61 protein-coding genes, 2 pseudogenes and 2 riboswitches (1 of these 65 running past the window's edge) are annotated in these 56,468 nt (G+C 45.2%); of the genes and pseudogenes, 45 read left to right on the top strand and 18 right to left on the bottom strand.

All coding sequences use genetic code 11. From position 1 onward, the window contains the following. The 6 genes from MOC09_RS14755 to MOC09_RS14730 form a co-directional block, all read left to right on the top strand. A protein-coding gene (locus tag MOC09_RS14755) for a FecCD family ABC transporter permease (RefSeq protein ID WP_268361669.1) crosses the window boundary here: on the top strand, positions 1–912 show its 3' portion. 135 nt of this gene lie to the left of the window's left edge; 912 of the gene's 1,047 nt are visible here — the last part of the coding sequence; the start codon falls outside the window, past its left edge; its stop codon occupies positions 910–912. Further along, the gene (locus tag MOC09_RS14750) at positions 912–1,922 is read left to right on the top strand and encodes an iron ABC transporter permease (RefSeq protein ID WP_268370980.1); all 1,011 of its coding nucleotides are present in this window, start codon (positions 912–914) and stop codon (positions 1,920–1,922) included. The genes MOC09_RS14755 and MOC09_RS14750 overlap by 1 nt, the downstream gene beginning before the upstream one ends. A gap of 15 nt (positions 1,923–1,937) precedes the next feature. Then, positions 1,938–2,747: an ABC transporter ATP-binding protein gene (locus tag MOC09_RS14745; RefSeq protein WP_268370978.1), complete on the top strand. Its 810-nt coding sequence runs from the start codon at positions 1,938–1,940 to the stop codon at positions 2,745–2,747. Between the two features lie 172 nt (positions 2,748–2,919). Beyond that, the gene (locus tag MOC09_RS14740) at positions 2,920–4,113 is read left to right on the top strand and encodes an efflux RND transporter periplasmic adaptor subunit (RefSeq protein WP_268370976.1); all 1,194 of its coding nucleotides are present in this window, start codon (positions 2,920–2,922) and stop codon (positions 4,111–4,113) included. Beyond that, on the top strand, positions 4,097–4,786 hold the full coding sequence (locus tag MOC09_RS14735; protein WP_268361664.1) for an ABC transporter ATP-binding protein: 690 nt from the start codon (positions 4,097–4,099) through the stop codon (positions 4,784–4,786). The genes MOC09_RS14740 and MOC09_RS14735 overlap by 17 nt, the downstream gene beginning before the upstream one ends. Then, on the top strand, positions 4,779–6,008 hold the full coding sequence (locus tag MOC09_RS14730) for an ABC transporter permease (RefSeq protein ID WP_268370974.1): 1,230 nt from the start codon (positions 4,779–4,781) through the stop codon (positions 6,006–6,008). The genes MOC09_RS14735 and MOC09_RS14730 overlap by 8 nt, the downstream gene beginning before the upstream one ends. 33 nt (positions 6,009–6,041) lie before the next feature. Here the strand turns inward: MOC09_RS14730 and MOC09_RS14725 are convergent, their stop codons facing one another. The 3 genes from MOC09_RS14725 to MOC09_RS14715 all read right to left on the bottom strand — a co-directional run bounded on the left by MOC09_RS14725 (position 6,042) and on the right by MOC09_RS14715 (position 7,946). Next, positions 6,042–6,452: a regulatory YrvL family protein gene (locus MOC09_RS14725; protein WP_268361661.1), complete on the bottom strand. Its 411-nt coding sequence runs from the start codon at positions 6,450–6,452 to the stop codon at positions 6,042–6,044. A 60-nt stretch (positions 6,453–6,512) separates the two neighbouring features. Next, positions 6,513–7,670, bottom strand: a complete 1,158-nt coding sequence (gene oxdC / locus MOC09_RS14720) for an oxalate decarboxylase (protein WP_268370972.1) — start codon at positions 7,668–7,670, stop codon at positions 6,513–6,515. Between the two features lie 120 nt (positions 7,671–7,790). Beyond that, entirely contained in the window at positions 7,791–7,946 is a 156-nt protein-coding gene (locus tag MOC09_RS14715) for a YvrJ family protein (RefSeq protein WP_003221632.1), read from the bottom strand. A gap of 198 nt (positions 7,947–8,144) precedes the next feature. Here MOC09_RS14715 and sigO point away from each other — a divergent pair, with 198 nt between their 5' ends. From sigO to MOC09_RS14690, 5 genes are all read left to right on the top strand, one after another. After that, the gene (gene sigO / locus MOC09_RS14710; RefSeq protein WP_268367126.1) at positions 8,145–8,675 is read left to right on the top strand and encodes an RNA polymerase sigma factor SigO; all 531 of its coding nucleotides are present in this window, start codon (positions 8,145–8,147) and stop codon (positions 8,673–8,675) included. A 2-nt stretch (positions 8,676–8,677) separates the two neighbouring features. Further along, a complete protein-coding gene (gene rsoA / locus MOC09_RS14705) occupies positions 8,678–8,914 on the top strand; it encodes a sigma-O factor regulator RsoA (RefSeq protein ID WP_268360800.1) in 237 nt (78 codons plus the stop codon). Between the two features lie 153 nt (positions 8,915–9,067). Then, positions 9,068–9,781 carry a two-component system response regulator YvrH gene (gene yvrH, locus MOC09_RS14700; RefSeq protein WP_268360799.1) on the top strand — a complete coding sequence of 238 codons (714 nt, stop codon included), beginning with the start codon at positions 9,068–9,070 and terminating at the stop codon, positions 9,779–9,781. Next, positions 9,778–11,520, top strand: coding sequence for a two-component system sensor histidine kinase YvrG (yvrG, locus tag MOC09_RS14695; RefSeq protein ID WP_268360797.1), 1,743 nt, complete (start codon positions 9,778–9,780; stop codon positions 11,518–11,520). Before yvrH ends, yvrG begins: the two co-directional genes overlap by 4 nt. Positions 11,521–11,588: 68 nt before the next feature. After that, positions 11,589–12,467, top strand: a complete 879-nt coding sequence (locus MOC09_RS14690; protein ID WP_268370970.1) for an SMP-30/gluconolactonase/LRE family protein — start codon at positions 11,589–11,591, stop codon at positions 12,465–12,467. 38 nt (positions 12,468–12,505) lie between these two features. Here the strand turns inward: MOC09_RS14690 and MOC09_RS14685 are convergent, their stop codons facing one another. After that, positions 12,506–13,297, bottom strand: a complete 792-nt coding sequence (locus MOC09_RS14685; protein WP_268370968.1) for an SDR family oxidoreductase — start codon at positions 13,295–13,297, stop codon at positions 12,506–12,508. A 153-nt stretch (positions 13,298–13,450) separates the two neighbouring features. Beyond that, positions 13,451–13,591, top strand: a riboswitch (cobalamin riboswitch). A 103-nt stretch (positions 13,592–13,694) separates the two neighbouring features. On the opposite strand from MOC09_RS14685, the gene MOC09_RS14680 reads away from it, so the two are divergent. From MOC09_RS14680 to liaR, 11 genes are all read left to right on the top strand, one after another. Further along, on the top strand, positions 13,695–14,645 hold the full coding sequence (locus MOC09_RS14680; protein ID WP_268370966.1) for an ABC transporter substrate-binding protein: 951 nt from the start codon (positions 13,695–13,697) through the stop codon (positions 14,643–14,645). Then, on the top strand, positions 14,608–15,669 hold the full coding sequence (locus MOC09_RS14675; RefSeq protein WP_268360790.1) for a FecCD family ABC transporter permease: 1,062 nt from the start codon (positions 14,608–14,610) through the stop codon (positions 15,667–15,669). Before MOC09_RS14680 ends, MOC09_RS14675 begins: the two co-directional genes overlap by 38 nt. Continuing rightward, positions 15,669–16,997: an ATP-binding cassette domain-containing protein gene (locus tag MOC09_RS14670; RefSeq protein ID WP_268370995.1), complete on the top strand. Its 1,329-nt coding sequence runs from the start codon at positions 15,669–15,671 to the stop codon at positions 16,995–16,997. Before MOC09_RS14675 ends, MOC09_RS14670 begins: the two co-directional genes overlap by 1 nt. 21 nt (positions 16,998–17,018) lie before the next feature. Then, positions 17,019–17,600, top strand: a complete 582-nt coding sequence (locus MOC09_RS14665) for a cob(I)yrinic acid a,c-diamide adenosyltransferase (RefSeq protein WP_268370964.1) — start codon at positions 17,019–17,021, stop codon at positions 17,598–17,600. 174 nt (positions 17,601–17,774) lie between these two features. Beyond that, entirely contained in the window at positions 17,775–19,043 is a 1,269-nt protein-coding gene (locus MOC09_RS14660; protein ID WP_268360788.1) for an MFS transporter, read from the top strand. Positions 19,044–19,204: 161 nt separating this feature from the next. Beyond that, the gene (gene liaI, locus MOC09_RS14655; protein WP_268360786.1) at positions 19,205–19,585 is read left to right on the top strand and encodes a cell envelope stress-induced membrane anchor protein LiaI; all 381 of its coding nucleotides are present in this window, start codon (positions 19,205–19,207) and stop codon (positions 19,583–19,585) included. A 26-nt stretch (positions 19,586–19,611) separates the two neighbouring features. Next, positions 19,612–20,292, top strand: a complete 681-nt coding sequence (gene liaH, locus MOC09_RS14650) for a stress responsive protein LiaH (protein ID WP_268360785.1) — start codon at positions 19,612–19,614, stop codon at positions 20,290–20,292. Positions 20,293–20,392: 100 nt separating this feature from the next. Beyond that, on the top strand, positions 20,393–21,265 hold the full coding sequence (locus tag MOC09_RS14645) for a DUF4097 domain-containing protein (RefSeq protein WP_268370962.1): 873 nt from the start codon (positions 20,393–20,395) through the stop codon (positions 21,263–21,265). 33 nt (positions 21,266–21,298) lie between these two features. Continuing rightward, complete coding sequence (liaF, locus tag MOC09_RS14640) at positions 21,299–22,024, top strand: LiaRS two-component regulatory system accessory protein LiaF (protein WP_268360782.1); 726 nt, start codon at positions 21,299–21,301, stop codon at positions 22,022–22,024. Next, positions 22,021–23,103 carry a two-component system sensor histidine kinase LiaS gene (gene liaS / locus MOC09_RS14635; RefSeq protein ID WP_268367123.1) on the top strand — a complete coding sequence of 361 codons (1,083 nt, stop codon included), beginning with the start codon at positions 22,021–22,023 and terminating at the stop codon, positions 23,101–23,103. Before liaF ends, liaS begins: the two co-directional genes overlap by 4 nt. Beyond that, on the top strand, positions 23,081–23,716 hold the full coding sequence (liaR, locus tag MOC09_RS14630) for a two-component system response regulator LiaR (RefSeq protein WP_268360781.1): 636 nt from the start codon (positions 23,081–23,083) through the stop codon (positions 23,714–23,716). The genes liaS and liaR overlap by 23 nt, the downstream gene beginning before the upstream one ends. A gap of 7 nt (positions 23,717–23,723) precedes the next feature. Here the strand turns inward: liaR and MOC09_RS14625 are convergent, their stop codons facing one another. Genes MOC09_RS14625 through gerAA form a run of 3 tightly spaced genes read right to left on the bottom strand, consistent with a single transcriptional unit; the run spans position 23,724 to position 27,356 of the window. Beyond that, positions 23,724–24,845, bottom strand: a complete 1,122-nt coding sequence (locus tag MOC09_RS14625) for a Ger(x)C family spore germination protein (RefSeq protein ID WP_268370961.1) — start codon at positions 24,843–24,845, stop codon at positions 23,724–23,726. Further along, positions 24,842–25,939: a spore germination receptor protein GerAB gene (gene gerAB, locus MOC09_RS14620; RefSeq protein ID WP_268367125.1), complete on the bottom strand. Its 1,098-nt coding sequence runs from the start codon at positions 25,937–25,939 to the stop codon at positions 24,842–24,844. The genes MOC09_RS14625 and gerAB overlap by 4 nt, the downstream gene beginning before the upstream one ends. Further along, complete coding sequence (gerAA, locus tag MOC09_RS14615) at positions 25,908–27,356, bottom strand: spore germination receptor protein GerAA (protein WP_268360776.1); 1,449 nt, start codon at positions 27,354–27,356, stop codon at positions 25,908–25,910. The genes gerAB and gerAA overlap by 32 nt, the downstream gene beginning before the upstream one ends. 116 nt (positions 27,357–27,472) lie before the next feature. On the opposite strand from gerAA, the gene MOC09_RS14610 reads away from it, so the two are divergent. After that, the gene (locus MOC09_RS14610) at positions 27,473–27,658 is read left to right on the top strand and encodes a YvzF family protein (RefSeq protein ID WP_003221676.1); all 186 of its coding nucleotides are present in this window, start codon (positions 27,473–27,475) and stop codon (positions 27,656–27,658) included. 66 nt (positions 27,659–27,724) lie between these two features. Next, entirely contained in the window at positions 27,725–29,113 is a 1,389-nt protein-coding gene (fumC, locus tag MOC09_RS14605; RefSeq protein ID WP_268360775.1) for a class II fumarate hydratase, read from the top strand. Positions 29,114–29,152: 39 nt separating this feature from the next. Here fumC and MOC09_RS14600 read toward each other — a convergent pair whose 3' ends face one another. Then, positions 29,153–30,028 (bottom strand): TetR/AcrR family transcriptional regulator, encoded by an 876-nt coding sequence (locus MOC09_RS14600; RefSeq protein WP_268360773.1) that lies wholly within the window; start codon positions 30,026–30,028, stop codon positions 29,153–29,155. A gap of 168 nt (positions 30,029–30,196) precedes the next feature. On the opposite strand from MOC09_RS14600, the gene spxO reads away from it, so the two are divergent. Continuing rightward, positions 30,197–30,361, top strand: a complete 165-nt coding sequence (gene spxO, locus MOC09_RS14595; RefSeq protein ID WP_003221681.1) for an anti-adapter protein SpxO — start codon at positions 30,197–30,199, stop codon at positions 30,359–30,361. Positions 30,362–30,388: 27 nt separating this feature from the next. On the opposite strand, the gene cssS is transcribed toward spxO, so the two are convergent. Together cssS and cssR are read right to left on the bottom strand one after the other, a co-directional pair. Further along, positions 30,389–31,744: a secretion stress-responsive two-component system sensor histidine kinase CssS gene (gene cssS, locus MOC09_RS14590; RefSeq protein WP_268360771.1), complete on the bottom strand. Its 1,356-nt coding sequence runs from the start codon at positions 31,742–31,744 to the stop codon at positions 30,389–30,391. Then, positions 31,741–32,418 (bottom strand): secretion stress-responsive two-component system response regulator CssR, encoded by a 678-nt coding sequence (cssR, locus tag MOC09_RS14585; RefSeq protein WP_268360769.1) that lies wholly within the window; start codon positions 32,416–32,418, stop codon positions 31,741–31,743. Before cssR ends, cssS begins: the two co-directional genes overlap by 4 nt. A 277-nt stretch (positions 32,419–32,695) precedes the next feature. Between cssR and htrB the strand changes: the two genes are divergently transcribed. Then, complete coding sequence (htrB, locus tag MOC09_RS14580) at positions 32,696–34,069, top strand: serine protease Do-like protein HtrB (RefSeq protein WP_268360768.1); 1,374 nt, start codon at positions 32,696–32,698, stop codon at positions 34,067–34,069. A 42-nt stretch (positions 34,070–34,111) separates the two neighbouring features. Here htrB and mrgA read toward each other — a convergent pair whose 3' ends face one another. Both mrgA and MOC09_RS14570 read right to left on the bottom strand, forming a co-directional pair. Then, positions 34,112–34,573 (bottom strand): metalloregulation DNA-binding stress protein MgrA, encoded by a 462-nt coding sequence (mrgA, locus tag MOC09_RS14575; RefSeq protein ID WP_268360766.1) that lies wholly within the window; start codon positions 34,571–34,573, stop codon positions 34,112–34,114. A gap of 89 nt (positions 34,574–34,662) precedes the next feature. Then, the gene (locus MOC09_RS14570) at positions 34,663–35,505 is read right to left on the bottom strand and encodes an oxidoreductase (protein WP_268367399.1); all 843 of its coding nucleotides are present in this window, start codon (positions 35,503–35,505) and stop codon (positions 34,663–34,665) included. 132 nt (positions 35,506–35,637) lie between these two features. Between MOC09_RS14570 and MOC09_RS14565 the strand changes: the two genes are divergently transcribed. From MOC09_RS14565 to MOC09_RS14550, 4 genes and pseudogenes are all read left to right on the top strand, one after another. Further along, on the top strand, positions 35,638–37,434 hold the full coding sequence (locus MOC09_RS14565) for a M3 family oligoendopeptidase (protein ID WP_268370959.1): 1,797 nt from the start codon (positions 35,638–35,640) through the stop codon (positions 37,432–37,434). Positions 37,435–37,543: 109 nt separating this feature from the next. Further along, complete coding sequence (locus MOC09_RS14560) at positions 37,544–37,981, top strand: YusW family protein (protein WP_268361336.1); 438 nt, start codon at positions 37,544–37,546, stop codon at positions 37,979–37,981. A gap of 216 nt (positions 37,982–38,197) precedes the next feature. After that, positions 38,198–39,025: an ABC transporter ATP-binding protein gene (locus tag MOC09_RS14555; protein WP_268367396.1), complete on the top strand. Its 828-nt coding sequence runs from the start codon at positions 38,198–38,200 to the stop codon at positions 39,023–39,025. Positions 39,026–39,050: 25 nt separating this feature from the next. Then, a pseudogene (locus MOC09_RS14550) lies at positions 39,051–39,339 on the top strand (YusU family protein). Between the two features lie 20 nt (positions 39,340–39,359). On the opposite strand, the gene MOC09_RS14545 reads toward MOC09_RS14550, so the two are convergent. Further along, a complete protein-coding gene (locus MOC09_RS14545) occupies positions 39,360–40,247 on the bottom strand; it encodes a LysR family transcriptional regulator (RefSeq protein WP_268361340.1) in 888 nt (295 codons plus the stop codon). Between the two features lie 133 nt (positions 40,248–40,380). On the opposite strand from MOC09_RS14545, the pseudogene MOC09_RS14540 reads away from it, so the two are divergent. Together MOC09_RS14540 and MOC09_RS14535 are read left to right on the top strand one after the other, a co-directional pair. Further along, positions 40,381–41,120: pseudogene (locus MOC09_RS14540) on the top strand (SDR family NAD(P)-dependent oxidoreductase). A gap of 18 nt (positions 41,121–41,138) precedes the next feature. Beyond that, a complete protein-coding gene (locus MOC09_RS14535) occupies positions 41,139–41,522 on the top strand; it encodes a tautomerase family protein (protein WP_268361345.1) in 384 nt (127 codons plus the stop codon). Between the two features lie 36 nt (positions 41,523–41,558). Here the strand turns inward: MOC09_RS14535 and mdtP are convergent, their stop codons facing one another. The 4 genes from mdtP to MOC09_RS14515 form a co-directional block, all read right to left on the bottom strand. Continuing rightward, on the bottom strand, positions 41,559–43,175 hold the full coding sequence (gene mdtP, locus MOC09_RS14530; RefSeq protein WP_268361347.1) for a multidrug efflux MFS transporter MdtP: 1,617 nt from the start codon (positions 43,173–43,175) through the stop codon (positions 41,559–41,561). Between the two features lies 1 nt (position 43,176). Next, a complete protein-coding gene (mdtR, locus tag MOC09_RS14525) occupies positions 43,177–43,647 on the bottom strand; it encodes a MarR family transcriptional regulator MdtR (protein ID WP_268361349.1) in 471 nt (156 codons plus the stop codon). 159 nt (positions 43,648–43,806) lie between these two features. Continuing rightward, positions 43,807–44,139, bottom strand: a complete 333-nt coding sequence (locus MOC09_RS14520; protein ID WP_268370957.1) for a spore coat protein — start codon at positions 44,137–44,139, stop codon at positions 43,807–43,809. Positions 44,140–44,151: 12 nt separating this feature from the next. After that, a complete protein-coding gene (locus MOC09_RS14515; RefSeq protein ID WP_003228567.1) occupies positions 44,152–44,397 on the bottom strand; it encodes a hypothetical protein in 246 nt (81 codons plus the stop codon). 94 nt (positions 44,398–44,491) lie between these two features. On the opposite strand from MOC09_RS14515, the gene MOC09_RS14510 reads away from it, so the two are divergent. Beyond that, complete coding sequence (locus tag MOC09_RS14510; protein WP_268361352.1) at positions 44,492–45,400, top strand: proline dehydrogenase; 909 nt, start codon at positions 44,492–44,494, stop codon at positions 45,398–45,400. 24 nt (positions 45,401–45,424) lie between these two features. Here MOC09_RS14510 and MOC09_RS14505 read toward each other — a convergent pair whose 3' ends face one another. Further along, the gene (locus MOC09_RS14505; RefSeq protein ID WP_003240817.1) at positions 45,425–45,571 is read right to left on the bottom strand and encodes a YuzL family protein; all 147 of its coding nucleotides are present in this window, start codon (positions 45,569–45,571) and stop codon (positions 45,425–45,427) included. A 174-nt stretch (positions 45,572–45,745) separates the two neighbouring features. Here MOC09_RS14505 and MOC09_RS14500 point away from each other — a divergent pair, with 174 nt between their 5' ends. The 12 genes from MOC09_RS14500 (at position 45,746) to metQ (ending at position 56,373) form a co-directional block, all read left to right on the top strand. Continuing rightward, entirely contained in the window at positions 45,746–48,115 is a 2,370-nt protein-coding gene (locus MOC09_RS14500) for a 3-hydroxyacyl-CoA dehydrogenase/enoyl-CoA hydratase family protein (RefSeq protein ID WP_268370955.1), read from the top strand. 10 nt (positions 48,116–48,125) lie between these two features. Then, a complete protein-coding gene (locus MOC09_RS14495) occupies positions 48,126–49,301 on the top strand; it encodes an acetyl-CoA C-acetyltransferase (RefSeq protein WP_268370954.1) in 1,176 nt (391 codons plus the stop codon). A gap of 14 nt (positions 49,302–49,315) precedes the next feature. After that, positions 49,316–51,100, top strand: a complete 1,785-nt coding sequence (gene fadE / locus MOC09_RS14490) for an acyl-CoA dehydrogenase FadE (protein WP_268370952.1) — start codon at positions 49,316–49,318, stop codon at positions 51,098–51,100. 108 nt (positions 51,101–51,208) lie between these two features. Beyond that, entirely contained in the window at positions 51,209–51,565 is a 357-nt protein-coding gene (locus tag MOC09_RS14485) for an arsenate reductase family protein (protein ID WP_268361357.1), read from the top strand. A 66-nt stretch (positions 51,566–51,631) separates the two neighbouring features. Next, positions 51,632–52,015: a glycine cleavage system protein GcvH gene (gcvH, locus tag MOC09_RS14480; RefSeq protein WP_003222781.1), complete on the top strand. Its 384-nt coding sequence runs from the start codon at positions 51,632–51,634 to the stop codon at positions 52,013–52,015. Positions 52,016–52,071: 56 nt separating this feature from the next. Next, positions 52,072–52,308 carry a YusG family protein gene (locus MOC09_RS14475; protein ID WP_268361359.1) on the top strand — a complete coding sequence of 79 codons (237 nt, stop codon included), beginning with the start codon at positions 52,072–52,074 and terminating at the stop codon, positions 52,306–52,308. A 77-nt stretch (positions 52,309–52,385) separates the two neighbouring features. Further along, positions 52,386–52,748, top strand: a complete 363-nt coding sequence (locus tag MOC09_RS14470) for a toprim domain-containing protein (protein WP_268370994.1) — start codon at positions 52,386–52,388, stop codon at positions 52,746–52,748. Between the two features lies 1 nt (position 52,749). Next, positions 52,750–53,070 carry a thioredoxin family protein gene (locus MOC09_RS14465; protein ID WP_003222787.1) on the top strand — a complete coding sequence of 107 codons (321 nt, stop codon included), beginning with the start codon at positions 52,750–52,752 and terminating at the stop codon, positions 53,068–53,070. 107 nt (positions 53,071–53,177) lie between these two features. Further along, positions 53,178–53,522 carry an SCP2 sterol-binding domain-containing protein gene (locus MOC09_RS14460; protein ID WP_268370949.1) on the top strand — a complete coding sequence of 115 codons (345 nt, stop codon included), beginning with the start codon at positions 53,178–53,180 and terminating at the stop codon, positions 53,520–53,522. A 114-nt stretch (positions 53,523–53,636) separates the two neighbouring features. Beyond that, positions 53,637–53,743, top strand: a riboswitch (SAM riboswitch). Positions 53,744–53,848: 105 nt separating this feature from the next. Then, on the top strand, positions 53,849–54,874 hold the full coding sequence (gene metN / locus MOC09_RS14455) for a methionine ABC transporter ATP-binding protein MetN (protein WP_268367395.1): 1,026 nt from the start codon (positions 53,849–53,851) through the stop codon (positions 54,872–54,874). Further along, a complete protein-coding gene (gene metP, locus MOC09_RS14450) occupies positions 54,867–55,535 on the top strand; it encodes a methionine ABC transporter permease MetP (RefSeq protein WP_268367394.1) in 669 nt (222 codons plus the stop codon). The genes metN and metP overlap by 8 nt, the downstream gene beginning before the upstream one ends. A gap of 13 nt (positions 55,536–55,548) precedes the next feature. Beyond that, positions 55,549–56,373: a methionine ABC transporter substrate-binding lipoprotein MetQ gene (gene metQ, locus MOC09_RS14445; RefSeq protein ID WP_268362940.1), complete on the top strand. Its 825-nt coding sequence runs from the start codon at positions 55,549–55,551 to the stop codon at positions 56,371–56,373. The last annotated feature ends 95 nt before the right edge of the window (positions 56,374–56,468 follow it).

The following is a 56,468-nucleotide window of genomic DNA, read 5'->3' as shown; positions in this document are numbered from 1 at the left end:
GCTGCGGATATTCATTTGCGTACTGTATGGGACGCCATCTTTCATTTCCAGCCGAAAGAGACGTCCCACCAAATTATACATGATCTTCGGCTGCCGAGAACGGCTGCTGCTGCGCTTGTCGGCGCTTTGTTAGCGGTGTCGGGGGCAATCATGCAGGGGATGACAAGAAACCCATTGGCGGAGCCTTCGATTATGGGGGTCACCTCGGGCTCTGCGTTTGCCGTTTCGATTGCATTTGCCTTTTTTCCCGGGCTCTCTGCTATGGGCCTTGTGCTATGGTCCTTTGCAGGAGCGGGGCTTGGGGCATCAACGGTAATGGGCATCGGCATGTTTTCACGGGGCGGACTTACACCTGTAAAGCTTGCGCTGGCGGGAACAGCAGTTACGTATTTCTTTACCGGCATTTCAACCGCCATTGCCATCCGCTTTGATGTCGCTCAGGATATCAGCTTTTGGTACGCAGGCGGGGTAGCGGGTGTGAAATGGTCAGGAGTCCACCTTTTGCTTATTGCAGGGGCTGTCGGTTTGAGTCTTGCGTTGATCATCGCCCGGTCTGTGACAGTGTTAAGTCTTGGTGACGATCTGGCGAAAGGGCTTGGACAATACACATCAGCAGTGAAACTGATTGGCATGCTTGTCGTTGTCATTTTGACGGGAGCTGCGGTTTCTATTGCCGGCACCATCGCATTTATCGGTTTAATTATTCCGCATGTGACCCGGTTTTTAGTCGGTGTCGATTATCGGTGGATCATTCCTTGCTCGGCGGTGCTGGGCGCTGTTTTGCTTGTTTTTGCTGACATTGCGGCAAGACTTGTAAACGCGCCCTTTGAAACGCCTGTCGGTGCGCTGACCTCTCTCATCGGCGTTCCCTTTTTCTTTTATTTGGCGCGTCGTGAAAGGAGAGGGCTGTAATGAAAACAAATACGAAAAAACCGCTCGTTGTCTTGGCTGTAACCCTTCTGCTCATCGTGCTGGTCTTTTTTATCAGCCTGAATCTGGGCGTTATCAAAATTGCACCGCTTAAAACGCTCCAGGTCTTTTTTGGCCAGGGAACGGCACGTGATGAGCTTGTTTTATTTGAGTTCAGGCTGCCGCGGATCATCCTTTCCTTGCTCGTTGGTGCAGGAATCGCTGTTGCCGGGGCCATTTTGCAAAGCGTGGCTCAAAATGATCTGGCTGAGCCTGGTATTCTCGGAATTAACGCCGGTGGCTCACTTGCTGTTGTACTTTTTATTTACTTTTATCAAGGATCAGCTTCAGATCTCAGCTTTTTCGGAACATTTATGCTGCCGTTCAGCGCTTTGGCAGGTGCAATCCTCGCCGCGTTTCTCATTTATCTTTTGGCTTGGAAAAAAGGCGTGACACCGATTCGGCTGATTTTAGTCGGCATTGGGGTGAATGCCGGATTCAACGCCATGTTGCTGATTTTTCAGCTCAAGATGGACCCTCATGATTTTATGCAAGCCGCAGTTTGGATATCCGGCTCGATATGGGGGGCGAACTGGAATATGATCTGGGCGATCCTGCCTTGGATTGTAGTCTTGCTCCCGTTTACTTTATATAAGGCACGTTATTTGAACATTTTGCAGCTAGGAGACCAGTTAGCGACCGGGCTGGGTACTGCTGTTGAAAGGGAGAGACGAATTCTTCTTCTCGCAGCAGTCACGCTTGCCGCTTCATGCGTGGCAGCTGCAGGCGGGATCGCGTTTCTCGGATTGATTGCGCCGCATGTGGCAAGAAGGCTTACCGGTCCCCGCCACCAGACGCTGATACCGGTCTCCGCCTTTATCGGCGCATTTCTGTTTTTGCTTGCTGATACGCTGGCGAGAAATGTATTGGCACCGTCGGAAATTCCGGTCGGACTTGTCATTTCTGTGTTAGGTGCGCCTTACTTTATATATTTATTGATGAAAGCGAACTAGAGGAGGGGGCCGAATATGAATTCATTATCAACGGAGCAGCTTGGAATCGGATATGGCGATAGGGTGATTGTAGAAGATTTAAATATATCGATTCCTAAAGGGAAAATTACCACCTTAATTGGCCCGAACGGCTGCGGGAAATCAACGATTTTAAAAACAATGTCCAGAATTATGCGTTCACATGCAGGTGCCGTCTATTTAAACGGCAAAGCGATTCATAAAATGTCTACAAAGGACATTGCGAAAGATATGGCGATACTGCCGCAGACACCTGAAGCGCCTAGCGGTTTAACGGTGTATGAATTGGTATCGTACGGCAGGTTTCCGCATCAATCAGGATTCGGCAGATTAAATGATGAAGACCGCCAAATTATCAAATGGGCGCTTGAAGAAACAGGCATGGCTGAATTCGCTGACCGTCCGATTGAGGCACTGTCAGGCGGACAGCGACAGCGTGTGTGGATTGCCATGGCGCTTGCGCAAGGGACAGAACTGCTGCTGCTGGATGAACCCACCACGTATCTTGATCTTGCACATCAGCTTGAAATTCTGCAGCTGCTTGACAGACTCAACAAAGAGCAGGGGCGGACGATTTTAATGGTCATTCACGATCTTAACCATGCGGCCCGTTTTTCTCATTATATGATCGCGCTCAAAAAAGGCACGGTGATCAGGGAAGGCACCGCACTGGAAGTTATGACCCCGGACATTTTGAAGCAAGTATTTCAGATTGATGCCGAAATCGTGACTGATCCACGCACAAATAAACCTGTATGCTTGACCTATGACCTGATTAAAAACGAAAAAATGCTTCTTTCAGTGTGAGAAAAATCCCGGTTCAAAGCCGGGATTTTTTATTTTCGGCCGTGAAAAATACCATTTTTTTATTTGGTTTTATCCTTTCAATAAAAAGATTGCAAGTCTTTTTGAATTAATAGATAATATTGGTTAGAATGTTTCGAAAATATTACATTGTTTACAGAAAGAGGAGATCGTTGTGTCCAAGAAGAAAAAATGGCTTATTGGCGGTGCAATATGTGCCGGAGTGCTTGTATTGGCAGGGATCGGCGCCGGCGGTTTTTACTTTTTTACCCACAAGAACCAAGTTGCCGTATCATCAGAGCCCAATGCTGAATCGGTAGCGGTATACATGGGCGGAGAATCAGAATCAGGCCAAACGTTTTCTGGAAAGGTTGAACCTGAGAAACAGCAGAAAGTATACATAGATTCAGAAAAAGGCAGCATTAAAAAAACATACGTCAAAGAAGGCGACCAGGTCAAAAAAGGCGATAAGCTTTTTGAGTATGAGGGTGAGGATCATTCTGACGAAGTTGAGCAAGCCAATTTGCAAATCGAAATGACAAACCTGCAAATCAGCCGTTTGCAAAAATCAATTACGGAAACGGAAAAGAAACTGAAAACGGCCGGGAAAGAAGAGAAATCACAGCTTCAAGATGAACTTGATCAGGCCAATTTCGATTTGAAAACAAGCCAGCTTGAACTGAAGCAGCACCAAAAGGAGCTTGCTGCCCTGACGAAAAACAAAGGTTCCAATGTCATTACAAGCAAGCATGACGGGATCGTTCAAAGCGTCAATCAGGATATCGCTGACGGGGCAACAGGTGACCAGGCAGCAGGACCGTATATCCAAATTGTTTCGACGGGCAAATATCTAGTCAAAAGCCAAATCAATGAGCTGTTAATGGACACTATCAAAAAAGGCAGCAAAGTGAGAGTCACGCTGAAAACAGGCGGTGAAGGCGAGTGGAAAGGAAAGGTCACCTCGATTGGCAAGCTTCCTGCGGGAGCAGGCGAGGGAGAGGAATCAGAAAGTTTTGCTGAAGAAGAAATGAATCCTCAATCCTCTAACTATCCTTTCACCATTTTATTAGACAGCCATAAGGGTCTTGAAGTCGGCTATCATGTCAACATCGAAGTAATGAGTGATGATGCTGATGCGGACAAGATCAAGCTGCCGTCCGACATGGTGATTCAGGATGATGGCGAACCGTATGTGTGGAAAGCTGATGAGGAGCAGAAGGCGATCAAACAGCCTGTTGAAATCGGGGAGACTGATGAAAATGACATGGTAGAAATTAAGAGCGGCCTGACGCCGGAAGATTATGTGATCTATCCTGATCCCGCGGTCAAGGAAGGAAAGCAGGTTACAGTCAATGCTGACACTGAATAATATTTCGAAATCGTACAAGCTGGGAAAAGAAGAAGTTCCAATCTTGAAACATATCAATCTGACTGTCCAGGCTGGTGAGTTCCTGGCTATTATGGGGCCTTCCGGTTCTGGAAAGTCAACGCTGATGAATATCATCGGATGCTTGGACAGGCCGACCTCCGGAACCTATACGCTTGACCAGATAGATATTTTGAAAGGGAAAGACGGTGCCTTAGCCGAGATACGCAACGAATCAATCGGATTTGTGTTTCAAACCTTTCATCTCCTGCCGCGCCTGACCGCGCTGCAAAATGTCGAGCTGCCGATGATCTACAATAAAGTGAAGAAAAAAGAGAGAAGGCAAAGAGCTTATGAAGCGCTGGAGAAGGTCGGTTTAAAAGACAGGGTCTCTTACAAGCCGCCAAAGCTGTCCGGCGGACAAAAGCAGCGGGTGGCGATAGCGAGGGCTCTTGTCAATCAGCCAAGGTTTATTTTAGCTGATGAACCTACCGGGGCGCTTGATACCAAATCAAGCGAACAAATTTTGTCGCTGTTTTCTGAACTCCATCAGGAAGGCAAGACCATTATTATGATTACCCATGACCCGGACGTCGCCAAAAAAGCTGACAGAACGGTTTTTATCAGGGATGGAGAACTGGTATTAGATGAGAGAGGGGACATCAGCCATGCTTGAAAATATCCGAATCTCCTTTCAATCGATCTTCTCTCATAAATTAAGATCGATTCTGACAATGCTCGGTGTCATTATCGGCATAGCGGCAATTATCGCAATTGTTTCGATGCTGAAGGGCCAAAGCGAGCAATTAAAGCAAAGCATGATCGGCATGGGAAATAACGCCATCAATGTTGTCTACCAGCCGTCGGGCGGGGAAGAGGAGGGCGGCGGCTCTCAGGTTTCATATACGTCCGCTCCGCCTGTAGCCGAAGAAACAGTAAAAGCGATTAAATCTGATCCTATGGTCAAAGGATTATCCTTATATTATTTGTCTGAAGGCGCTAGTGTTTTTCACTTAACAAATGCCTCATACCCTCAAGTGTACGGAGTTGACGATGATTACTTCGATATGTTCCCAATCCGTATAACTGAAGGGAGAAAACTGACAGAACACGATTTAAACAGTACACACCAAGTGGTGATGATCAATGAAGCTGCAAGAGATGAACTGTTTCCAGACGGAGACGCGCTGCATAAAAACATTGAGATGAATGGTGTGCCGTTTAAGGTTGCAGGCGTTTTTAAAGAAAAAAATCAGCAGGAAAGCATGTTTGAAGGAGATTACGCAAACCCGGTGTTGTATGTTCCGAAAAAAGTGTGGCCGCTCATTGAAGGATTTGATGCACCAACGCAAATTGCCGTACAGGCCGATTCTTCTGAGCATATCCAAGAAGCCGGTGTAATGGCTGCGGATCTTTTAAACCAAGGGCTGTCAGATGCTGAGCTGGAAAAAGCAGAGTACAGTGTGATGGATCTTCAGGAGATCGCGCAGGAAGTGGAATCCTTTAATCAGTCATTTGCATTGCTGCTTGGCGGAATCGCCAGTATTTCACTTTTGGTTGGCGGTATCGGCGTCATGAACATTATGCTCGTTTCCGTAACGGAGCGCACGAGGGAAATCGGGATTAAGAAAGCGCTCGGTGCCAAGCGGCGTGTGATTTTATTTCAATTTTTAACTGAGGCTGTCGTGCTGACAAGTATTGGCGGAATACTCGGTGTGCTGGCAGGCTTCGGCATTGCTAAGCTGCTGACGGTCGTTTTTCCGATGCCTTTTATTGTCTCCGTTCCGGCGGTTGTCGGAGCACTTATCTTTTCAATGGCAGTCGGCATTATTTTCGGCTTGCTGCCGTCCATCAAGGCATCGAAGCTTCAGCCTGTAGACGCGCTTCGCTATGAATAAAAAGAACGCATCCAATCGGAATGCGTTCTTTTTTTAGCTTGGAAGAGCCGAGTTGCATTTGTCTAAAACCAGAAAAACGGCTGCGACGATCATTTCTTCTGTGGTGGACAGCCAGATGTCGCTGATCAATTGGTCTGTTGTATGAGCAGTCATCCACAAAAACAGCAGCTGTACAATTCCGGCAAGAAGAATGAATAGACGTTTTCCTGTTTTGAAAAATGTAAAACTATGTATCATCAGGCGTTCAAATGGTTCAAAGCATAACCCGAGAACAAGGAACATCACGGCAAAAAGCAGGACATGAGCTGCTGAGCGGTAGCTCGTTCCCGCTAAAGAAAACAACGTGAACATGATTCCAAAATAGGTTAACACCACTGCTGCTGCAGCCAGCACGTACTGTACGGAAAGCCGCAATAAGCGTTTAGAAGAAGTTTGATGTTTCACTGGTTCAGCTCCTTTTTAGCGCTTGCAGAGAACGAGTGCTCTCTGCAAGCTGCAAGTCTATTATTTCCTGCATTTCTTTTTTATTACCGGATGTTTCTCTTTCGAAAGGACATTGGTAAAGTCATTGCCTAAGTCAAGGTGCGCCTGAACAAATTTTTCAGGAAGCATGGCAAGCCATTGGTTTAAGGAGACATCGGCATAATGATCGTCTTTGAAGATTTCTAAAAAGACAAGCGGTTCATCCCCGATGTTTTCAACGTAATGACCCATAGCAAATGGAACATATCCGACATCACCGGCCTGATAGTTAAACGTTCTGGCATGGCCGTCAGATGCAAAAACGGTCATTCTTGCTTTGCCCGAAATGTAATATTGCCATTCGTGAGTATTCGGATGCCAATGCAGCTCTCTCATGGCGCCGGGCTCCACCGTCACGAGCGCGGATGCGATCGTTTTAGACACTGTGAAGTTTGTCGAATCTGCAATGTACACCTTTCCCCCTTCTGATTCAATCGGCTCCTGTTCAAGAAGGCGGTAAGTAAACGGGTAAGGGACCTCGCCGTTCGGCCCTTCCACAATGTCATCTTTTAAACTGCCTGGGAGTTGGTTTTCAAATATATATTTTTCTTTGCCAGGCAAATTGGCGATTTCTTCTTTTGTCACACCAAAATTCGCAGCAATGACGTCTTTAGGGGTGTGGGCAAGCCAGTCAGTCAGCTGGAACGTGCTGTTTTCGGAGAACGATCCATCGTCAAACACGAGCAGGAACTCGGCACCTTCATCCAGCGCTTGAATGGAGTGAGGCAGGCCAGACGGGAAGTACCAAAGATCTCCTTCTCCTACATCATCGATAAAGCTGCGCCCTTTTTCATCGACAATTGTGACTCTTGCGCTACCGTAAATCATATAAGCCCATTCTGCCTCTTTATGCCAATGCAGCTCACGAATGGCACCTGGCTTCAGCCGCATATTTACGGATGCGAGGTTTTCTGAAATCGGCAGCTCCCGTACAGTGACTTCACGGGCATATCCGCCCTTTTCTAATCGGTTATGAGTATCAGAGAACGAAAACTTCATATTGCTGACGGTGCCATGATCGGTTTCAGGCGGAACGAGCATATCAGGATTTTGCCGGTCTCTTTCAATATTGCGCGGGATTTTCACCGTTGCTCCTTTGTCCCCTCTGATTGGCTGCGGAATATCATTTTGCTTTTTCATGTAATTTTCTCCTCCTTAAAAATAAATGTGTGAACAGAAAGAGAAGGTGAAAGGCCTTTCGTTTTCCCTTCTGTCTTGTTAAGTGAAAAAAAACAGTGAAACGTCAACTTCGATTGAAAATTAATTTTTTGCTTTCTGATCTTTCAGCTCTGTCATCAGTTCTATAAGCTGATCAAACTTTTTCTCAAATCGTGTCAGCAGGTACATGGCAATCAGCGCAGGAAACCCCAGATTGCCAATCTGTTTGACAACTTCCTCTATAAAAACCTGATCCATGGAAAATACCTCCCTTCTTTTTTGGCAGTCATGTATGTAAGTGAAGGAAATCCAAGAAAATGTAAACTGCAGGAGCATTCACGAAATCGCTAGTCAGAAAGTAGTAGTTTACTTTTTTTTGCTTTCCTTCATTTAATTTAGTAGGGAGGCGGTTTGATGGACTATCAAGGTCTTTTGCGGTCAAAATGTAAGGAGATAATGAAGCATCCCATCGTGAAGCATTTTTTGAGCAACCCTCAGCATTACCGTTTGTTCAAAAACATAATGGAAAGCCCGAACGAAAAAGATGCAAAATCATTGGACGAGCAATTTAAGCAATTTTATAAGGAGATTCGCATCGTCAAGTATATGAATTCTATGATTCGCATCTTTTCTATTGATTTTGATAAGCGGGTTCGCAAAAACCAAAAACGGTATCCGCTGACGGTCGATCATCCGGAAGCAGGAGAACGCCTGCCTTCCGAAGCGGGAAGCGATGCGTTTGAGGCATTTTTAGACCGGCAGGATGATTTGAGCCAGCATGTCCAGGATTATCAGCTCTATCAAGCGATCCAGAAGCTGACTGACAAACAAAAAAGTGTGCTGACGAAAGTTTATCTTCATGGTGCCACGATGCAGGAGATTGCGGATTCATTAGGGGAGTCCCGGCAAAACATCTCCAACATTCATAAAAAGGGGCTTGAGAATATCAGAAAGCAGCTCGCGGCGCAAAAAAAGGGGGAAAAGTAGCTGTGAACGGCCAGTTTGAACAAAAGAAACAAAACGACGACGTGTATGACATTGAACATCTGATTGCATGCTTCTCACCGATGATCAGAAAAAAACTCAGCAATACGTCCTATCAAGAAAGAGAAGATTTAGAGCAGGAGCTGAAGATCAAAATGTTCGAAAAGGCTGATATGCTTTTATGCCAGGACGTTCCGGGGTTTTGGGAGTTTATTTTGTATATGATAGATGAGAACTCATAACTTTTATCATCTGAAAATATGAAAAAACGGGAACTTCCATGTTCCCGTTTTCTGTTTGTCATGCCCGGCAAGACTCTTCCTATTCAAAAATGTACCAAAAATAAACGATATAATGATAAGATGAAAAAAACAGTGACAGAAAGGAACATAAAAGTGGAAAATGCGTCAATTTTAATCGTAGACGATGAGAAAGCGATTGTGGATATGATCAAACGCGTTCTCGAAAAAGAAGGTTATCGAAATATACTTGATGCGCCAAGCGCAGAGGAAGCGATTCCGGTTGTGAAAGCCAATAAGGTTGATTTGATCATTCTGGATGTCATGATGGGCGGAATGTCCGGTTTTGAAGCCTGTACGCTGATCAGAGAGTATTCAGACGCTCCGATTTTTTTCCTGACGGCAAGATCATCCGACGCGGATAAACTGTCGGGCTTCGCGGTTGGGGCTGATGACTATATTACAAAACCATTTAATCCGCTGGAATTAGCAGCGCGGATCAGGGCGCACCTCAAGCGCACATATCAGCCGAAAGAAATGAGTTCAACTCAAACCTTTACATATGATTATTTTACATTCTCTCCGCAAAATGCCGAGCTGATCGTAGGCGGGGAAGCCGTTGCTTGTTCAGCTCAGCTTTTGCAGCTTTTGCAGTATTTTTGTGAACACCCCAATGTGGTGCTCTCCAAAGATCAAATTTATGAAAAAGTTTGGGGCTATCCTTCCTACGGTGATAACAACACCGTCATGGTTCATATCCGCAAGCTTCGGGAAAAAATCGAACGCGATCCGAGCAATCCGGAGTATATTGTAACTGTTCGCGGTCTCGGCTATCGTTTTATCCCAAATCCTGAAGGCAAGCGGCCATGAGGTTAAGATGGAAGTTTCTGTTTCACTTTTTCGGGCAGATGCTCATTGTGATCCTGTTGCTTACGATTATGCTTGTTGCATCGTTTTTCTATTTGGACGCTCGATTTAGCGATGCGGAATCCAATTCTGGGCTGACAAAGGCAACGACCGATACACTTGAAGCATATCTCGATGTAAACGAAGACGGATCATGGGAAGTGGATAATTTTCTGAAGAAATCTGTCGATAAACAGCATGGCTGGATGCAAATCATTGATTCCGAAGGGAAAACAGATTATTCCTACAGCGTGCCGAAAGACGTGCCCGGCACGTATACCAAGAAAGAGCTTCTGTCTATTTATAAAACCAAAAAGCTTCATAACTATAAGCTGAATTATTGGGCCATCAATATTGAAGATAAGTCGTATCTTCTATTGTCCGGCTGGAAATCAAAGAGCGAACAGCTGCTGACTTCCGTTGAAAAGCGCGAACAAAAAATAGATTCTCTAGCACATTATAAGTCCAGTACCATCGACTATATTAAGCGGGCAAAGGGCGCTATTTACCTGTTAGACAGCAATGGAACCATACTCGACAGCATCAACAGCACTAAGAGTGAAAGAAAAACGATGAACCAGCTGGAGCTCCTTAAATACAGCTCTAAGCCTTGGAACTATAAGCGGGAAATCTCTGTTAAGATCCTCAATAAAGACAGATGGATGGTCGCCACGGTTCCGAACCCTGTCTATGTGACCGATCAGGAGTTTAACAAATCGTTTCTGAAGGTTGTGCTAAAGGCGATGTTCCTGATTATGGGGGTTCTGTTTCTGTATATCATTTGGATGACCGTTTGGTATATGTTCCGATTCGGGCTGCCGATTTTTCACACGATTAAATGGCTGGTCAATCTATCAAAAGGGAAGCTTGAGGAACCGAAAAACCGGAAAGGCCGTCCTGTCAGCAAAAACAAAAAGGGGAAAATCAAACAGCCGTACCGCTTCTTCGGTGAGATTTTTGAATCCATGGATCAGCTGACTGAAACGCTGAGACGGGATAAAAGAAACAGGGAAAAAATCCAGGCCACAAGGGAAGAATGGATTGCCGGTTTGTCGCATGACTTAAAAACACCGCTCAGCAGCATTTACGGCTACAGCATGATGCTTGAGTCGAAGCAGTATGACTGGTCGCCGGAAGAAGTGAAAGAAATGGGACAGGTTGTCAGAGAAAAATCTGAATACATGTCCAAGCTGATTGAAGACTTAAATTTAACATATCGGCTGAAAAATGATGCGCTTCCTATTGAGAGAAAGCTCACAAGCCTTATCCCGTTTTTTAAAAATGTCATTGAGGATTTCAAGAAAAATCCTTTTTCTGAAGGGTATGATATCTCCTTTGTTTCCAAAGAAGAGCATATTGAATTTGCGCTTGATGAGGCGTGGTTCAGGCGCATTTTAGAAAACCTGCTTGGGAATGCTGTGAAGCATAATGACAAAGGAACAGAGATTCAGGTCATTCTGGAACAAACAAAAAACCACATTTCTTTGAAGGTTAAGGATAATGGGAAAGGAATGGATGAAGAAACGATTACCCATTTGTTTAACCGTTACTACAGGGGGACGAACACAAAAGATCCATCCGCCGGAACGGGCCTCGGGCTCGCTATTGCCAAGGAGCTTGTCCATCTGCATAACGGGACGATCCATGTGAACAGCAGGATGAACATTGGAACTGTCATTACCATCCTTTTCAAAAAACAATAAACATGTGGTTTGGACACCTCTTTGCCGGGAATAACAATATATAGACTGAAGCTAAAGAGGTGTAACACATGGATGCAGTATTGGAAGCAGACACTCGGGCAGTGATTGGTGAAGGCCCGTTATGGGATGAAGAAAACGGCCGCTTATATTGGGTGGATATCTTAGGAAGCGAGCTCCACATCTTTGACCCTGAACAAAAAATCAACCGGTCAATCAAATTCAAGTCCTTTGTGACGGCACTTGCGAAATATACAAAGGATGAGCTGATTATGACGATGAAGGACGGGTTCTACCTGTATCACCTTCAGGAAGACAGCTTGGAAAAGATCAAACAGCCGAAGGACATGCATGAGAGCCTGCGTTTTAACGATGCGAAATGTGACCCGTACGGAAGGCTTTGGGCGGGGACAACGAGCATGGAAGGCGAGCAAAAACAGGCCTCACTGTACCGTTTGAATCTAGACGGCAGTCTTGTCAAAATGAAGGATCAAGTCTCTACCTCAAACGGTTTGGATTGGGATCGCGAGCGGAATTTGATGTATTACATCGACACGCCGACACAGGAGATTGTGCGCTATAGCTATGATCCTGAAAGCGGAGATGTCTCAAACCCAGAACCTGTCTATCGTTTTGATCAATCAGACGGATTGCCGGACGGCATGACAATCGACCAAAATGGCATGCTGTGGGTGGCGCTGTTTGGCGGCAGCCGCGTGGTTCACATAGACCCGTTTCAGAAAAAAGAAATCAATTCAATCAGCGTGCCGGCCAAATATGTCACGTGCTGCGCGTTCGGCGGCAGAGATTTAAAAACCCTTTACATTACAACGGCAACAGAAAAAATGACAGAAAAAGAGAGATACGAGCAGCCTCACGCGGGAGGATTGTTTTCAGCAAAACTGGAAACAGGCGGATACCAGCCGGTTCCTTTCGGTGGAGACGTATAAAAAAACGCATCCGACACACGGATGCGTTTTTTTGCATATTACAGAGACCGGATAATGCCGCCTTCCACACGCTGCGCCGTGCCGTTGATGGCGGATGCAGCGTCAGACGCGAGGAATACGATTGTCTTAGCAACTTCTTCTGCTGTCGCGTATCGCTGGATAAGAGAAGTCGGCTCATTGACTTTGAAATAGTCTTTAATGAATGTATCTGTATCCTGGCCGGCAGCTTGTGCGGCGCCTTCCATATAGGATGCGACGCCTTCTGTCCAAGTAGGGCCCGGAAGCACTGAGTTGACCGTTACATTTGTGCCTTTCGTCATTTCGGCCATCCCTCTTGAAAGGCTGATCAGCGCTGTTTTTGTCATGGAGTATGGAATCATCGTCGGAAGCGGTTTGATGCCTGCTTCACTTGCGATATTTAAAATGCGGCCGCTGTTTTTGGCAAGCATTTTTGGAAGGAAGTGACGGCTTGTCCGAACCGCGCTCATCACGTTTACTTCAAAATATTGATTCCACTCTTCATCAGTTACATCGGCAAAGTCTTTTACCTCGAAGAAACCAAGGTTGTTGACAAGGATATCAATATCACCGATTTTATTTACTTTCTCAATAAAAGCAGCTGCTTCATCTGTTTTTGACAAATCGGCAGCCGCACCATGCACCATTCCATATGCAGAAAGCTCTTCTACCGTGCGGTCAACAGTCTCCTGCTTGCGTCCGTTGACAATGACAGCCGCCCCCTCTTGCAGAAAGCTTTTTGCTGCGGCTTTCCCGATGCCGGACGTCGAGCCGGTGATTAAGACGAGTTTGTCTTTTAGCTGTAAATCCATTAGAATCATTCCTTTTGATTGATGATGGTATTAAGTATACAAGATCAAATTTAGTGTTTACGAGGATTTTGCTTCCATGCATCATATGGGGGAAAAGTCATTCAGGACGATATACAAGCCTGTCAGTCATATAGTATAATTACTCCGAAAAAAGGATACGAATGTCAAACAGGTGCCGGTCCGTGAACAACAGCCGGCTTAATAGGGAAACCGGTAAAAGCCGGTGCGGTCCCGCCACTGTAATTGGCCATAGCGCCAAGAGCCAGGATACCTGCCTGTTTGATCAGCACGAAGTCTGCGAGGACAGATGATGTGTAAACAATAGGCTTATTTGTGTTGTTTACAGCATCTTTACCGCGTAGGGATGCTTTTTTTAGTTCATTTAGGGGGAAAGGTTATGAAGAAACGAGCTGGAATATGGACTGTGCTTCTGCTATCTGCTGTTATGCTGGCAGGCTGTGGCAATGCAGATCAGAAGGATTCTAAGGCAAAAGAAAAGACTGAAGGGTCAGAAGCGTTTCCTGTCACTATTGATGATGCATCAAAGCAAGATGTGACAATCAAAAAGGAGCCGAAAAAGATTGTTTCATTAATGCCGAGCAACACAGAAATTACATACGCTCTCGGCCTCGGTGACAAAGTGGTTGGCGTCACCACAAATGATACATACCCAAAGGAAGTCAAAAAGGTGGAAAAGGTCGGAGACATGAATGTAAACGTTGAGAAAGTCGTTTCTCTAAAGCCGGATCTCGTTCTTGCCCATGAGTCTTCCATGTCAGCCTCAGCGGATGCCATCAAACAGCTGAAGGACGCGGGCATTACCGTGCTGACTGTCAATGACGCACAATCATTTTCCGAGGTGTACAAATCAATCGAAATGATCGGAGAAGCTGCCGGGGCAGAGAAAAAAGCCGATCAGCTCGTGAAAAGCATGAAATCAGATTTGCAGGATATTCAAGAAAAAGCGAAGACCATATCAAAAGACGAGGAGAAAAGCGTATTTATCGAGGTTTCTCCCGATCCTGACATTTATACAACCGGAAAAGACACGTTTATGAATGAAATGCTGAATGTCATCCATGCTAAAAACGCAGCAGCGGACCAAACAGGCTGGGTGCAAATGACAGACGAGGCGATCGTGAAACTTAATCCTGATGCTATCGTGACAACAGACGGAGTGAAAGCGAAAGCAGTGGAAAAACGCGATGGCTGGAGCGAAATCAATGCTGTGAAACATCATCGCGTGTATGATGTGGATCCTGATCTTGTGACACGTTCCGGCCCCCGTCTGATCGAAGGGGTCGAAGAACTTGCGGAAAGCATTTACCCGGATACGTTTAAGGAATAATCGTTTTGCTGCATATATCATCGGTTTCTCATTTTTAGCCGTGAGCATCATCTTAGGAATTTCTTGCGGCAGCCTGCAAATTCCTGTCCCTGCTATCTTTCGTGTCTTTTGGCATGAAGGCTTCGGCGGCTCTATCGGCTCTGATGATCCAATGTACACCAATATCATGATGAATATCAGACTGCCAAGAGTTGTGCTGGCCGCCCTAGTGGGGGCGGCTCTTTCTATCGCAGGGGCCGCTTTTCAGGGGCTGTTGAAAAATCCGCTTGCGGATCCCTACACGCTCGGTGTTTCATCCGGTGCATCAGTGGGGGCGGTTGTGACCCTATTCTTTAGCCTGCAGCTTCCCGTCCTTGGAGGGTTTACACTCCCGGTTATGAGTGTAGCCGCGGCACTTGTCACGATGGCGGCGGTCCTTTCCTTCAGCCGCCTCGTTCACGCATCGATGTCTGTTGCCACCCTCATTTTGACCGGTGTCATCATCAACTCATTTTTGGGCGCATTTATTTCTCTTATCATTGCCCTGACAGGCGACAACCTGCTTCCGATTGTGCATTGGCTGCTTGGCAGCGTCTCAATGAGAGGCTGGAGCTATGTTGTGCTGTTTCTCCCGTTTTTTCTTTTAGGAACCATTTTACTGATCATAAACGGAAGAGAGCTGAACGTAATGACATATGGAGAAGACAAAGCAAAGCTTCTCGGAGTCAGCGTTCAGCAGAAAAAAATGCTGATTTTGATTGCCGGCTCTCTTTTGACGGGAAGCGCTGTGGCTGTATCTGGCACGATCGGCTTTGTCGGCCTTGTGATTCCGCATATCACCCGGCTTTTGTGGGGGACTGACCATCGGCATTTACTGCCGCTGTCAGCCTTGCTAGGAGCGGGTTTTCTCGTTTTGGCCGATTTGCTTTCCAGAACGATTATTGAGCCGATTGAACTGCCGATTGGGATTATTACGTCTTTGACAGGGGCGCCTGTTTTCGCTCTTATTTTAATTCGCCAGCACCGCGGAGGGAGAAGCTTATGATGAAGGCAGAAGGGCTGTCAGGAGGATACGCAGACAGCTGTTTGATCAATCATGTCAGTTTAACAGTGGAGAAGGGTGAATTTCTCGGAATTCTCGGTCCTAATGGAAGCGGAAAAACCACGCTTTTGCACTTGCTCACAGGTACGCTGCCCGCCAAGGAAGGGAGCGTTTATTTGGAAGGCAAACCGCTTGCGGACTATAAACCGAAGGAACTGGCGCGAATCATGGCCGTCCTCCCGCAAAAAACGGATCAAGCCTTTACCTTCACCGTCAAAGAAACAGTAGCCGTTGGGAGATATCCATTCCAAACAGGACTGTTTAGACAGCAGACTGAAAAGGATGAAGCCATTGTACGGGAAGTAATGGAGCAAACTGGAGTGGCTGCTTTTGCGGAAAAATCGATCCGTGATCTTAGCGGAGGAGAACAGCAGCGGGTATATTTGGCCCAAGCTTTGGCGCAGCAGCCGCGTATTTTATTTCTAGACGAGCCTACAAATTTTCTCGATTTGGCTTATCAAAAGGAACTGCTTGATCTCATCAAACGCCTGACAAGAGAAAGCGGATTGGCGGCTGTCAGCGTTTTTCATGACCTGAACACCGCTAGCCTGTACTGTGACGAATTCTTGTTTATGAAAAACGGTACAGCGGGGTCTAAGCAAAAACCGGAATATGCAGTCACAGAACATCACATAAAAGCGGTGTACGATACGGATGTCACCACCTTGGCCCATCACAGCTCACCTAAACCGATGATTGCAATTCAGCCTGAAAAAGACAGCTTAAAGAAGCAGCCTATCCCATTTGAAGCTTTGCTCCAAGCGGAACAAGATGACATTCTTCTGCAAACAGAAATCCCGCTTCGTACATTGTCTTCAGCGCCTGTCGGTGCAGGATTTTCATGGAGCAGGACACTGATACATAAATGGCTGCCGGTTCAGACAGATCCTGTAGAAGGGCTTACAGTTTATCTGTCAGAAAACGGTTTTCATCTGCCGGAAACTTGTGCGATGGCTTCTCCTCGAAGGCTTGACCGTTTCGTGCATCGGACGTATGAAGAGGGCGAGCTATCTATTACGATATGCGTCATGGCCGGCTTTTCGATATGGATTTTGATCAATGGCTATGCGGCAGATCAATTCTTTGTTAAGGCTCTTATGGCTGCCGAAGCAGAGCGGACGAAAGTGCTGGGAGACGGACGGGCAGAGGGTGATATTCTTGTCGCCGCGACGCAAACTACTCAATCTGGACATACAGAAAAGCAGATGAACCAATTGATACAGTCAGGAATTGCTGAATGCGTAAAAGAGGCTGCAAAGGTGTTTGAATAAGTCTGTAAAGGAGACATATGTATGAAATTATATACAAAAACAGGCGATAAGGGACAAACGAGCTTAGTCGGAGGCAGAACAGACAAGGACAGCCTCCGCGTCGAAAGCTACGGCACGATTGATGAACTGAACAGCTTTGTCGGGCTTGCTTTAGCAGAGCTTTCCAGGCAGCCCGGCTTTGAAGATCTGACAGCCGAGCTGCTGACCATCCAGCATGAGCTGTTTGACTGCGGAGGCGATCTGGCAATCGTCACAGAAAGAAAAGACTATACATTAACGGAAGAATCCGTTTCCTTTTTAGAAACGCGCATTGATGCCTATACGGCAGAAGCGCCAGAACTGAAGAAATTTATTCTTCCGGGCGGATCAAGGGGCGCATCGCTTCTCCATGCAGCGCGCACCATTACAAGGCGGGCGGAACGCCGAGTGGTGGCGCTGATGAAATCGGAGGAGATTCATGAAACAGTGCTGCGTTATCTCAATCGTCTGTCCGACTATTTCTTTGCTGCTGCACGGGTTGTGAATGTGAGAAGCGGCATTGGCGATGTAGAATATGAAAGAAGTGCTATAGTGTTTCGGGACAAAAACAGCAGCGAATCATAAAAAAGGAAAACAAAAGCCGGCGTGTTCCCTGCATGCCGGCTTTTTTGTTTTTCATTCTGTCAATCTCCCATTTTACGACAAAAAATGAACCATATGAATTATTGACTGAAAAATAAGAAAATGAGATATTGTAACAAATAGATGTAAAAAATAGGCAGTGGGGGGCTCTGATGGATGGTGAAATTAATTGAAAGTGATAGCATCTGGAAGAGAAATTTCAATTATCTTTTTTTCTCAAGAATAGTCAAGATATCCGGCGATATGTTCGCATTCAATTCGATACTATGGTTTTTAATTTATGACGGTAAGGGTGCGATCGGCACTGCTTTATTGATTGCTGTCACCTTTTTGCCGGAAGCTGTGCTGGCGCCTGTGACCGGTCCGTTCATGAAACAGAACACGCTGAAATTTTGGATGTACTTTTCAGATCTGACAAGGGCAGCGATTGTCTTAATTATCCCTCTTTGTCATTTTGCGGGCTTTTCTCCGTTATGGTTTGTCATGACGCTTATGATTGTGCATTCTGCTACGGGTGCTGCCTACAATCCCGCCTCCATAGCATTAATTCCCCAAATCGTTAATGAACAGGGTATTCAAAAAGCAAACGCTGTGCTGCAATCCTCCGCTCAAATTGTCCGGCTTGGAGCTGTCACGTTATGCGGCGCTTTTCTTACATTTATCAGCCCTTCTTATACGATGCTTATCGCACTTATACTTTATTTGGTGTCTGGATTTCTGGTTCTTTTTATTAAGTATACTGCGGTTGAATCTCAATCAGAGTCTGCTGCCGTTACGCAAAGAGGCACATATATCGGCAGGCTGAAACGCGGTTTTATGCTTGTGAGAAAACACCAGATTTTATATCCGCTCGCCATTTATTGTATCTTCATGAATTTCGCGGCTGCCCCTTGGGAGGCACTCTCAGCCGTTTACGTTGCGGAAGATTTAAACGGTCAGCCGATCGTTTACTCGCTTTTAAAGGCCACCACCGCCGCAGGCGCGTTTTTACTGGGATTTGTGTTGGCGAAAGTCAAAGTAAACAGGTACGGCCTGTTATTCGTAACTGCCGGCATTATTGAAGGATTCGCTTTCTTTGTTACCGGGATGAACACCTTTTTGCCGCTCGTCTTTCTCGCTGCGTTTACCTTTGGCGCCGCAGTCAGTGCTGTTAATGTTCCTGAGTACACGATTATCCAGACATCTGTGGATAGTGAGGATCAGCCTCAGGTCTACGCTGTTATACACATGATCTCAAATATTTCCATCCCTGCCGGAGCTGTCATTTGCGGGTATGCGGCAAACGCTTTTGGTTCAGGGAAGGTGATCGCTGCCGGAGGGATTGTCGAAATTATTGCGGGTATCGGAATTTTGCTGTTTACAAAGCTGGCCAAAGCAGAACGGTCAGACCTGATCAAAGAAAGGGAAGCGAGTGTTCATCTATAAAGGGTTTTGAAACGCCATGCCTCGTGCATGGCGTTTTTTTGTGCCGATGGGTCTGGTGCAAGATACGACTCCGGTCTTATATCAAAATCAATCTCTGATTCGTTTTGCACAAATGCCAATTTGTTTAAGATGAAGACAAGGAAAACGAAAGGAGGATCTGCATGAAGATAAACAAAAAAACGATAGGCGGATTCTTATTAATTATATTTGGAATCTCCGTCTTTTTTGGAGGAGGAAGCTTCAGCTTTATCATCCCGCTCGCCATCGGGGGCTTGATGACATACGCAGGAATCAAAAGGTTTGCTGCAGGAAAAGCCATCACAGGAGTCATCTTGGGCGGTATCGGAGCGATCATGCTTATCTGCTCACTTCCGTTTATCGTCGGGATCGCGCTTGCGGCCGCTATGGTGTATTACGGCTGGAAGCTGATGAAAAACGGATCAGCTGATAACGGTGTGTCATCTTTTGACCCTGAACCGGCTTCAACTGGCTACCAATCTCACTTTGATGATGAATGGGAAGAATTTTTGAAGAAAAAATAATAACAGGATATGAGGAGGAATCAGGTATGGTATTAAAAAGAATCAGAGACATGTTTGTTGCGTCAGTTCATGAAGGGCTTGATAAAATGGAGAACCCAAAGGTGATGCTGAATCAATATGTACGCGATATGGAAAGCGACATAGCAAAAGCAAAACAAACGATTGTAAAACAGCATACGATTGCCTATCAATTTAAGAAACAATATGAAGAAGCAGCTGAAGTGGCAGGAAAACGCAAAAAACAGGCACAGCTAGCCTTTGACGCAGGTGAAGAAGAACTGGCGAAAAAGGCGCTGACTGAAATGAAGTATTTAGAAGGAAAGGCTGCTGAGCATAAAGCGTCCTATGAACAAGCGAACAGTCAGCTTGCAGAGCTGAAAGAACAGCTGGCTGCACTTGAGACAAAACTTCAGGACGTAAAGGATAAAAAACAGGCGCTGATTGCGCGGGCAAATGCGGCGAAAGCAAAAGAGCATATGAATACGACATTTGACAAAATTGACAGCGAAAGCGCATATCGTGAGTTTTTGCGTATTGAAAACCGTATTGAGGAAATGGAAATCCGAGCAAATTATTCAAAGTCAGCGGAAGCCGGCACAGAACTCACACGCAAAGAATTCGCAGACGATGTGGAAGCGGAGATTGAAAAAATGCGGGCGCTTTCGCTGCAAAAATCAGATAAGGCATCACAAGCAGCAAATGAATAAGCAGAACGGGGAAGGATTTGCGGTCAAGTCCTTCCCTTCCGCACGTATCAATTCACAGGCTTTTCCTTTATAATAGAATGAATGAGAAGGATGAAATGAAATGAAAAAAATGCTGGGCAGACTGCTGATCATTGCCGGTATTCTCATATTGTTTGCCGTCATTGTAAAAGATGTTTTTGCAGCAGGCTTGGGTTTCATAAACGGCACAGAAGCCGAGTCAGCCAGTGCATCACCGCGGGACATTGACAGCGTAGTCATTGAGTCGGATCACAAGAATGTCCGGATCATAGCGGAAGAACGAAATGACATATCGGCAGGCATCTCTGGAGACTCTGGAAAGTTATTTGTTACTGAAAACAGAAGAAAACTGGAGCTGACCGCAAAGGAAAAAGAATTTCAATTTTTGAATGGATTTAACGATTCTTCCCTTGTCGTCCGCGTTCCTTATGATTATAAAGGTGACCTGACGGTGCGAACCTCGAGCGGCGACGTATCTGTAGACGGGAATGATCATCTTGCGATTTCCGGGCTGCACGCAATATCTGCGAGCGGAAATATAAGTGTGACGGATGTCCGCCTTCAAGACCTGAACGTGAAGGGGTCATCGGGAGATGTCACCATTTCAAATACCGTCTCCAAAACGGCCGGCCTTGATATCGCTTCAGGAGACGCTGACCTGGCTGATGTATCAGGCTCTCTTGAAATAAAAATGACTTCAGGAGATCTTGAGGCTTCACTGAAAAAGGTAACCGGCCATGTATCTGTCATGCTGACAAGCGGCGATGCGGATCTGACCCTTCCCCAAAACGGCAGCTTTACAGTCGATGCGAAATCAGCGAGCGGCGACGTCAGTTCATCGTATTCATTTGCTGATACAGCACATAAAGAACAGCATCACCTCACAGGCTCGCAAGGAAGCGGCCGGCATCCAATCGAAATCAAAACAGACAGCGGGGATCTGGTGATACGGTAGCACCAGGCAGAAGAAAGGAGGCGGACACCAGGAATGACAAAAAAACAGCTTCTTGGATTTATCATTGCTTTATTCGGCATCAGTATGTTTTTGCAAATTATCGGAATAGGCGATCTGCTGTTTTGGCCGCTCTTTTTTCTGATTGCCGGCTATTTCTTAAAAAAATATTCCCGTGATTGGCTTGGCTCCGTCATGTACATCTTTGCCGCGTTTTTATTTTTGAAAAACCTCTTCAGCATCACCTTTAATTTATTCGGCTACGCGTTTGCCGCATTTCTGATTTACGCCGGCTACAGGCTTGTGAAAGGGAAGCCGGTATTTGAACCGAATGAGAAACGGGTCAACCTCAATAAAAAAGAACAGCATGAGCCGCCAAAAGATGTCAAACATCCCGACATGCGCAGCTTTTTTATCGGAGAGCTGCAAATGATGAAGCAGCCGTTTGACCTGAATGATTTAAATATCTCTGGTTTTATCGGTGACATCAAAATCGATTTGTCTAAAGCGATGATTCCCGAGGGAGAAAGTACGATCGTCATAAGCGGAGTCATTGGAAACGTGGATATTTATGTGCCATCAGACCTTGAAGTAGCTGTCAGCTCGGCTGTTTTTATTGGGGATATCAATCTGATCGGCACAAAGAAAAGCGGATTAAGCACGAAGGTATATGCCGCGTCATCTGATTTCAGCGAGTCAAAGCGCCGGGTCAAAGTGTCCGTTTCCTTATTTATCGGTGATGTGGATGTGAAGTACGTATGAGAAATAAACTACTTGTGAGCCTCCAGTGGCGCGCCATCCGCATGACAACGGGAATCAGCCTGCTGCTTTTTGCCTGCTTGATTTCTTTTATGATGTTTTACTATCGGCTTGATCCGCTTGTTTTGCTGTCGTCAAGCTGGTTCGGAATTCCGTTTATCCTAATATTGCTGCTGATCAGCGTGACGGTCGGCTTTGCATCAGGGTATATGTACGGCAACCGGCTGAAGACAAGGGTTGATACATTGGTCGAATCAATATTAACCTTTGAAAACGGCAATTTCGCTTATCGGATACCGCCGCTTGGAGATGATGAGATTGGCCTGGCCGCCGATCAGCTGAACGAAATGGCGAAGCGCGTGGAGCTCCAAGTCGCTTCCCTGCAGAAACTTTCCAATGAACGTGCAGAGTGGCAGGCGCAAATGAAGAAATCGGTCATATCAGAAGAACGGCAGCGATTGGCAAGAGATCTGCATGATGCAGTCAGCCAGCAGCTTTTTGCCATATCAATGATGACATCAGCTGTGCTGGAACACGTGAAGGATGCTGATGATAAAACAGTCAAGCGGATCAAGATGGTCGAGCATATGGCAGGTGAAGCCCAAAATGAAATGAGGGCGCTGCTGCTCCATTTAAGGCCTGTTACTCTTGAAGGAAAAGGGCTGAAGGAGGGGCTTACGGAGCTTTTGGACGAGTTCCGGAAGAAACAGCCGCTTGATATCGATTGGGATATTCAAGAAACAGCGATATCCAAAGGTGTTGAAGATCATTTGTTCAGAATCGTCCAGGAGGCCCTTTCAAACGTATTTAGACATTCAAAAGCCTCAAAAGTATCAGTGATTCTGGGCATAAAGAACAATCAGCTCCGGCTGAAGGTGATAGATAATGGAAAAGGATTTAAAATGGATCAGGTAAAAGCATCTTCATACGGCTTGAACTCTATGAAAGAACGTGCAAGCGAAATCGGCGGAGTCGCCGAAGTGATATCAGTAGAAGGAAAAGGCACACAAATCGAAGTGAAGGTTCCGATTTTCCCGGAAGAAAAAGGAGAGAACGAACGTGATTCGAGTATTATTGATTGATGATCATGAAATGGTAAGAATGGGACTCGCGGCTTTTTTGGAGGCGCAGCCCGACATTGAAGTCATCGGCGAAGCATCTGACGGCAGAGAAGGCGTACGGCTTGCTGCCGAGCTGTCGCCTGATGTGATTTTAATGGATCTTGTCATGGAGGGCATGGATGGCATTGAAGCCACAAAGCAAATTTGCCGGGAACTTCCCGACCCGAAAATTATTGTGCTCACAAGCTTCATTGATGATGACAAAGTATATCCAGTCATTGAAGCTGGCGCGCTCAGCTATCTATTGAAAACCTCAAAAGCGGCGGAAATCGCCGATGCCATCCGCGCCGCAAACAAGGGAGAGCCAAAACTTGAATCAAAAGTGGCGGGTAAAGTGTTATCCCGGCTGCGCCACTCAGGTGAACACGCGCTCCCGCATGAATCACTTACGAAACGGGAGCTCGAAATTCTTTGCCTGATCGCAGAAGGAAAAACAAATAAAGAAATAGGCGAAGAACTGTTTATCACCATTAAAACAGTGAAAACCCATATCACAAATATTTTATCAAAACTGGATGTCAGTGACCGAACCCAGGCAGCGGTGTACGCACATCGGAATCACCTCGTAAAATAGGCGTTCACTATTTGTTTGCGCCTTTCGTCCCGAAGTCTCTGACAACGACATTGACTCTGTAATCTATTTCCGCTTTGCTGAAATACTCATCATCCCATTTTCTTGAAATCTTTTTCCATTTCCGAGGATAATGGATTCTGACTTGGTTTCCTAACCCGGTCACATCCGCTTTGATTTCCTTCTGCAGCCTCTCTGTAATAAAAGCGGTTACTGTTTTGTGTAATCGTTTTTCTACTGTCCTTTCAATATCTTTGATATATGAATCCTTAAACGAATCTTCATTGGGATTCCAGTCCTCAGATAGACGACCTTCAATATTGCGTGTGACGGTGAATTTGAATTTTCCGTCCTTGTAGGCCGTCTTGATCTTTCGATTGCTTGAATACACTTCATAAGAAAAGAGATGGCCGTCGCGCTTCAAGTCAATAACGCCACCTTCGACAGTGCCTGTAAATAAGTTGATGTTTTGAACCTCAATCGGGGTGAGATCCCTAGTCCATATTTTGTCTTTGATGACGGAAGCACCGTTTATCACGAGTTTGCCGTTTTCCTCACCGACATGAGGGATGAGGAACGAATCGTCAGAGGTCAAGTGTTCTGAGATTTCCCCCAGTGTAACAGGCTGCATCATTCTGATCGTCACCGTATTATTCTCTGTCAGATCATAAATCACATTGGATGCGGGCTCGCCTTGATCATTCATTTTAAAGATATCCTTAGTTTTGCCATCGGTGACAAAAACGTACGAACTTCTCCTTGTCCCGTTGTCTCTGACAAACTGGTTAATGATCGCGTCAATTCCGATCTGATCCGCAATTACGCTTTTGGAAAGCAGAATGAGACGCAAATGCTGGGAAAACGTGGGGTTATGCTTTAACGCAGATGTTCTCATCATTTGATGGACAGTTTCACCCTTTGTGATAGAAAGCTGTGTCGGGTCAGATGAAGAGCCTTCCTTGGAGCTGATTTGTTTCGGTACGAGAATCTGCTGTGTAAGTTCTAAATTTTTATCATCCGGCTTGTCTAAGCCAACACCGATCACCAAGCTTAATTCCTCGATATTCTGGCTGTCCCAGCATCCGGACAGCAATAGGGTGCATATAAATATACTTAAAATCCGGGTTTTCATTTTGCTGTAATCCTCCTTTTGAGAGCGACAATGAAAAAGAGAATGAAGGGAAGCAGAAAAAGGCAGACGAAAATGTACCCGAGATAATCGCTGTACATCATGACCTGGTTAGCGTCATCCGGCCAGAGAGAAAAATAATAGACAATGATCCCGATGATCACCATACTTTTTTTAGTTGATAATCCGAACGTCTTCTTTAGCCCGTTAGCGGCAAAATAGCCGTAAATGACAAACGTTGTGAAAAATTGGATAATCCAGACGACCAGTAAAAATGATTCAAATCTTTCAATGAATATGCCTTTAAGCTCAAAGGACTGAAAGAGAGAAATGGTCGGCCAGATCAGCGTTTTCACCTCGGGAGCGGTCAAAGCCCCGACGACGATAATATACGTAAGGATATATAAAATAATCGGAATCAAAAATCCTATAGATGCATATCTGAATGTGTATTTCTTATTCTTCATATGTTCAGGAAGAAACAGCATCACTTCCATTCCTAAAAAAGAGATGGAAACGACAGTAAGGGAGTTTGCAACGGGTCCAAGGCCTTCGCCTAAAACAGGGCGCAAACTATTAATGTCAAAAATTTTAAAACTGATCCCGAACACAATCAGCAAAATAATGATCGTAACCGTCAAGTAAAAGGGAAACAGTCGCGACACATCACTTAACCCTCCAATCATTAAATAAATACCGCAGCAAATAAACGTTAAAATAATGATCTGAATTGGCGTTCTCTCCAGCAGGAAAAACTTCACCATTTCAGCCATCGCCCGAGTCTCGAAGCTGGCAACGCCGAGGAAATAGCAGGAGATCAACAGGCCGATCAAGCTGCCGAACCATTTCCCCAACCCTTCTTGCAAATAATCAAAGAGTGAAGGGTATTGATGTTTTTTTTGAATGAGCGTATTTAAATAAATGAAGAAAATAAAAATGAAACCTTCTAATATCAGCGTGATCCAGCCGTCAGGCGTATTAGCCTTAGTGGTCAGAGCTCTCGGCAATGTTAAAAGACCGGCCCCAAGCATTGTATTCGCAACAATAGAAATACCTTGAAAGGTATTAAGTTTTAGTGGAGTCTGTTTTTGGCTCATTTGGATTATTCGCCTCTTTTGGTTTGTTTTTAATGGGGAGACGGATAATGGAGTCATCCTTATTTTTCAGGCTGAAGAAACCGTTTGGCGAAAAATACGGAGACCCAAAGCTCGTTTGTCTCGTTAAGTGCGTATAAACGACAAGCATAAATAAAATAATTCCATACAGCCCTAGAATAGCTGCAGAAAACATTGAAATAAAACGCAGCACCCGGAAAGACAGCCCCATTCCGTATTGGGGAACGGTAAAGGATGCCAGGGCAATGACACTGACGACAATGACCATAATCGAACTGACGAGATTCGCTTCTACCGCTGCCTGTCCAATCACTACGCCCCCGACGAGGCCGATCGTCTGTCCGAGCGGATTGGGAAGACGCAGTCCGGCTTCTCTCAGCAGCTCGATGGTTACTTCCATCAGCAGGGCTTCAAATATTGGCGGGAACGGCACGTTTTCCCTGTTTGCCGAAATCGTGACGGCAAGCGCGGTCGGCAGCAGCCCTTGATGGAAGGAAACGAGTGCAATATAAATCGATGACAAAAACAAGGTGATGAAGATAGAAGCAAAGCGCAGCGACCGGATAAGAGATGCTGAAATCCAGCGTTCATAGTAGTCATCCGGAGACTGCATCAGGATCCCGAGAGAAACCGGCACCAGCAGCACAAATGGTGAACTGTCGACCAAAATGGCCACACGGCCGTTAAACAGGGCTGACGATACCTTGTCAGGTCTTTCCGTATTTTGAATCTGTGGAAATGGTGAATATTTATTATCTTCAATGAGCTCCTCGAGCGTTCCGCTGTCCTGGATATCCTCCAGCTGGATATTTTCAAGCCGTGCTTTCACTTCTTTTATGACGGACTTTTTTGCTTTGCCTTCAATGTACATAATGGCTGCAGGCTTCAGCTTGTTTTCGCCGATCATGATTTTTTTGGTGATCAATTTCGGATGAGAGGTTCTTTGTCTGATCAGAGCGAGATTTGTATCGATATCCTCTACAAACGCAACCTTTGGGCCGCGAACCACTTTTTCAGTTGTCGGCTCTTGCAGGCTTCTTGTTTTTTTCTTTTCTGTAGACAGAATATAGACTTTGTCCAATCCGTTGACAAACACAGCGCAATTGCCGTTGAGAATGGACTCGACCGTTTTTTCCGCGGTTTCAACGGGACTTGCGTCAAGCTGGTCAAGGCGTTTTTTGACTTGGTCAAGCGTGAGCGTATCCTGATCCTTGAGTAAGGTTTTAATCGATTCTGAAACCTTCTTCTGGTCATTCAGTTCACTAAAATAGAGAAAGTAAAAAACAAGCCCGTTGGAGAGCATTTTTTTGTTTTTTACGAGATCATCGTTTTCTTTTAATTTTGGAAGCACCAGTGCTAAATTATCGTGTATATATTCTTTGAATTCTGTTTGTTCCAATGAGGTCACCTCTTATCCAAAACCTTAGTAGAGGTTATCTTTTCCTGTTAAAAAAATGATATACTGTGTTACAGTATTTCATGGCAGAAGTTTTTTATGAAAGCGGAGGATATGAAGTGGCACAGGTAAGGCTAGCAGGAAAACAAGAAGAAATCGAACAGCTCATCAGATCATTTGAAAAGCATTATGATGTCTCCTATACATCAAAGGAGTACGGCAGGACGAATCCAAAGTACAAATATTCAAAGGATTCCCGCGTATATCTTGAATTAAAATTAAAATCTGCCAAGATCGAAAAATAAAAAGGATTTTTTATATCACTGGCGAATTATGATCTAATGAAGCAACCGTTATGGAGGGATACATAAATGGAATACAGAATTGAACGAGACACCATGGGAGAAGTAAAAGTTCCTGCTGATAAATTTTGGGGCGCCCAAACACAGCGAAGCAAAGAGAACTTTAAGATCGGTTCTGAAAAAATGCCGATGCGTGTTGTGAAGGCGTTTGCAATATTAAAACGAAGCACAGCGCTTGCCAATAAGCGCCTCGGCAATCTGGACGCGGAAAAAGCAGAAGCGATTGCAGCAGTTTGTGATGATGTGCTCAAAGGCAAATACGATGACAACTTCCCGCTTGTCGTATGGCAGACCGGAAGCGGCACACAAAGCAACATGAACATGAACGAAGTGGTAGCCAACCGCGCGACTGCTTTATTAAAAGAAAAGAACTCTGACAAAACGATTCATCCAAATGACGACGTGAACCGCAGCCAAAGCTCCAACGACACATTCCCGACTGCGATGCATGTTGCCGCTGTATTGGCTGTTTATGAGCAGCTTGTGCCGGCGCTTGACCAGCTTCGCAATACACTGGATGAAAAAGCGAAAGCATACAGCGATATTGTTAAAATCGGACGCACGCACCTTCAGGATGCTACGCCACTGACGCTCGGACAGGAAATCAGCGGATGGGTGTACATGCTGGACCGTTCGAAGGAAATGATTTTAGAAGCGACAGATAAAATGCGTGCGCTTGCAATCGGTGGTACGGCTGTCGGAACGGGAATCAATGCCCATCCAGAGTTTGGAGAGCTTGTTTCAGAAGAGATCACAAAACTGACCGGCCAAACGTTCAGCAGCTCGCCGAATAAATTCCACGCGCTGACAAGCCATGACGAAATCACTTATGCGCATGGTGCATTAAAAGCGCTTGCGGCTGATTTAATGAAAATCGCGAATGATGTCAGATGGCTTGCAAGCGGGCCTCGCTGCGGCATCGGGGAAATTGTCATCCCTGAAAATGAGCCGGGCAGCTCCATCATGCCTGGTAAAGTCAATCCGACACAAAGTGAAGCATTAACAATGATCGCAGCGCAAATCATGGGGAATGATGCGACAATCGGCTTTGCGGCGAGTCAGGGGAATTTTGAACTGAACGTGTTTAAGCCTGTGATTATTTACAACTTCCTGCAGTCTGTACAGCTGCTGAGTGACGGCATGAATTCCTTCCATGATAAATGTGCTGTCGGTATTGAGCCTAACAAAGAAACCATTCAGGAAAACCTGTCAAATTCATTAATGCTTGTTACGGCGCTGAACCCGCATATCGGATATGAAAACGCGGCGAAAATCGCCAAGCTTGCTCACAAAGAGGGATTAACGCTGAAAGAAGCGGCTTTGAAGCTTGAATTGCTGACAGAGGAGCAATTTAACGAAATGGTTAAGCCGGAAGATATGGTAAAACCAAAGGCGTAATAGAAAGAAAAAACGGCTGCTTTTTAAGCAGCCGTTCTTCTAAATATATTGCTGTTTTAATAGATATTTAAGCTGCTCCGCATCTTTTGCGAGCGCTTCAGACTCCGTCAGATTATGGATCATTCCTTTTATGATTGCCAGCTTCGGTGTTTTTTTCTTCATTTCTGCTTCAAGTATGTCCAGGCTCTCCGATAATTCAAGAGAGGAGTTTGTGTTTAAGCGGTTAATTTTGTCACGAAGGCTTTTCACAATGGATTCAGTCAGCGGGTCAGGCTGTCCATGCGAAAGAGGCCCAAATAAAGAGCTTGCCTCTTCCAATGTAATGAAAGGCTTATCATTCCGTTCAGACATGCCTTTTACCATATCATCAATTCGATTCATAATGAGATCAGCTAATTGGTCCGGCTTCACAGTGTAGCCGAGCAAAATCATGCTTTCCAGGTAAATCTGGCTGATGCCCTCTATTAAAAAACAAAGCTCTGCAGTATATGGTTCCGCTTTTTTTCCATAAATGTTCAGCAGGCTGTCGATATGAAATTGAAGAGAGGACTGGCGGATTTTTTTTGCGCATTGTTCCACTTCCTCTGTGTAAGGCAGAGAGCCTTCCTTCATCTGCATGCTGATAAAATCCTTGTGTTCAAGGATATTTTCATAGAGCACGGTCAGCTGTTTCCGGTAAGCCGTTCTGGGGCTGTCGCCCTTCGTTTTAATATTTAAAATTCGGGTAAACGTTTTATCATAATAGTAGTTCAGCATAGACAGAAGAAGCGCTTCTTTCGAAGGAAAATAAATATAAAAAGCGCCTTTTGATATTTTGCATTCTTTTGCGATTTCCTGAACTGATGTTGAGTTGTATCCTTTTTGGGCAAATAGTTTTAAGGCTGTTTCAATAATCAGCTTTTCTTTTTCCTTCAATGGTTCCACCCTTTCGGAGCCCGGAGGCCTGCATAGGATATGACCATATAGTCACACCTTCTGTTATAAAATTAACCTTATTGTAACTTGTTTTTTTATCATGTATTATTTATATTATAAATTGAGATGACCGAACGGTCAAAGCTCAAGCGAAAGGGTGAATCTAGAATGAGAGAATTGGACGAAATGATCAGCCGCTTGCGAAACAGAGGAATCAAAGTGGAGAAAGTCAAGTATCCGAAGCAGACCTTGTCAGAGAAAAAATGGGTTCATCAATGCAAACAGCCGCTTAAAACAAATTACAGAGACTTTAACGGCTATTCTTTCACATAAAAAAATAGACTGCAAAAACTCTACAGTCTATTTTGGCACTGCTATGCGGTATGTTACACCCGTTTTGTCATTTTCAATTGAGATAGACGCCTTATGAAGAGTTAAAATTCGTTTTACGATGCTGAGACCAATGCCGAATTCGCCTTTCTTCCCTTTATTAAAAGGCTCATAGAGGCTGGATAGCATCTCATCTTCAATATGCGGTCCGTCATTTCTAATGGTGATCATGATATTCCGATCATCTTGTTTCATGCTGATTTCTATCTTTGTCGCAGCATAGCGGATTTGATTTTCCAGAATATTCTCGAGTAGCTTGTTCCATTGCTCAGGATCACCCGGCATCAGAATGTCTTCTTCTACATCAATTTCCCACGATAATTCTTTCCGTGCCCACTTCAGTCTTTCGATGACTTCCTCTGTCACTTCCACAATACTGAACGTGTCGTGCTGCACTTTTTGCTTCGCTAAATAATCCAGCTTCGTTAAATATAATAAATCCTTTATTTTTTTCTCCAGCTTAAGGGCTTCGCCTTCAATGACATCTACTGTATTTTCAAGATCTCCTTTTGGAAAAATCCCGTCTTTAATCGATTGCGTATATCCTCTGATGACCATGACCGGCGTTTTTAGATCGTGAGAAATATTTTGCAATAGGGTTCTTTCTGTTTCATCTTTTTGCACAAGCTTTTGACGCATTTCTTCGATGGTATTACCCAATTTGCCGATCTCATCTTTCCGATCCACTTTCACTGGGTCATCCCAATCCTGTTCGGAAATTCGTTTGACGTGCTTTTCAAATGACACGAGAGGCCTTGATAAATATTTTGCAAGCCAAATGGCCGGGATCCAGCTTAATAAAATGACAACAGCTATAATAAACAGAAGCTGTTTGAATAGCGTATAGGCCAAATCGTCCCGATATGAATCAAGCGCGTAGGAGAGCATCATAGCAGGTTGTCCATTGACAGAAAGCCCCTTTTTAATGACAAAAAACACTTTCTCTCCATTGACGTCGGCGCTGTACCGTTTCTTTTTGGCATCCTGCTTATCAGCCAGCTTGTACACCTTATGGATAAATGAAGACGACAGAATGCTCAAATCCCTGTCAGAAGAAGCAGCTTCATTTTCAGGCAGGAGCACGTGCTGTACGGAGCGGACAGTTGTAGGCGCCGTAGCTTCCTCGCTGTAATAGCGCCTTTCAATTGAACCCGGCAGGCGGTACTCCGTCAGAACATGCTGCTCATTTTCAATCGTCGTATACGTTTCATTGGTAAAGAAATCGCGCAGCGTGTTTGAAAATAACACTAGCAGCAAAATGGAAATCGCTAACAGGATGCCGGATATGACAACCCATATTTGAAACGCGAGCGGCTTGTTTTTCATGATGACATCATCCTGTAGCCGAACCCGTAAATCGTTTCAACCTTCAATTCTGGCATCTTTTTGCGCAGTCTCCGGACGAGATCATCGACGACCCGATCTGTTCCAAAGTAGTCATGCCCCCACACTTTTACGAGAATATCCTCACGAGAGTATGGATGTCCTTTATGATGGATAAATAAGAGCAGCAGATCAAATTCCTTCGACGTCAAATTGATGATATTGCCGTTTTCATCATAAACCTCGCGGGCGTCTTCAGCGACACGGTAAGAGGAAACAGCGATCTCATTTTTTTGTACAGGCGGGGCTTCTTTATAGACGAGCTGAAGAAGCTTTTGCACACGTATAATCAGCTCCCGCGGCAGAAATGGCTTTGAAATATAGTCATTGCTGCCAAGCTCTAAGCCAAGCACTCTGTCAATATCTGCGTCCCGGGCAGAAATAAAAATGACCGGCACGTCAGGGTCTTTCTCTTTGATTTCTTTTATTAATGTATAGCCGTCAGTATCCGGCAGCATGATATCGAGAATCCAAAGGTGAGGAGACGGCGTCATTTTCTTTCTGGCGTCTTCACCTTTCGTAAAAGATGTAATGTTCCAGCCTTCATTCTCTAAATACTTCGTCAGCAGTTCATTCAGATTATCCTCATCTTCAACTAGATAAATGGTGTATGACAAGGCTCTTCACATCCTTTCAACGTCATTATAAACTAGTTTTAACATATGGCAGGCAATTTTCATAATTTCACATATTCTTTTCATTTTTATCCCACAATGTTTGTTTATGATATGTATAAGGGAAGAAAGGAAGAGAAAAAGAGCGAGGAAGATGCAGGATGATCAAACATATTCTATTTTGGTGCTTTGCTTTTCTCCTCATTATTGGGACAATTGAACTTGTACATGCGATGAAAATGTAACGATAAATGAAAAACGTTTGAAGGAGTGTAAGAAGATGGATTATCGACGTGATGACCAGAATGATCAACATCAGACAGAATCTTCACATACAGAACATCAGAATTCAGAAAACCGGAAGCTGATTGAACATCCTGAACAGGAATTGCTTGACGCGCCTGTTTCGTATGGAACGGGGCGGCAAGAAACGGCTTCTGCTATAGAAATGGAAAAGAAAGAAACGGCTGTGAAAAAAGAAAAAAAACGGAGAGCCGCATGGCTGAGCCCGATTTTAGGCGGAATTATCGGCGGGGGCCTGATGCTCGGCATCGCGCCTTATCTGCCATCAGACCATGATCAGACCGAGACCGTTTCCGCAAATAAACAGGTGCAGTCAGATAATTTTACAACGACACCGATTACGAACGCTTCAAACGTCGCTGATATGGTAGAGGATTTAGAGCCGACGATTGTCGGCATCTCCAATATCCAAACCTCTCAAAATAACACATTCGGCACGGGAGGCGGTTCCAGCTCAGAAAGTGAAAGCGGAACCGGGTCAGGCGTGATTTTCAAAAAAGACAGCAATAAAGCGTATATCATTACAAACAACCATGTCGTTGAAGGCGCGAATAAGCTGACTGTCACGTTATACAACGGAGAAACGGAGACGGCCAAGCTTGTCGGCAGCGATACCATAACAGATTTGGCTGTTCTGGAAATCAGCAGCAAGAACGTCAAAAAAGTGGCGAGCTTCGGTGACTCTTCACAGCTGCGTACGGGCGAAAAGGTAATCGCTATCGGGAACCCGCTCGGACAGCAATTTTCCGGTACGGTGACACAGGGCATCATCAGCGGATTGAACCGGACGATTGATGTGGATACAACACAGGGTACGGTGGAAATGAACGTGCTGCAGACTGACGCAGCGATCAATCCGGGGAACAGCGGAGGACCATTAATCAATGCAAGCGGCCAGGTCATCGGCATCAACAGTTTGAAGGTGAGCGAAAGCGGCGTGGAGTCACTTGGATTTGCGATCCCAAGCAATGATGTAGAGCCGATTGTTGACCAGCTGCTGGAAAACGGAAAAGTAGACCGCCCGTTTTTAGGCGTGCAAATGATTGACATGTCGCAAGTTCCTGAAACGTATCAGGAAAATACGCTTGGCCTGTTTGGAGATCAATTAGGCAAAGGTGTTTATGTAAAAGAAGTTCAAGCAAATTCACCGGCAGCAAAAGCCGGTGTGAAATCAGAGGATGTCATTGTCAAACTAAACGGCAAAGACGTGGAAAGCAGTGCTGATATCCGCCAGATCCTTTACAAAGACTTGAAAGTCGGAGATAAAACGACAATCCAGGTGCTTCGAAACGGAAAAACGAAAACCTTGAACGTGGCGCTGACCAAGCAGACAGAAAGCAGCACAAGCTAAACGGTAATGAAAAAGCTGAACCCAAAAAGGGTTCAGCTTTTTTTATCCTAAGTAAGCGGAAAGCATCCACACTTGCTTTTCAACCTCATCAATTAATCCGACAAACAAGTCCGCTGTTGCATTGTCTTGATTTTCTTCAGCCAGGCCGATCACGAATTTAGATTCGCTGCTGATTTGTTTGTAGTCGTTTATCAATGCTTGTACCATTTCTGACGCTGATGTTTCGTTTCCGCCGTCAGTAATAGACGCATGCTCAGTGTATTCCTTCAATGTGGCAACAGGCTGTCCGCCGATCGCCAGCAGGCGCTCAGCGATGGTATCGACTGTTTCCGCCGCATGGTCATACAGTTCCTCAAATTTCTCATGTAATGTAAAGAAATGCGGCCCTTTCACATACCAATGGAAGCGGTGGAGCTTAGAATATAAAAGAAACCAGTTTGATATTTGTGTGTTCATTGAATTCTCAACTAATGTTTGGTTTGTTTTTGCGTTTTCAGTTTTCATAAGATAACGTCCTCCTTGTGATCTGTTGATTTAATTATATCATATACTAAATAAAAATCAATACTAAATTATAATAATTATAATTTGGGTCATCTGAATAGCTTTTTCTTCAGGATAGATTCCCACGCAGACCAAGGAAAAAGCGATCGGAATAGCAGGGTGAGCCTGACGCCTTTTCCGATCGGATACCGCAATTTCTTTATGTGCTGTTTCGTTGCTAATTGATAAATGAGATCGGCAACCTCTTGGGGGTCTCCGCTATCATCTGCGTTCTTTTCAACGTAGGAAAGGATCTTTTTATAGTATCGATAATAAGCTGAATCGTCAGCAGGCACCGACATATAATTTGATAATGATGTTGACCAGATTGATGTCTTGTATGAGCCCGGCTCGATCAAAGCGGTTTCGATTCCGAACGGAAGCAGCTCCATGCGCAGACTTTCAGAAAAACCCTCCAATGCATGCTTGGAAGCTGCATATGGCGACAGAGCAGGGAATCCGGTCAGGCCGCTGATACTGCTCACGTTTATAATCTTTGCGCCGCTATGCTTTCTTATGTAAGGCAAAACGGTTTTTGTCACATGAATCAATCCGAAGACATTTGTTTCAAACTGTTGTCTGAAATGTTCCATCGGCACATCCTCGACAAAACCTCCATAAGCCGTTCCGGCGTTGTTGACGAGAATATCAATGGGAGCGTAAGTGCTAACGGCTTTCCCGAATGAGGCAATTGATTGCTCATCGGTGACATCAAGAGCGGTAATGTGAATGGAATCAGCCACATTGTGTGCTGCGGCTAATTCTCGTAGCTGTTCTGCTTTATCAGGCTGTCTTGTTGTGGCAATCACGAAAAAAGACTTGGCGAGCTTCACGGCTGCCAGCTGGCCAAAGCCTTTTGACGCTCCTGTAACAATCGCAATTTTTTTATTCATCAAATTCCTCCTATTTAACTCTACAGCTATTGTACAATCATGAACGGAAAAAAACGCCGCTGAAAGAATTTTTTATACAATAATTCAGAATTGTTCTATAATAAAATGAAAGAAGGAAAGGGGTTTTGTGTGATGGCGCTGCAAGGGGTAAACCAAAGATGGGATCTTGATTTATTTTTTAAGGGCGGAAGCCAGTCAGAAGAATTCAAAAGATATATCGACAAACTGTCACAAAGTCTGCGTGCATTTCACGATATGACGGATACGTTTCAGGTGCCTGAGTCGCCTGAAGAGGCTGGGGAGCTGACGGCATTGCTTGATGTATTTGAACAGACATCTGTCAAGCTTCAGCAGGCCGGCGCTTTTGTCGCTTGCCTTATGGCCCAGAATATCAGTGATCAAAAGGCTATTGAGCATCAGTCACTCATGAATCGGCTTTCAGCAGATTTTCAATCATCTCTTGTGACTTTAGATCATAAACTTGTGGCCATTGATCAAGACGTGTGGAATGAATTGTTAACAAAGCCGGGATTACGCGATGTATCGTACATATTAAACGAAAGAAGGCAAAGGGTTGCTGAGAAGCTCAGCCCGGGTAAAGAAAAACTGATTGGAAACCTTGCGGTGGACGGGTATCACGCTTGGAGTGACTTATACAATATGTTTGTCGGGAAAATGACGATACCGTATGAGGAAAACGGTGAGAACAAGCAGTTGTCTGTCGGCCAGGCTGAAAATGTGATGGCCCACCAAGACCGCGCTGTCAGAAAAACAATATATGAACGCTTGCATCAAGCCTGGGAGAGCAAGCAGGATGTGTTCAGCAGCACACTGAATCATTTAGCAGGATTCCGGCTTGAAACCTATAAAGCGCGCGGCTGGGAGAATATCCTGAAGGAACCGCTGCAAATCAATAGAATGAAAAAAGAAACACTTGATACGATGTGGCAGGTCATCACTGAAAACAAAAAGCCGTTCGTTCAGTTTTTGAACCGGAAAGCATCTATGCTCGGCCTTGAAAAACTCAGCTGGTACGATGTCGAGGCACCGATCGGTTCTGAGGGAAAGGCCTATTCATATGATGAAGCCGCAAATATCATCGTCAGCCAGTTTTCAACGTTTGGCAAAAAGCTGTCCTCTTTTACTGAAAAAGCATTTCGGGACCGCTGGATTGAAGCAGAAGACAGAAGCGGAAAAAGAGTCGGCGGCTTTTGCACGAGCTTTCCGGACAGCGGTGAATCACGGATTTTTATGACGTTTTCGGGAAGTGCCTCAAATGTCTCTACGCTTGCACATGAGCTCGGACACGCATTCCATCAGGAAGCGATGCTCAATGTCAGGCCGTTAAACCGTTCCTACGCCATGAACGTCGCGGAAACAGCCTCAACGTTCGCAGAGATGATTGTGGCAGACGCGACTGTCCAGCAGGCGGAGACGAAGGAAGAAAAGCTTGTCCTTCTGGAGGATAAAGTGCAAAGAAGCGTTGCGTTCTTCATGAATATCCACGCTAGATTCCTATTCGAAACGAGATTTTATGAAGAACGAAAGCGGGGAGCTGTCCCGGCCGCTCGTTTGAATGAGCTGATGGAAGAGGCGCAAAAAGAGGCATATTGCAATGCGTTAGGAGAGTATCATCCGCTCTTTTGGGCATCAAAGCTTCACTTTCATATTACGAGGGTGCCATTTTACAATTTTCCTTATACGTTCGGCTACCTGTTTTCTCTCGGCATTTACGCATTGGCGCTTGAGGAAAAGAATGCGTTCGAAGAGAAGTATATCGCGTTATTGCGCGATACGGCTTCTATGACCGTTGAAGATTTGGCAATGAAGCATTTGGGCGCTGATATTACGAAGCGCGATTTCTGGGAGAATGCCATCAAGCTGGCCGTTCGGGATGCGGAAGCCTTTTTGCAAATGACTGAATCTTAAAGAAGAGCCGCGGCGTTAGTTGCCTCGGCTTTTTCAATTCTTCCCTGAATGAGGATTCCATTCTCTGGACATACCTAAAAACAAATGGAATCCTACAGGGGGGAAACATATGCATTTGATCAGAGCAGCCGGGGCTGTTTGTCTCGCTGTGGTTCTGATAACGGGCTGCCGTCTCAATGAAGACCAGCAGCAGGCAGAAGGAGAAAATACAGCCGTCACCCGACTGAAGTCCGTTCCTTACAGCAATTTCTCGCTTCGTGTGAGCTACGGAGACGGTGAGCACAATCGTTATGAAGGCATATATACAAAAAACGGAACGCATGAAACAGCGGAAATACAGGATAAACTTTCTGGTGTCAATCAGGAAGGGGAAGAAGCATTGGATGAGATGAAAATGATTCTGAGCGAGCTTTCCGTGACAGACCAAATGGCGGAAACAGAAGTGATACACAGTGTGCTGGCAGCGTTTAATTTGGACAGCCATTATGATCATATAGACTTAAAGGTGAAGCTGAAGAACGGCTCAGTCAGAGAAATTAAGAAATAATCTTGTGATAAAAAACCCATAAACGCCAATTATGTCCAAAAAACTAATTGAAAATGATTTTCAAAGTCATTGTTTTCTGCTACAATGAGGGATATATGACCATATCAAATGGCTGAATATCGAATCACTTGCATTGATGACAATTGACTTTAACGCATGTATATAGAAAACGTGCAATACATAGTGCTGCTAAAAAGCCAGCAAAAAGGAGCGGTTATGGGTATGAGTGCTATTTCTACAGATACGCTGAGCTTAGGATACGGGGATGCCGTTATTATTGACGAGTTGAATTTAACCATTCCAAAAGGTGAAATTACCGTATTTATTGGCAGCAACGGCTGCGGAAAATCGACACTTTTACGTTCATTAGCCCGGCTGATGAAGCCGAGAGGCGGTTCAGTGCTGCTGGAAGGAAGAGCGATTGCCAAGCTTCCCACGAAGGAAGTTGCAAAGGAGCTCGCAATCCTGCCTCAGGGCCCTTCGGCTCCAGAAGGTCTGACAGTGCATCAGCTGGTGAAGCAAGGAAGATATCCTTACCAAAACTGGCTGAAACAGTGGTCAAAAGAGGATGAGGCAGCGGTTGAGAGAGCGCTTAAAGCAACAAAGCTTGAGGACTTGGCTGACCGTGCCGTCGATTCTTTGTCAGGCGGACAGCGCCAGCGGGCTTGGATCGCGATGACGCTTGCACAGGAAACGGATATCATCCTTCTAGACGAGCCGACAACGTATTTAGACATGACGCACCAAATTGAAATTCTTGATTTGCTGTTTGAGCTGAATGAGAAGGAAGAGCGGACGATTGTTATGGTTCTCCATGACTTAAACTTGGCATGCCGCTATGCGCATCATCTTGTGGCAATCAAAGATAAACGCATTTATGCTGAAGGCCGTCCGGAAGAGGTCATCACTTGTGATCTTGTGCAAAATGTGTTTTCTATGAACTGTCAGGTCACGCAGGATCCGCTGTTCGGAACGCCTCTTTGCATCCCTCATGGCAGGGGCCGATGCATTGTCCAGGAAGCGGCTTTCACATCACATGGATAAATAACGCCAGCGAAAGGAGCTTTCCCTGAGAAAGCTCCTTGCTGTTTTTACCGAAAGGAAGATGGAAAATGGAACAAAAACTTCAGGAGCAGTTGGATGGATTGCTGGAGAAGTATACTGAGCTTCTGCTTGGTGAATCAAACAATGAGCTGAAAGAAGAAGTGAAGCAATGGATTTTGTACACGCATATAGCCAAAAGCATGCCGCCGCTCGCTAAGCATTGGAATGCGACATATCCTGACGCAAAGCAGGGCATTAAAGATATCATTCAGCATATTAAGGAATTAAATGAAGCACATCGAAACAAACAATAGCTAATAAAGCAGTCTGCCAATCACGGCAGACTGCTTTTTTGTGATGCCGCCGTTTTATCTGGCGCAAAGGAGTCCATAAAGGTTCGCAGTGCACTGCTGATAAACGAATCTTTCCGGACAATAAATTCCGTTTTCATCTGTCTGAGGGCTTCAGGCAGCGGGTACAATCGAATTGATCCTTCAGACTCGTGTTTCTGCACAACCGTTCTCGGCAGCAATGAGATGCCAAGACCTGCTGTAACCCCGCCGATAATCGCCTCAAGCGTGCCAAATTCCATAATAACAGGCTGTGTGACGCCGACGGAGCGCAGCCATTTTTCAAGTGTTACTCGATATGAACAGCCTGTGCTGTAAACGAGAATCGGCTTTGTGATGGCTTCCTCAACATCGGTCACGGAAGCAGCCGAAACAACCACTGGTTCTTCCTCAAATGCCGGATAGGATTCAACCTCAGGATGATTGCATTCGCATCCGATAAACGCGCCATCCAATTCATAACGAAGTACTTTATCAATGAGAAATTGGGTATGCCCTGTGGTTAAAGACAGCTGCACGTTTGGATATTCTTCATAATAAGAAGCCAGAAGCTTCGGAAGCCTTACCGCGGCTGTTGTCTGAGTAGAGCCGATCATAAGCGGCCCGCTTGGTTCGACAGAGGATGAGAGTGCTTTAGCCGCTTCATCCATCAGGCCGATAATTTTATTTGCGTAGTCCAGCAGCAGTTTTCCGCTTGCAGAAAGTGTCATGCCGCGATTATGGCGCAAAAACAGAGTAGTGCCCAGCTCAGCTTCTAATTGCTGAATTCTGGCTGTGACATTTGATTGCACATAGCCAAGCTGCAGGGCTGCTTTCGTAATTGAGCCTTCACGGGCTACCATTTGAAACACACGTAGATCTCCGCTTTCCATTTTGAATTCCTCCGCTCGTTTGCTATCAATCTGAATGATATCAAGTATCTTTAACAATCATTATACGTAACACCAAACCTGGATTACAATGGAATCAGCAAGATATATGAAGCAACAGCAAGGAGTGGCGGCAATGAAGGTCATGAACAAAGTAGCTCTCGTAACGGGGGGCGGTACAGGAATCGGAAGAGCAGCCAGTATGGAATTGGCTAAACGCGGAGCGATTGTTGCAGTGAATTATTCACGTTCGCAATCCGAAGCGGAGGAAACAGTGGAAATGATTAAAAAGGCTGGCGGGCAAGCCTTCGCCATCAAAGCTGATGTATCAAAAAACAGCGAAGTGCAGGACATGGTTCATCGATCGTGAAAATATACGGGACGATTGATGTTTTAGTCAACAATGCCAGTATCACACGGCATATTCCAATGGATGATCTTGAAGCTGCGACAGAAGACGTCTGGGATGAGCTGTACGCTGTCAATGTAAAAGGGATGTTTTTCTGCGCGCGGGCAGTGGCGCCGTTCATGAAAAAAAGCAAAACTGGAGCGATTGTAAACGTCGGCAGCATCGCAGGGATAACAGGGGCGGGCTCATCTATGCCTTACGCAGTGTCAAAATCAGCGGTGCACGGTTTAACAAAATCATTGGCCCATGCCTTAGCGCCTGAAATCAGGGTGAGCGGTGTAGCACCAGGAGCTGTTGCAACAAGATGGTGGGCTGGACGGGAAGAAAAAATGAAAAGCATGATCGGCTCTTTGCCGCTGCGATGTATTGCTGAACCGGATGATATTGCCAAATTGATCTGTTCACTGTTCGAACAGGAATCACTCACAGGCCAAATCATCACAATTGACAGCGGACAGACGCTGTAAAGAGAGGAGATGCATGGGATGCCATTTGTACAAATTCATTTGCGGGCGGGGAGAAGCGAAGTGTGGCTTCAAAAACTCAGCAGGACCATCCACCAATCAATGATCGAAGAAATTAATGTGCCGGAAGATGACTATTTTCAAGTCATCAGGCAATATGAAAAAAGTGAATTTTTTTATGATCCCTTTTATCTCCATGTCGAGCGTACCGATGACCTGATATACATTCATTTTACGTTGAAACAGTCAAGAACAACTGAACAGAAAAAAGCGCTTTACCGCTCAATCGCAGCCCGGTTACATTCCGAGCTTGGTGTAAGAAAAGAAGATGTGTTTATCATGCTGGCCGGAAATCAGGATGAGGATTGGTCCTTCGGGAATGGAGGGGCTCAGATGATCGAATAAAAATACCCCGCGGTTTGGTACCCGCGGGGTGCTCTATTAATGGGAAGGTGATTCAACGGCTTGTGCCGCTTTCTCTTTTTCTTGTTCTCCCGTTTTCTTATTTGATAACTTGATAGGTTTTAAGAACAAGGTGAATACAGCTCCGACTGCGATAAAGATCAAGCCCGTATAAAACACGCTGTGGAGCGAATCCATCAACGATGTTTTTAAAATCGGCACAATATGGGATGAGAAAGCCGCAGGGATTTGTTTGACTGCGTCCGGACTGAACAGTGATTGCAGCAGCCCTTGCGGATTGGTATCAATCATACCCTTTAGCTGGGCGGCAAACGAGCTTGCCTGTGCCGGAAGAGAGTCTAAATACGGCACCAATTTATCTGTTAATAGATTTCCTGATCTTGCATTCATGACGGCTCCCAGCATGGTAATGCCGAATGTTCCGCCGATAGAACGGAAGAATTGGCTGGATGAGGTGACAACCCCAAGCTCCTCCTTTGAAAAGCTTTCCTGTAATGCCAATGTTAGAATCGGCATAACAAGGCCCATTCCCAGTCCAATAATCGCCATAAAAGATGTAGCGACAAGCTTGCTCGTGTCAAGATCCAATGTCGTTAACAGCAGGAATCCGCCGGCCATAACCAGCATGCCTGCAATGATTTGCGGTTTAATGCCGATTTTGTAAACAAGCTGGCCGCCGATGATGCTTGTAATAATCATAGAAATCATCATCGGTGTCATAATTGTACCCGATTCAGACGCACTTACACCGACAATTCCCTGCATAAAGAAAGGAACAAATGTAATGGCACCAAACATGCCGATACTCATAAAGAAGCCGATCAAGTTTAGAAATGTAAACGTTCTGTTTTTAAACAAATACATTGGCAGGATTGGCTCTTTTGCTTTTGATTCTACGATGATAAAGCTGATAATGCCGATCAGTGCAAGAGCGAACAAGCCAAGGATCTGCCATGAACCCCATGCATAATCTTTTCCGCCAAAGCTTAAGGCGAGAAGGAGGCTGACAACCCCGACAATCATCGTGAAAATACCAGCGATATCGAAATTGATCGGGCCGGTCTGCTGGCGGCCCTGCAATCCTCTGGCAATAAAAATAACCGCAATAATTCCGACTGGAAGGTTAATATAGAACACCCATTTCCAGTTTAGCGAGTCTACGATCCAGCCGCCGATTTGCGGCCCGATCACTGAAGCTAGCCCGTAAATCGCGCCAAACACCCCTTGGAATTTAGCACGCTGTTTTCCTGTAAATAAGTCACCGATAACAATCATCGCCATCGGCATCATGATGCCTCCGCCGATTCCCTGCAGTCCCCGGAAGATAATTAGCTCTGTCATGTTGTTGGCCATTCCGCATAGTGCGGAAGCTGCCATAAAAATAATCAAACCTGATACATAAACAATCCGGCGTCCCAATAAATCAGCCAGTTTACCGGCAATTGGAACAATCGTTGTTGATGTTAACAAATAGGCAGTTGTCAGCCAGGTCATCATGCTCAAACCGCCCAGATCACCGACAATTTTCGGCATGGCCGTTCCGACAATGGTACCGTCAAGGGCTGAAAAAAACATGGCAATAATTAAGCCTGTGATTAATAACGTTCGTTTTGATTGTTTGCCTTCACTACTCATTTCATCCGTTTCCTCTTTTCATGTTTTGCTTTTCATCAGTTTCCGCTGCTGCCTGTGCGAGCTTTTCTGTAATATGCGCCGCTTGTCGCATTTCTTCCTCCGTCAAGAAGGAAAGGTACCGCGCCATAATCGCTTTTCTGCCCGCCAAAACCTCCTCGAACTTTCTGTCTCCTTCGTCAGTAAGACTGATATCAATCACTCGTCTGTCTTTCGTGTTGTGTGTTCTGGCGATGAGATTTTTTTGTTCAAGTCGATCTGCCATTAACGTCACCGCGCTTGGCTTAACCTCCATGCGCTCGGCAATTTCAGAAATTTTGAGGCTGCCGTGTTTCTTTAAGCTGGCCAGCACAAACAACTGTGCTGGAGTGACACCATGTTTCTCCATGCTTTCTAGCATTTCAGGCTGTATCTTTTGAAAGAGCGCCTGAAGCGATAATTGAATATCGGACATTAACTGATCCGCACTCTTCATATTCATTTCCCCTCTGTTACATACACTGTATATATATTTTGATAACAAAATAGTTAATGCTTATTAAATATAAATAAGCGTAAATGAAAAGTCAACTGATTTTACACAAAAAAAGGATAGATGTCCGGAAGGAACATCGTATCCCTTTTGCTGATATTTTTATTGCTGATAAGGAGACTGCTGCTGAATGGTCTTCTGGAATTTTTGATAAGACTGCTGCAGTTTTTGGGCATCCTCCGCTTTAACAGAATACCATCCATATTGGAACATGAGGTCATACAGTTTTCTTTGCGCTTTTTGTGACTCATCAAAAATGGATTGAATATCCTGATAAAGAGACTCGTGGCTAAATTCGTGCAAGGCTGTGCAATAAGCTGTTGTCATGTATTTTTCTGTTGTCAGCAGTTCATTGACGAAATCTCTGTCATTCATCTCCGAAGTTGTCGGTACAGGTGTCTGCGGATTGCTGATTTTTTGATTTTGCTGATTCATTCTGGCGCCTCCTTATTGGATGTAGCCGGACTGCTGCTGGCCTGGCTGCAGGTGCTTTAATATTCTTTGATAGTGATCATGATGCATGTGTCCGACGCGGTCGAGTTCTTGCTTTAACGTTTGATCCTGGCACTGCTGCGCCATGAAATGCGCTTTTTTCATCGCGAGCAAATTCCAGTTCAGCATGTCATTGAGATACAAATGGTCCTTTGTCGAAATAACGGAAGGCGGCATTTGGGATTGCTGCTGATTGTCCATTGTGATCCTCCTTTGATTTCTGTTCATGTATAGTTTCCTTCAGTCTGGGAGTTATATACAGGTGATTTTGAAGATGACGGCAGGAGGGAGTCGGATGTTGAGACATGTATTTTTATTCTTATCTCAAAATAAAACACTTACCAAGTTCGCAAAAGCATACGGAACGCGGCTTGGAGCACGAAGGTTTGTCGCAGGGGATACGATTGAATCGGCGGTTAAGACCGTCAAAAGGCTAAACCAATCCGGTTTATGCGCCACAATTGATTATTTGGGCGAGTATGCAGCTTCGGAAAAAGAAGCGAATCAAGTCGCAGAGGAATGCAAAAAAGCCATTCAGGCCATTGCCGAACACCAATTGGATTCAGAGCTTTCACTTAAGCTGACCTCAATCGGGCTTGATCTTTCAGAAGAACTTGCTCTTTCACATTTGCGTGCCATTCTTTCCGTTGCAAAGCAATATGATGTTGCTGTGACCATTGATATGGAAGACTATTCTCATTATGAACAGACACTTTCTATTTACAGGCAATGCAAACAGGAGTTTGAGAAGCTCGGCACGGTCATTCAGGCGTATCTGTACCGGGCCGCAGAAGATATCAGAAATATGCGCGACTTAAAGCCGAATCTCAGACTTGTAAAAGGCGCTTATAAAGAATCTGCGGCTGTAGCGTTTCCTGACAAAAAAGGAACAGACCTTCATTTTCAGAGCTTAATAAAGCTGCAGCTGTTAAGCGGAAACTACACGGCGGTCGCCACACATGACGATGACATCATTGCATTTACGAAACAGCTCGTCGCCAAACATCAAATCCCCGCGTCGCAATTTGAATTTCAAATGCTATACGGCATCAGGCCGGAGCGGCAAAAGGAACTCGCCAAAGAAGGCTATAGAATGCGTGTCTATGTCCCATACGGAACGGATTGGTTCAGCTACTTTATGAGAAGAATTGCCGAACGGCCCGCCAATGCAGCGTTTGTGCTAAAAGGAATTTTGAAAAAGTGAAAGCAGCCGCTGGAAGCAGCTGCATTATGATTGTTCCATGTTATGTTTTTTATACTGCTGATTTTGACTCGTCCGTTTTCCGCCGCCGTAATGCTGAGTCGGACCGGCATCTCCCTTTACGCTCGCTGCGCTGACTGCCGCTGAAGACGGATTTTTTTTCTCTCGCACCATTCCCTTCACCTCCGGGCTTAAGTTTCCCGTCTTTTATAGGCTTCATACAAAAAAATAACAAATTAGCTATTGAAGTCGAACCGGAAATCTTTTAAGATGAAAGAAGAAACGGGTTTCATTTTTTTTGGCTAAAAAATGAATGACTATTCATTCAATGTTCAAGGGGGATATCTCATGCACAAACACATTCGGAAGGCAGCCGTTTTAGGATCGGGGGTAATGGGATCCGGTATTGCGGCGCATTTGGCTAACATCGGAATTCCTGTCCTGCTGCTAGATATTGTGCCGAACGATTTGACAAAGGAAGAGGAAAAAAAGGGGCTGACGAAGGAGAGTCCGGAGGTGCGCAGCAGGCTGAGCCGGCAGGCGGTGAAAAAACTGCTGAAACAAAAGCCCGCTCCCCTCACATCAGCGAAAAATACCTCCTATATCACACCGGGCAATCTGGAGGATGATGCTAAAAAACTGAAAGAAGCAGATTGGATTATTGAGGTCGTAGTCGAAAACCTAGACGTCAAAAAGCAGATTTTCGCTCTTGTGGATGAACATCGAAAGCCAGGAAGCATCGTCTCAAGCAACACATCCGGCATATCCGTGCAGGAAATGGCTGAAGGCCGGTCGGATGATTTTAAAGCCCATTTTCTTGGAACGCACTTTTTTAATCCCGCTCGCTATTTAAAGCTGCTGGAGATCATTCCGATTAAGGAAACCGACCCTGATATTTTAGAGTTTATGACATCCTTCGGTGAAAATGTCCTCGGTAAAGGAGTTGTCACAGCAAAGGACACACCGAACTTTATTGCAAACCGCATCGGAACGTATGGGCTTCTTGTCACAGTCCAAGAAATGCTGAAAGGCGGCTATCAGGTTGGAGAGGTCGATTCGATCACAGGACCGCTAATCGGCAGGCCGAAAAGCGCGACCTTCAGAACGCTTGATGTGGTCGGGCTCGATACATTTGCCCACGTTGCCCGAAATGTGTATGACAAAGCGGATGGCAATGAGAAAGACGTGTTTCGCTTGCCAGGCTTCATGAACGATATGCTGGAAAAAGGGTGGATCGGAAGCAAGGCCGGCCAAGGCTTTTATAAAAAAGAGGGAAAAACGATTTATGAGCTTGATCCAGTGACGCTTACTTATGGCGAGCGGTCAAAAATGAAAGCACCGTCACTGGAAGCAGCAAAACAGGCAAAAGGCACAAAATCCAAAATGAAAGCGCTTATTTACTCGGATGACAGAGCGGGCAGTCTGCTATGGAATATCACATCTCAAACCCTTCTTTACTCAGCTGAACTGCTTGGTGAGATTGCAGATGATATTCATGCAATTGACCAAGCCATGAAGTGGGGATTCGGCTGGGAGCTGGGCCCATTTGAAATGTGGGACGCCATCGGCCTCAGACAGTCGGCGGAAAAGCTTGAACAGCATGGAGCGGATATACCTGGTTGGGTCAAAGACATGCTGGACAAAGGAAATGAAACCTTCTACATCAAAGAGAACGGAACGGTATTTTATTATGACCGCGGTGAATACAGGGCCGTGAAAGAAAACAAAAAACGGATTCATTTACAAGCACTTAAAGAAACAAAAGGCGTGATTGCGAAAAACAGCGGAGCAAGCCTGATTGACCTTGGAGATGATGTGGCCCTGCTTGAATTTCATTCGAAAAGCAATGCAATCGGCCTCGATATCATTCAAATGATCAACAAAGCGTTAGAGGAAACAGAGCGAAACTATAAAGGCCTTGTCATCGGGAATCAAGGGAAAAATTTCTGCGTCGGCGCGAATCTCGCCATGATCCTAATGGAAGTCCAAGATGATAACTTTTTAGAAGTAGATTTTGTGATACGCCGTTTCCAGGAAACGATGATGAAGATCAAATACAGTGCGAAACCGGTTGTCGCCGCTCCATTTGGCATGACGCTCGGCGGAGGAACGGAGGTATGCCTGCCTGCTGCGCGCATCCAAGCAGCAAGCGAAGCCTATATGGGGCTTGTGGAATCCGGTGTCGGCCTTATCCCTGGCGGAGGAGGAAACAAAGAGCTGTACATCAACCATCTTCGCCGCGGCCTTGATCCGATGAATGCAGCTATGAAAACGTTTGAAACGATTGCAATGGCGAAAGTGTCAGCTTCCGCTCAAGAGGCCCGTGAGATGAACATCTTAAAGGAAACGGATCACACTAGCATGAATCAGGACCACCTGCTGCACGATGCAAAGCAGCTTGCCGCATCTTTATACGATAGAGGCTGGCGGCCGCCTGTAAAAGAAAAGGTCAAGGTGCCGGGAGAAACCGGTTATGCGGCACTCTTGCTTGGCGCTGAGCAGATGAAGCTATCCGGCTATATATCTGAGCATGATTTCAAGATCGCGAAAAAACTTGCTTATGTCATTGCCGGCGGAAAAGTGCCGTTCGGTACAGAGGTTGATGAAGAGTATTTATTGGAGATCGAGAGAGAAACGTTTTTGAGTTTGGCAGGAGAGGCGAAATCTCAAGCGAGAATGCAGCATATGCTTGTGAAAGGTAAACCTTTACGGAACTAGGAGGGAGCTTATGAAAGAGGCAGTCATTGTATCAGGTGCAAGAACTCCGGTTGGGAAAGCAAAAAAAGGATCACTGGCCACCGTTCGACCGGATGATCTGGGAGCGATTTGCGTAAAAGAAACACTGAAACGGGCAGGCGGCTACGAAGGCAATATTGACGACTTGATTATCGGGTGTGCGACACCTGAAGCAGAACAGGGGCTTAATATGGCGAGAAATATCGGTGCGCTCGCGGGACTGCCGTACACGGTCCCGGCAATTACTGTCAATCGCTACTGCTCTTCAGGCCTTCAATCCATCGCCTATGCGGCAGAAAAGATTATGCTCGGCGCCTACGATACAGCGATCGCCGGCGGAGCAGAGTCCATGTCGCAGGTTCCGATGATGGGGCATGTGACCCGTCCGAACCTTGCATTGGCAGAAAAGGCGCCAGAGTATTACATGAGCATGGGACACACAGCCGAGCAAGTCGCGAAAAAATACGGCGTTTCCCGCGAGGATCAGGATGCGTTTGCCGTCCGCAGCCACCAAAATGCGGCAAAAGCCCTTGCAGAGGGGAAATTTAAAGAAGAGATCGTACCCGTCGAAGTGACGGTGACAGAAATCGGAGACAACCATAAACCGCAGGAAAAACAGTTTGTGTTTTCACAGGATGAAGGTGTTCGCCCGCAAACGACTGCAGACATTTTGGCAACATTGCGTCCAGCTTTTTCCGTTGACGGAACGGTGACCGCGGGCAACTCCTCCCAGACGAGTGACGGAGCGGCGGCTGTCATGCTGATGGACCGGGAAAAGGCTGATGCGCTGGGCTTGGCCCCGCTTGTCAAATTCCGCTCCTTTGCCGTAGGCGGCGTGCCGCCGGAAGTCATGGGCATCGGACCGGTGGAAGCCATTCCGCGTGCCTTGAAGCTTGCGGGGCTTCAACTGCAGGACATCGGTTTGTTTGAACTGAACGAAGCTTTTGCATCACAAGCCATTCAAGTCATCAGGGAACTGGGAATCGATGAAGAAAAAGTGAATGTCAACGGGGGCGCAATCGCGCTTGGACACCCGCTTGGCTGTACGGGCACTAAGCTTACACTCTCATTGATTCATGAAATGAAACGAAGAAACGAGCAATTTGGAGTCGTTACAATGTGTATCGGCGGCGGGATGGGAGCGGCCGGTGTATTTGAATTATGCTAAAGGGGGAAAAGCAAATGGCGAAAAAAGCGGCTGAAGTACAAAAAGGCGGCGGTTTCTTAATCGAGGATGTCTCATATGACCAAATGTATACACCGGAGGATTTCACTGACGAGCATAAAATGATTGCGAAAACGACGGAGGATTACATCGAGCAAGATGTTCTCCCTCATATCGATGATATCGAAAACCATCAATTCGAACATTCCGTCAGGCTGTTGAAGAAAGCGGGTGAACTCGGGCTGCTTGGCGCTGATGTACCGGAGGAATACGGAGGGCTCGGCCTTGATAAAATCAGCTCGGCCCTCATCACTGAAAAATTTTCACGTGCGGGAAGCTTTTCACTTTCTTATGGGGCGCATGTCGGCATCGGTTCCTTGCCGATCGTCTTTTTTGGATCAGAAGAGCAAAAGAAAAAATATTTGCCCGGCCTCGCTTCAGGCGAAAAGATCGCAGCTTATGCATTGACTGAGCCGGGCTCTGGTTCTGACGCGCTTGGAGCAAAAACAACAGCCGTGCTGAATGAAGCGGGAACGCATTATGTATTAACCGGTGAAAAACAGTGGATTACCAACTCTGCCTTTGCTGATGTATTTGTCGTTTACGCTAAGGTGGACGGCGAAAAATTCTCAGCCTTTATTGTAGAAAAAGAGTTCCCTGGTGTATCCACAGGCCCGGAAGAAAAGAAAATGGGGATCAAAGGATCATCGACAAGAACCCTCATTCTGGATCAGGCTGAAGTTCCAAAAGAAAATCTGCTTGGAGAAATCGGCAAAGGGCATATCATCGCCTTCAATATTTTAAATATCGGCCGCTACAAGCTGGCGGTTGGCACAATCGGTGCGTCCAAGCGGGTAATCGAGCTGTCTGCGGCCTACGCAAATCAGCGCCGCCAATTTAAAACGCCGATTGCAGCCTTTTCGCTGACACAAGAAAAAATAGCGACAATGGCGTCAAGGCTGTACGCAATGGAAAGCTCTGTATACAGAACTGTCGGGCTGTTTGAAGACAATATGAGCCAGTTTACGGCTGATGATCTCAAGGATGGACGGCAAATTGCCAAGTCTATTGCCGAATATGCCATCGAATGCTCTCTTAATAAAGTATTCGGCTCCGAAACGCTTGATTATATCGTAGATGAAGGCGTGCAAATTCATGGAGGCTACGGCTTTATGCAGGAGTACGAGGTAGAAAGGGCCTATAGGGATTCAAGGATCAATCGGATCTTTGAAGGCACAAACGAAATCAACCGGTTAATCGTGCCAAGCACCTTCCTGAAAAAAGCGCTCAAAGGCGAACTGCCTCTATTTGAAAAAGCACAGTCACTGCAGGAAGAACTCATGATGCTTATGCCTGAAGAGCCTGGCAGCGGCGTATTGGAGCAGGAGAAATATATCGTCAAGCAAGCCAAAAAAATCGCCCTGTTCGCCGCCGGTCTCGCTGCGCAAAAGTATGGAAAAGCCATCGATCACGAACAAGAAATACTTGTCAACGTCGCGGATATCGTCAGCGATGTGTATGCAATGGAATCAGCCGTGCTCAGAACGGAAAAGGCCATTGCCGCGCAAGGCGAGGAAAAAGCAGCGCAAAAGGTGCTGTATACAGAAATTTTCGTTCAAGAAGCCTTTAACGAAATTGAAGCGCATGCGAAGGAGTCCCTCATCGCAATGGAAGAAGGAGATTCACTCCGCATGATGCTTTCCGCTCTGCGCAAGCTGACGCGCGTAACACCTAAAAACATCATTCAGAAAAAACGCGAAGCGGCAGCGGGCGTTTTTGAGGCTGAAAAATATATTGTCTGATTGTCCAAAAGCTCCGCGTGTGCGGAGCTTTTTTAAGAAGCACTGTTTTAGGTTTTTAAAACAAACTGTGTTAAAATAACCTCGATTATTTTATTGAGGGGGAAGAAGATGTCGTTAACTTTTTACTGGTACCCTAAATGCGGAACGTGCCGCAAAGCAAAGAAATGGCTTGAAGAGCATGGGAAAGACATAAACGAAATACATATTGCAGAGCAGCCTCCAAGCAAAGAAGAACTAAAAGCGCTTTATGAAAAAAGCGGGCTGGATCTCAAGAAATTTTTCAACACGAGCGGCATGAAATACCGCGAGCTAAACCTGAAGGAAAAGCTGTATCACATGTCGGAGGACGAACAGCTTGAACTGCTTGCCTCAGACGGAATGCTGATCAAACGCCCGCTTACAACAGACGGCGAAAAAGTGACAGTTGGTTTTAAAGAAGACCAATTTGAAGAAAACTGGGCTTAATGTAAATTTTTTTTGAAAAGTGTGGTATCTTCTTATTGTAGTGCTGTAAAAAATGGAGGGATTCAATTGAGCATACCTAAAGATTTGCGTTACTCAGGAGAACATGAGTGGGTAAAAGTTGAAGGAGAAAAAGCCAGAATCGGAATTACGCATTTTGCCCAGTCTGAGCTAGGCGACATCGTGTTTGTCGAACTTCCTGAAGTCGGCGCTGAAATCAAAGCGGACGAGCCATTCGGCAGTGTAGAATCCGTTAAAACGGTATCCGAGCTTTATGCACCGATTAACGGAACTGTCGTAGAAGTAAACGAAGATCTTGATGACAGTCCGGAATTCGTCAACGAATCACCGTACGAAAAAGCATGGATGATCGTCGTTGAACCGTCTGACGCTTCTGAAATTGAAAAACTGATGACAGCAGAGCAATACGAAGAGATGACACAAGAAGACTAAAACAGGATAGCTGGAAAGGCAATTGGACACGCTAACGTTATGGGGAGGTGTCCAATATGGCTTTCAGCAAACAGAAGCTCGATGTCACAAATGATGTGACAGGCCGCTTTCAAAATGGCCGGCTCTCGTTATATCATGATAATGAGATGATCGGCCAAATGACAAGCATGAATGAATATGAGCTTAAGTCAGGTTATTCCTTTGAAAATGAGAAATTTTATAAGACAGCCGATGTGGTCTCAGGAAACGACGAAAAATATGTGGATTGTGACTACGAAAACGGCTGGTGTTAATGTGGGCGGTGAATTTCACTGCCTTCTTTTACAATCTGAACGTTTCAAATTTGACGCGGCAGGTGAAGAAGATGAAGATGGATGAGCTGGAAAAGGTTATGATTGTGGAAGGGAAATCAGATAAAGAGAAAATCGAAAGCGTCCTGAATGAACCGGTTCGCATTATCTGCACAAACGGAACAATCAGCCAGCTGAAGCTTGAGGAATTGGCTGACGAACTTTACGATAAAGACGTGTATATATTAGTTGATGCTGATAAATCAGGAGAGAAATTGAGAAAACAGCTGAAAAGAGAATTTAACGAAGCCTGCCATTTACATATCGACAGAGCCTATAAGGAAGTGGCCGCTGCGCCCAGACACCATGTCGCTTCTGTATTGCTGCGCGCGAATCTGAATGTCCATACTATTTTTCTTGAAAGAAAGTCCCGAGGTGTATAGCATGAAAGAACTCCAAGAACACGAGCTTGAGCACATCGCTGATGATGTGTATCTCCTATATTTATATACTCCGTTTTGCGGCACCTGCCAGCTTGCAAGCAAAATGCTGACAGTGGTGAAAGAAATGCTGCCTGATGTCGCCTTCTATAAAAACAATGTTAATTATTCTCCGACATTCGCAAAAGCGTATCAAATTGAAAGCGTCCCTTGTTTTCTGCTGTTTAAAGGCGGGAAAGTGGTCGAAAGAGGATATGCGTTTCATTCCGTTTCTTATTTATATGAGCTGATCAAACAAAAATCATCTTCTGCATCCCATTTATGACATATTTCTCAACATATTCCAATGAAATTGTCGTTCGTTTTATAAAGGGGTTCTTGCGGCAGAGAGAGAAATGTGTATGTATGACCAACAAATAGGAGGTTGTACATATGGAGAAAGCGGAAGTTTTAGAAGATGAGTATCAGCATCTGTTTTTAAAACCCCTTTTGAGCGCTTCAACATTGCTCATTACCTTCCAAGGAGAAACAGAAGCCTTAACCGTCTCAATAAACGATCAGGGAGAAATGAAAAAAATTTCTCCGCCCCAAACGTCCAACCTGACCTTTTACGGAAACCAAACAGAAATCATTCATTTACTGCACGGAGATATTTCCCTTCAGCACCTGATCCAGAGCGGAAGCTTGAAAGTGAAGGGATCATTCAGAGCCCTGTTAAAACTAGAAGCCATACTTTGGCTGACGAATGGCTTTTTTCAGAGGATTTTGAAGAATTAAAATATAGTAAATTATTATAATAGTAAAAGTTGACATCATTTATTTTATTGACATTTAATCATTCGCCATGCTATTCTACATTAAGAATTTCCGGACGAAAAAGACTATATATTTCTCTTATCAAGAGAGGTGGAGGGAAGTGCCCTATGAAGCCCGGCAACCATCAACGCTGTTGAAATGGTGCCAATTCACACGAAGCGTTTAGCTTTGAAAGATGAGAGAAAGGCATTTTATATAAGCCTTTCTGCTCAAGTGTGCAGAAAGGCTTTTCTTTTGCAGAAAAACCCGGAAGATTTCTTAGAATAGTGTTAAGGCAGGTGATTGCTTTGATCAATCTTCAAAATGTTTCAAAAGTTTATAAGTCGAAACATGGAGATGTCAATGCTGTCCAAAATGTCTCGCTTTCCATTAAAAAAGGTGAGATTTTTGGAATTATAGGATATAGCGGAGCTGGTAAAAGTTCCTTAATCCGTCTGCTGAACGGCCTTGAGAAACCAACCTCAGGAACCGTGGAAGTGGCGGGAACGAAGATAAATGAAGTAAACGGACGGGGTTTAAGAAAAGCACGCCATGAAATCAGTATGATTTTCCAGCACTTCAATTTGCTTTGGTCGCGGACCGTCAGAGATAATATCATGTTTCCTTTAGAAATTGCCGGGGTGAAAAAGAGCGAGCGGATCAAGCGCGCCAATGAACTGATTAAACTGGTAGGTTTAGAAGGGAAAGAAAAATCTTACCCGTCTCAGCTGAGCGGCGGGCAGAAGCAGCGTGTCGGCATCGCCAGAGCGCTTGCCAACAATCCGAAGGTTCTCCTTTGTGATGAAGCGACATCAGCATTAGATCCGCAAACAACGGATTCAATCTTGGATCTATTGTCCGATATTAATGAAAGACTCGGTTTAACGATTGTGCTGATCACGCACGAAATGCATGTGATCCGCAAAATCTGCAACAGAGTCGCTGTCATGGAAAACGGAAAGGTTGTGGAAGAAGGCGAAGTACTCGATGTCTTCAAAAATCCGAAGGAAGACATGACAAAACGATTTGTTCAGCAGGTGACAGAGCCGGAAGAAACAAAAGAAACGCTTCAGCACCTTCTTGATGAAGCTGCATCAGGAAAAACGGTTCAGCTCACATTTGTCGGTGATTCAGCTGAACAGCCTCTGATTACAGAGATGATCAGAAACTTTAATGTCAGCGTCAATATTCTGCAAGGGAAAATCTCGCAGACAAAGGATGGAGCTTATGGCTCACTGTTTATCCATATTGACGGAGACGAGGAAGAAGTGCAAAACGTGATCCGGTTTATTAATGACAAACAGGTGAAAGCAGAGGTGATCACGAATGTTTGAAAAATACTTCCCGAACGTTGATTTAACTGAATTGTGGAATGCGACATATGAAACGCTTTATATGACGCTGATTTCTTTACTGTTTGCCTTTGTCATCGGGGTGATTCTCGGCTTGCTGCTCTTTCTGACAAGCAAAGGGAGCCTCTGGCAGAATAAAGCGGTCAACTCAGTGATTGCGGCCGTTGTCAACATATTCAGATCAATCCCCTTCCTCATTTTAATTATTTTACTGCTGGGGTTTACGAAGTTCTTAGTCGGAACGATCTTAGGGCCAAACGCCGCGCTGCCGGCCTTGGTTATCGGCTCAGCACCGTTTTACGCGCGTCTTGCTGAAATCGCGCTTCGCGAAGTGGATAAAGGTGTCATTGAAGCCGCTAAATCAATGGGCGCTAAAACGTCTACAATTATTTTCAAAGTGCTGCTTCCAGAATCTATGCCGGCTCTGATTTCCGGTATTACGGTGACGGCCATCGCATTGATCGGCTCAACGGCCATTGCCGGCGCCATCGGTTCAGGAGGCCTTGGAAACCTTGCGTACGTAGAAGGATATCAGTCTAATAATACTGATGTTACTTTCGTTGCTACTGTGTTTATTTTAATCATCGTATTTATTATTCAAATCATCGGTGATGTCATAACAAATATTATAGACAAACGATAAGGGAGGATTTACATTGAAAAAGCTATTTTTAGGTGCATTACTGCTTGTATTTGCAGGAGTTATGGCTGCCTGCGGTTCGAATAACGGTGCTGAATCAGGCAAGAAAGAAATTGTCGTAGCAGCGACGAAAACACCGCATGCGGAAATTTTAAAAGAAGCTGAACCATTGCTGAAAGAAAAAGGCTACACGCTGAAAGTGAAAGTCCTAAGCGATTACAAAATGTACAACAAAGCTTTAGCTGATAAAGAAGTGGATGCGAACTATTTCCAGCACATTCCTTACCTTGAGCAAGAAATGAAAGAAAACACAGATTACAAACTTGTGAATGCAGGTGCTGTTCACTTAGAGCCATTTGGTATTTATTCTAAAAAATACGAATCACTGAAAGACCTTCCAGACGGTGCAACAATTATCCTGACTAACAACGTTGCTGAACAAGGCCGTATGCTTGCAATGCTTGAAAACGCAGGATTAATCACACTTGACTCTAAAGTAGAAACAGTTGACGCAACTTTAAAAGACATTAAGAAAAACCCGAAAAACCTTGAATTCAAAAAAGTAGCGCCTGAATTAACGGCAAAAGCATATGAAAACAAAGAAGGAGACGCGGTCTTCATCAATGTAAACTATGCGATCCAAAATAAGTTAAATCCTAAAAAAGACGCGATTGAAGTAGAATCAACGAAAAACAACCCATACGCTAACATCGTCGCAGTTAGAAAAGGTGAAGAAGATTCTGCAAAAATCAAAGCGCTGATGGAAGTTCTTCACTCTAAAAAGATCAAAGACTTCATCGAGAAAAAATATGACGGAGCTGTGCTCCCTGTATCTGAATAAGACTGAAACCCCGGATGAGAAATCCGGGGTTCAATTATTGACAAAGCCCTAAAACGATATTCGTTTTGGGGCTTTGTCATCTTTTCAGCGTGATT

The organism is Bacillus sp. N12A5 (assembly GCF_026790125.1).
In the GTDB taxonomy this organism is placed as follows: Bacteria; Bacillota; Bacilli; order Bacillales; family Bacillaceae; genus Bacillus.
The sequence above is the reverse complement of the archived record's forward strand: the minus strand, read 5'-3'. Positions and strand labels throughout refer to the sequence as shown.

Coding starts and splice junctions, on each gene's coding strand:
- mdtP (WP_268361347.1), bottom strand. CDS start 43,175: ATGAGTAGTGAAGGCAAACAATCAAAACGAACGTTATTAATCACAGGC.
- MOC09_RS14690 (WP_268370970.1), top strand. CDS start 11,589: ATGGATGCAGTATTGGAAGCAGACACTCGGGCAGTGATTGGTGAAGGC.
- MOC09_RS14545 (WP_268361340.1), bottom strand. CDS start 40,247: ATGGAAAGCGGAGATCTACGTGTGTTTCAAATGGTAGCCCGTGAAGGC.
- MOC09_RS14570 (WP_268367399.1), bottom strand. CDS start 35,505: ATGAATAAAAAAATTGCGATTGTTACAGGAGCGTCAAAAGGCTTTGGC.
- MOC09_RS14555 (WP_268367396.1), top strand. CDS start 38,198: ATGGGTATGAGTGCTATTTCTACAGATACGCTGAGCTTAGGATACGGG.
- MOC09_RS14465 (WP_003222787.1), top strand. CDS start 52,750: ATGAAAGAACTCCAAGAACACGAGCTTGAGCACATCGCTGATGATGTG.
- MOC09_RS14510 (WP_268361352.1), top strand. CDS start 44,492: ATGTTGAGACATGTATTTTTATTCTTATCTCAAAATAAAACACTTACC.
- liaS (WP_268367123.1), top strand. CDS start 22,021: ATGAGAAATAAACTACTTGTGAGCCTCCAGTGGCGCGCCATCCGCATG.
- MOC09_RS14500 (WP_268370955.1), top strand. CDS start 45,746: ATGCACAAACACATTCGGAAGGCAGCCGTTTTAGGATCGGGGGTAATG.
- MOC09_RS14460 (WP_268370949.1), top strand. CDS start 53,178: ATGGAGAAAGCGGAAGTTTTAGAAGATGAGTATCAGCATCTGTTTTTA.
- liaF (WP_268360782.1), top strand. CDS start 21,299: ATGACAAAAAAACAGCTTCTTGGATTTATCATTGCTTTATTCGGCATC.
- MOC09_RS14665 (WP_268370964.1), top strand. CDS start 17,019: ATGAAATTATATACAAAAACAGGCGATAAGGGACAAACGAGCTTAGTC.
- liaH (WP_268360785.1), top strand. CDS start 19,612: ATGGTATTAAAAAGAATCAGAGACATGTTTGTTGCGTCAGTTCATGAA.
- MOC09_RS14680 (WP_268370966.1), top strand. CDS start 13,695: ATGAAGAAACGAGCTGGAATATGGACTGTGCTTCTGCTATCTGCTGTT.
- MOC09_RS14645 (WP_268370962.1), top strand. CDS start 20,393: ATGAAAAAAATGCTGGGCAGACTGCTGATCATTGCCGGTATTCTCATA.
- MOC09_RS14660 (WP_268360788.1), top strand. CDS start 17,775: ATGGTGAAATTAATTGAAAGTGATAGCATCTGGAAGAGAAATTTCAAT.
- oxdC (WP_268370972.1), bottom strand. CDS start 7,670: ATGAAAAAGCAAAATGATATTCCGCAGCCAATCAGAGGGGACAAAGGA.
- htrB (WP_268360768.1), top strand. CDS start 32,696: ATGGATTATCGACGTGATGACCAGAATGATCAACATCAGACAGAATCT.
- MOC09_RS14515 (WP_003228567.1), bottom strand. CDS start 44,397: ATGGACAATCAGCAGCAATCCCAAATGCCGCCTTCCGTTATTTCGACA.
- mrgA (WP_268360766.1), bottom strand. CDS start 34,573: ATGAAAACTGAAAACGCAAAAACAAACCAAACATTAGTTGAGAATTCA.
- liaI (WP_268360786.1), top strand. CDS start 19,205: ATGAAGATAAACAAAAAAACGATAGGCGGATTCTTATTAATTATATTT.
- MOC09_RS14535 (WP_268361345.1), top strand. CDS start 41,139: ATGCCATTTGTACAAATTCATTTGCGGGCGGGGAGAAGCGAAGTGTGG.
- MOC09_RS14565 (WP_268370959.1), top strand. CDS start 35,638: ATGGCGCTGCAAGGGGTAAACCAAAGATGGGATCTTGATTTATTTTTT.
- MOC09_RS14625 (WP_268370961.1), bottom strand. CDS start 24,845: ATGAAAACCCGGATTTTAAGTATATTTATATGCACCCTATTGCTGTCC.
- sigO (WP_268367126.1), top strand. CDS start 8,145: ATGAAGCATCCCATCGTGAAGCATTTTTTGAGCAACCCTCAGCATTAC.
- MOC09_RS14735 (WP_268361664.1), top strand. CDS start 4,097: ATGCTGACACTGAATAATATTTCGAAATCGTACAAGCTGGGAAAAGAA.
- MOC09_RS14715 (WP_003221632.1), bottom strand. CDS start 7,946: ATGGATCAGGTTTTTATAGAGGAAGTTGTCAAACAGATTGGCAATCTG.
- gerAB (WP_268367125.1), bottom strand. CDS start 25,939: ATGAGCCAAAAACAGACTCCACTAAAACTTAATACCTTTCAAGGTATT.
- MOC09_RS14670 (WP_268370995.1), top strand. CDS start 15,669: ATGAAGGCAGAAGGGCTGTCAGGAGGATACGCAGACAGCTGTTTGATC.
- MOC09_RS14730 (WP_268370974.1), top strand. CDS start 4,779: ATGCTTGAAAATATCCGAATCTCCTTTCAATCGATCTTCTCTCATAAA.
- MOC09_RS14745 (WP_268370978.1), top strand. CDS start 1,938: ATGAATTCATTATCAACGGAGCAGCTTGGAATCGGATATGGCGATAGG.
- cssS (WP_268360771.1), bottom strand. CDS start 31,744: ATGAAAAACAAGCCGCTCGCGTTTCAAATATGGGTTGTCATATCCGGC.
- mdtR (WP_268361349.1), bottom strand. CDS start 43,647: ATGAAGAGTGCGGATCAGTTAATGTCCGATATTCAATTATCGCTTCAG.
- fadE (WP_268370952.1), top strand. CDS start 49,316: ATGGCGAAAAAAGCGGCTGAAGTACAAAAAGGCGGCGGTTTCTTAATC.
- MOC09_RS14520 (WP_268370957.1), bottom strand. CDS start 44,139: ATGAATCAGCAAAATCAAAAAATCAGCAATCCGCAGACACCTGTACCG.
- MOC09_RS14495 (WP_268370954.1), top strand. CDS start 48,126: ATGAAAGAGGCAGTCATTGTATCAGGTGCAAGAACTCCGGTTGGGAAA.
- MOC09_RS14485 (WP_268361357.1), top strand. CDS start 51,209: ATGTCGTTAACTTTTTACTGGTACCCTAAATGCGGAACGTGCCGCAAA.
- MOC09_RS14505 (WP_003240817.1), bottom strand. CDS start 45,571: ATGGTGCGAGAGAAAAAAAATCCGTCTTCAGCGGCAGTCAGCGCAGCG.
- MOC09_RS14750 (WP_268370980.1), top strand. CDS start 912: ATGAAAACAAATACGAAAAAACCGCTCGTTGTCTTGGCTGTAACCCTT.
- fumC (WP_268360775.1), top strand. CDS start 27,725: ATGGAATACAGAATTGAACGAGACACCATGGGAGAAGTAAAAGTTCCT.
- yvrG (WP_268360797.1), top strand. CDS start 9,778: ATGAGGTTAAGATGGAAGTTTCTGTTTCACTTTTTCGGGCAGATGCTC.
- spxO (WP_003221681.1), top strand. CDS start 30,197: ATGAGAGAATTGGACGAAATGATCAGCCGCTTGCGAAACAGAGGAATC.
- MOC09_RS14560 (WP_268361336.1), top strand. CDS start 37,544: ATGCATTTGATCAGAGCAGCCGGGGCTGTTTGTCTCGCTGTGGTTCTG.
- MOC09_RS14475 (WP_268361359.1), top strand. CDS start 52,072: ATGGCTTTCAGCAAACAGAAGCTCGATGTCACAAATGATGTGACAGGC.
- MOC09_RS14685 (WP_268370968.1), bottom strand. CDS start 13,297: ATGGATTTACAGCTAAAAGACAAACTCGTCTTAATCACCGGCTCGACG.
- MOC09_RS14470 (WP_268370994.1), top strand. CDS start 52,386: ATGGATGAGCTGGAAAAGGTTATGATTGTGGAAGGGAAATCAGATAAA.
- metP (WP_268367394.1), top strand. CDS start 54,867: ATGTTTGAAAAATACTTCCCGAACGTTGATTTAACTGAATTGTGGAAT.